The following is a 57,671-nucleotide window of genomic DNA, read 5'->3' on the forward strand; positions in this document are numbered from 1 at the left end:
AGCGGGTTGTATCCCGCGATTGAGAGTCCGCATCCCCGGACGAAGCCGGGTCGTACGAGCGGGGTGTATTGGCGATTAACTCGGCCTTAAAGATTTCTTGCGTCCACTAGCATGGCGTTCGCGGTATTCGGTATCAATGTATCGGTCTGTGGTCGCCATGCTGGCGTGACCAGCGTCTTCTCGAACGTGTTCCTTCGGACGCACCTTAACATCTTCGGAAATACCCGTGTGGCGCAGCCAGTGGACAGTGGCTACACGTAAATCTTCGGCATCAGATTTCAAACCGTCGTCACACATGCGGTAATAGGCTTGATCGAAGCAATACTGCACGATATTGCGCACTTGGCGTGAACTGGTCATAGCACCTTGGCCACGATTTTTCGGGATCAACGAGGTTTGTTCAGCCACGGTCGGCAAGTCAGGCAGTTGTCTAAATCGGCGGTATCGTTTTAAAGCATTGAGCATTTCATCAGACACACTGACTAAGCGTTCTTTATTACCCTTCGATAAAACTTTAAACCACCAATTACCATCAGTGTCTTTGATAAAGTCGCCCATAATCGGAGCAGAACGCTCATCGGCTACCAACTCAGAAATACGCAGATACATGCCGAGTAGGGCGTTCATGATAAATAACGTACGTTCATGGGTGGCGGGATCTTCTTCTGCCATCAATTCCGCCGTTTCGATCACATAATCCCATTGCAAGTTTGAAATGCGGCGCACTTGGCGTCGGGTGACTTCTTTTTTAACAAACTTGCTCTTTTGACGGATCAGCGCCACAGGGTTCTGCTGTACCGCCTCTTCTTGCATTAAAAAGCCATAGTAGGACGACAAAATAGAGAAGGTGGCGCGAATGGCCGCTTGCGACAGATTGTAATGCTGCGAAAGCGGTACCTGCCCATTGCGGAAATCAAGTTTTGAGACATGGGCCACAAATGGACGCCATTCTTCATTCGGCACCCGTTCGCCCATTTTGTTTTTGAAACGGGCAACGTTCTTAGTTCCGATCCAGTCCTCTGGAGGCGTATTGCAGAAATGGATAAATTCTTCGATTTGATCCCGGCGCAAGGCCAACGCAGGGGAATCCACTACAAACCAAGACCAGAGTAATAAACGCTCCACTTCACGGCGATAAGAGTTAAAGGTCGCTTGTGAACCGTTGTAGCTATAGATAAAGCATAACGCTAGCTGCAGATCGCGTTGGTAATCGACTTTGCTTAATTGAGGGATGTCACTTTGCAATGGCCCAAGAATACTGTGGTACTGGGTAAACGGATTGGGTAAGTGCTCTAAGTTGTCGATTAATGGCAAAGGGGCAGACATTGCTTATTCCATAAATATATTAGCATCCAGTCACTTTCTGTACGACCCGACTCCGTTCGGGGAAGCAAGCCTTCAATCGCGGGATGGAACCCGCTCGTACGACCCGACTCCGTTCGGGGAAGCAAGCCTTCAATCGCGGGATGGAACCCGCTCGTACGACCCGACTCCGTTCGGGGAAGTAAGCTTCAATCGCGGGATGCAACCCGCTCGTACGACCCAATTTGATCGGGGATAAAGTTACTTAATCGCCATCAGGAGATGGCTCGTACGAGTGAAGTTTATCAGCATTTATGCGGTGATTTGCTCAAACAACTCAAAATAAGTTGGGAAGGTCTTAGATGTACAACCAGGATCGTTGATGGTTACTGGTGTATCAGAGAAAGCCACCAATGAGAAGCACATAGCAATACGGTGGTCGTTGTAAGTATCGATCGCAGCGTGTTGCAATGTTTCTACAGGTGTTACTGTGATGAAGTCTTCACCTTCTACTACATCGGCACCTAGCTTTTTCAGCTCAGTCGCCATGGCGTATAAACGGTCCGTTTCTTTTACGCGCCAGTTGTAGATATTGCGAATGGTCGTTGGACCTTTAGCAAATAGAGCCGTCGTCGCAATGGTCATAGCCGCATCTGGAATGTGGTTCATGTCCATATCGATGCCATTTAGCTCGCCACGCTCAGATTCAATCCACGTTGGGCCGTAAGTGATTTTGGCACCCATTTTTGCTAGAACGTCAGCAAATTTCACGTCACCTTGTACGCTGTCTGAGCCCACACCGTGTACTTTGATTTTACCGCCAGCGATGGCGGCTGCCGCAAGGAAATAAGAGGCAGATGATGCATCACCTTCGACCATAATTTCGCCAGGGCTTTGGTAAGTTTGATTACCCTTAATCACAAACGCTTGGTAATTCTGGTTCTCAACGTCGACACCGAATTGCTTCATCACGTGCAGGGTAATGTCGATGTAAGGCTTAGACACCAGCTCGCCATCTACCTTAATCGTCAGATCACCTTTTGCTAACGGTGCGCTCATAAGTAGCGCAGTTAGGAATTGGCTAGAGATATTCCCCTTGATAGAAACTTCACCACCTTGGATACCGTTGGCTTTGATCAAAAGAGGTGGGTAGTTCTTGTTACCTTGATATTGAACGTCTACACCCAGCTCTTGCAATGCATCGACAAGATCGCCAATTGGGCGCTCGTGCATGCGCGGCTCGCCGTGTAGGTGATATTCACCCGTACCTAAACACAAAGCTGCCGCCAATGGGCGCATTGCAGTGCCTGCGTTACCTAGGAAAAGGTCGGCTTTCTCGACATTAATTGGACCACCAAGGCCTTCTAAAATACAGGTGCGACCTTCGTCTTGTAGCTCATACTTAACACCCATAGTTTTAAGAGCGTTAAGCATATGACGAATGTCGTCGCTGTCTAACAGGTTAGTGATTTTGGTGGTGCCTTGGGCAAGAGTGGCTAATAACAAAATGCGGTTAGATAAGCTTTTTGAGCCAGGGATTTGAATTTCGCCGTTAGCGCTTTGAAGAGGGCCTAGAGTAATGGAATTCATCGACTTTTCCGTAAATACGCTATCTTTCTCTATAAAAGGAAGACAGGTTCGTTATTTTCTTACATTTTATGCGTACCATACGTTTACTCAGAGCGAACTGCAATAGTTTTGCTTAGGGATCTTTTAGATCGTTTAATAATTAAGCAAGGCACTGATTCAATTACGTTTAGGTGGGTTGTGATTGCGTAAAGATTGGTAAGCACACTCTTATCAATCCCGAGTTCTACTTGTAGTATCAGTGAAAAGAAACCTTCTAGCCAAAAGTCGTTTCAACACCATTTAAATTGCTTAATTAAGGAGCAACTAATGACATCATTGTTCAACGCTAAAGTCTGTGCACTGGCTCTAGGAGCTGCTTTAATTTCCCAAGCAGCGTTTGCGCTTGAGGCACCAACAGGCCGAGTTATCCTAACGGTAATGGGCAACATCACTGAAACCAACAGTGAACAAGGTGCACAATTTGATCGTGCTATGCTAATGGCGCTTGGCGCAGAGGAATTAACCACTGAAACTCCTTGGACTGAGGGTATTAACACCTTTACAGGTCCGCGTTTGTCTGCCTTACTCGCTGCAGTGGGTGCACCAAAAGAAAGCACACTAGCCGTCACGGCACTGAACGACTACAGTGCTAACTTACCTGCACAAGATGCGTACGATCACAATATTATGCTAGCAATGGATATGAATGGCGAACGCATGTCGGTGCGTGATAAAGGGCCGATTTTTGTTCTATATCCATTCGCTGAAGATCCTTCTCTAAATAATGAAGTGATCCATAACCGTTCTGTTTGGCAGGTGAAATCCATTACCGTCAATTGAGACTAATTAATGCAGTCAGTTTTTAAGTTTAAGTACGGACGCTTTATTGGCGTTTTAGTTGGAACAGCGGCCATCTTTCTGGTGACCGTTGTTTTGCTTTATGTACAGCTCTTAGATAGGCAGGAAGCCTTGTTGTCTGCAGCCGAAGAGGACGCTCTCTGGGCGTCCTATCAATTGGACAGGGAAGCGCTTAAATTCCGCAATTCAGTGCGACTTTTAGTTGACTCTAACAGCGACACGCAGCGCTTAGATCGCCTCGATGAAGCGCAGTTACGCTTTGATATTCTCTACAGCCGTTTAAATATCATTTCGGCGGGGCAGTTGAAGGAACTGTTCAATCAGCTACCTGATGCGGACGCGACGCGACGCAGCATGCGCCAGCACTTAGACGTAATTGATGGGCTTCTGTTTGTAGATAATCCTAATCAAATTGATAAACAAAAAATTTCTGATCACGTTGAGCAATTATTGCAGATCACTGAATCTGTGGTGTTCAACGCCTTAGAGCGTCGCTCCGCCGAGAAAGTTAATGAACGCAAACAGATGGAAACCCTATACCGTTATCTAGGTGTTTTGGTCGGGGCATTAACCCTTATCATGTTGGTCATTATTGGCATGCTGTTCCGCCAAGTAATAATGAGCATCCGTTCTTATAGACAGACCAAAGAATTGGCTAACGAATTGCAAAGAACCGCTGAAGCAGCACAGGCGGCGACACGCGCGAAATCCGATTTCTTGGCCACTATGAGCCATGAGATCCGCACACCGATGAATGCCATTTTGGGTATGTCCCATTTAGTACTGGATTCGGACCTACAGCCGAAGCAGCGCAACTATATTACTAAGATCCAGAGCTCAGCCAATAATCTACTGTTAATCATTAATGACATTCTCGACTTCTCTAAAGTGGAGGCTGGCAAGTTACAACTTGAGTCAGCGCCATACCAACTGGATGATATTTTAGAGTACGCATACCAAATTTGTCGCACCTCAGCGGAAGACAAAGGTCTTCGCTTTACCGTGATGCGCGATTTTAATATTCCAGACACATTGCTGGGTGACGCGACACGCGTTAAGCAAGTGTTAGTAAACATCCTGGGGAACGCCGTTAAATTTACTCATCAAGGGGAGGTTGAGCTTCGCGTCTCCTTAGTTGATAACAAGTTGATTTTCCGTTTCAAAGATACCGGCATTGGTATTTCCTCAAATAACGATATCTTTGAAGGGTTCAGCCAAGCAGATACCAGCACTACTCGCCTTTATGGTGGCACCGGTCTTGGATTAGGCATCTGTAAGCGCCTTGTCGAATTAATGCAGGGCAGCATTCGCTTTGAAAGTGAAGTCGGCCAAGGTTCTACTTTTTTCGTTGAGTTGCCATTAATGAGTGCTCCTATACATGACAAGGCCCATAAACCTCATTTAGAGCTTTGTGTGCTACTCAATGATAATTTAATGATGCGTCAGCTGGCGAACTTACACATTCCTCATACTCTCGTGAGCACAGATCATGTAGCGCAGGAGGACCAATATTTAATTATCAGTGATCATTACTACTCCGAATTACAGCAAGAAGCGGAGCAACAGCTGCATAGCACTTTCGCAGGTCGAGTTTTGATTTTTGGCCGAAATCTTACCCATGAAAGCTTGTTTGCTTGGCGCAAATTGTGTCTTCTGACGCGCGCTAAACTGAATAGCTATATTGTGTCTCATCATGTGGTATCAGAGGACGTACCCGCTTCGCTAAATCGCTACCATGAGTGTGATAGCTTGCTCGGTCGTAAAATTCTACTGGCCGAAGACAACCCTGTTAACGCTGAGATTGCGTGTGCTTTGTTAGAGAAACTAGGCGTATTGGTCGTCGTCGCCAAGAATGGTGAAGAAGCCGTCCAAGCGGCAACGAACGAAGTATTTGACTTGGTGTTAATGGACGTACAAATGCCGATCATGGATGGTTATCAAGCTACAGAAGCGATCATCCACCGTCTGGGGGATGAGCATCCACCTATTTTAGCTTTAACGGCGGGTGCCTTGGACTCGGACCGTGAATTTGCTATGAGCTCCGGCATGAGCGATTTCCTCACTAAACCACTCGATCCTTTGTTGCTACTAAACAAGCTAGAAGAATGGCTGGTTGGGCATTCCGCTGACGAAGTCATCAGTGGTGAAGTGCAGTCTAAACGAGTGTTTGCGCCTGACATGGGGTTGTACCGCATTGGTGGTAACCAGCAGCGCTATCAGAGCATGCTGGAGCGCTTCTTAAAATTGCTGACGCCTTACACTAGCCAACGTAGTGACAACTTACCGATGACTTCATACGAGTTACACAGTATCAAGGGAAGTGCGGCGAATATCGGCGGTGAACGTTTTGCTGCAGAAGTCGCACAACTAGAACGAGATCTGGCCGAAGGTGGTAACAGTGGTGACAAGGAACACACGGTACAAATTGTCCGAGTAACCGAAGCCGCAGATGAGTTGGTGGCACAAATTACGGCGTATCTGGCAGCAAATCTCATATCAGAACCAGCGCCTTCCGACCAAGAGTCGCCTACCAGTGATTCTGGTGAGTTCATTCAAGCGCTTGATAAACTAATCTCGGACCTTGAAATGGGCATCGCTGATGTAAGCGAAACCTTGGATCCCCTGATCAGTAAAGTGTCGGTTGAACACGCCAGAGAGCTTGCCCGTGCAAGGGATAAAATTAACAACTACGACTACGATCTAGCCGTTGAACAACTGCAAAAACTTAAAGAAAAGCTCTAACTCTCAAGCTCTCCTAGCGATGCGCAATATGCCATGGTGTTTATGACATGTTTGATTTGAATTACCTAAATGAAGACGTCGATTCGTTTATACAAAACGACGGCCGAAAAAAAGTATTAGTGGTCGATGATCTGCCAGATAACATTGATATTCTGCGTACTATTTTACGCGACACCTACGAAGTGTTAGTCGCTAAAAGTGGCGCGATGGCATTAAAAATCCTAGAGAATCAGACACCAGATATTATCTTACTCGATATTATGATGCCGACGATGAATGGTTATGAGCTTTGTCAGTTAATCAAACAAGAGCCGAAAACCGCATCTATCCCGATTATCTTTATCTCTGCCATGACCTCGGCCGAGGACGAAGAAAAAGGCTTTGCTGCCGGCGCGGTGGATTACATTACCAAACCCATTACCCCAAGAACAACCTTGGCCCGTGTTGCTAGCCATTTGGCGCTTGCAAAGCAAAACAAGCTAAATCAGCTCATCATCGAACAAAGAACCGCACAATTAAAAGAAGCCTTATATGCAGCGGTGGATATGCTCAGTGAAGCAGGCACCTATAACGATGAATCGACCGGCTCACATATGTGGCGCATGGCGGATTACTGCTCTGTATTAGCGCGCGCGTTAGGTTGGAACGAAGACGATATAGAAAGTTTACATTTAGCGGCCCTGATGCATGACACCGGTAAGATTGGTATTCCAGATGAAATTCTAAAGGCTCCTAGAGAACTTACACCAGACGAATACGAAGTCATGATGCAGCATCCGATTATTGGCTCCAATATTTTAGGTAAGAGTAAATCGCCGCTGTTTCAGCTCGCTGCCAAAATCTCTCTTGGTCACCATGAAAAGTGGGACGGTAGTGGTTATCCGTATCACCTAAAAGGGGAAGAGATTCCTTTGTACGCACGTATCGTAGCGATTGCCGATGTGTTTGATGCGCTGACTATGGAAAGGCCATACAAAAAAGGCTGGACGCTGGATGAGGCTTATCAGCATTTACAAGACAATGCCGGCGTACATTTTGATCCAAATCTTGTACAACTATTTATTGAACAAGATGAATCGATTCGAGCGGTAAGAGATAAATGGGATAGGGCGTTTGCCGCCCATTAGGACTTAAAGAGATTTCGTACGAGCCATCTCATGATGGCGATTAAAACTGAATCCCCGATTGGAATCGGGTCGTACGAGACGAAATCAAATCGAACGAATTATCCGCAGCATTTCTTATATTTTTTACCTGAACCGCAAATACAAGGATCATTGCGACCCACCTTGGCTTCCTCTGGGGCAACGTAAGGCGTATGGCCTTGAATCTCATGCTCACCGGATACGTACACCCAAGCACCATCAATTTTTTCAAATAAAGAGCGTTCACTTAGGCGGCCAGTATTACTGCCTTCTTTAAAGTGCGCGGCAAACTCGACCATGCCAGTTTTGTCTTTCGGGCCACCGTCTTGAGTATTTAAAATCTCAAGTTTTACCCATTGAGTTTGACCGTTGCTGTCTTGAATATCATCAGCGACTTGCTCTGGTTCGTCTTGAAGCTTCTGGGTTGCCGCAATGTAATCAAATTTCTGTAGCGCAAAGGCGCAGTAACGAGAGCGCATCAGTGCTTCGGCTGTCGGAGCCGTACCAGGGTTATTGTGATACATGCCACAACACATTTCGTAATGGGTTTTAGAACCACATGGGCATTGAGCTGGGGTAGACATATCAATTCCTTCATCGCCAAGTGCTTGTTTAGGTGCGTATAATACCCATTTTACTAAAACCGAACAGGACTTATTTGTGAGCAACAGTGCGACCACCTCGTTTTTTTGGTACGACTTTGAAACCACGGGTGTAGACCCAGCAAAAGACAGACCAATGCAATTTGCAGGCATTCGCACCGATTTAGACTTCAACCCAATCGGTGAGCCCATTAATCTGTATTGCAAGCTGGCAGACGATGTTTTACCGCATCCAGATGCCTGCTTGTTAACCGGCATTACCCCGCAAGAGGCCATTCGAGAGGGTCTATGCGAAGCTGAGTTTATGGCCGCCATTGAAAAAGAGCTTGCTACACCAGGTACCTGTTCATTAGGTTACAACACCTTACGATTTGACGATGAAGTGGTTCGTCATGGCTTTTATCGTAACTTTATCGATCCTTACGCTCGCGAATGGCAAAACGGCTGTTCGCGTTGGGATGTGATTGATCTCATGCGTATGACTTATGCAATGCGTCCTGATGGCATTGAATGGCCGAAGAAAGATGACGGCACGAACTCGTTTAAATTGGAAGATCTCACTAAAGCCAATGGTATTGCCCATGAACAAGCGCACGATGCCTTATCCGATGTCTATGGCACCATTGCTATCGCTAAGCTGATCAAAGACAAGCAGCCGAAACTGTTCGATTATTACTTCTCCATGCGTGACAAGGGCTCTTTGCAACAATTTGTCGATCCCGTACGCATGAAGCCGTTTTTACATATCTCCGGCATGTTTGGTCAAGACAAGAAGTTCGCCGCTTTTGTCGCGCCACTGGCACCGCACCCGACCAATAAAAATGGCGTGGTAGTATTTGATTTGATGACGGATGCGCAACCACTGTTAGAGTTAAGTGCCGAAGAGATCCAGCGCCGTGTGTTTACCTCAAAAGAAGAACTGGGTGACATTGAGCGTTTACCGTTAAAAGTGATTCATTTGAATAAGTGTCCCGCCGTGGCGCCAGCGACTTTCTTGAAGGATGAAGCTGTGGTTTCGCGATTAGGACTCGACGGTGATACCTGTCGTAAAAACTTAGCCTTATTGCGCCAAGCGCCAGGGCTTGCGGCAAAGCTATCTCAGGTCTTTATGCAATCGTTTGATAAAATCGACAAAGACCCAGATTTGATGCTCTACAGCGGTGGTTTTTTCTCTCGTGATGACAAAGCTCGCATGGAAGAAATTCGCAGTACCCCAAGTGATATTTTAGGCGAGTTGGAAATGACCTTTGACGATCGTCGTTTACCTGAAATGTTTACCCGTTATCTTGCCCGAAACTACCCAGAACAAATGAACAGTCAACAGCGGGAAGAATGGGAAGAGCATCGACGTGTCAGATTGTTGCAAAAAGATGGAGGAGGCAGCCTCACTATGCAAGAATTTGAGAAACGCATTATGGAGCTGGCCAACGACGGGTCTTTATCAGATAGTAAACGCTTGATGTTACAGGACTTGGTGGATTACGCCCAAGGAATATACCCCTATTAATCAATAGGCCAAAGAACTAAGGAGAGCAGGGTAAATGAGTGAGTCACGAAGTACTACAACTTGGTTAGTCGGCATTGCAGCCTTCATTTTGATCATTGCGGGATTAAAAGAAGCGTCGCAAATCGTTGTGCCTTTTATGCTCTCCGTATTTATTGCCATCATTTGCTCGCCGTTACTCAGTACTTTTCGTCAGTACAAGGTGCCGGTTTGGCTCTCCATCGTCTTTATTGTTCTGATTATCCTAGCTTGTCTCGGCTCCGTTGGCTTATTGGTGGCCGCGTCGCTGGATAACTTTTCCCAGCAGCTACCTACCTATAGAGAGCGCTTTGGAACCGAGATGTCAGCTATCTTCCAACAGTTGAATAATCTTGGGCTCAACATTTCCTACCAACAGATACGAGGTTACGTGGATCCATCTTCATTGATGAACCTATTCACCAATACCTTAACCAGTCTAGGTAACGTGCTGACCAACGTTTTCCTAGTGATCATGATCGTGGTGTTTATCCTGCTCGAAGCGGCTGAGATTCCGAAAAAATTAAGCTATGCCCTGGGCGATGCGTCTAACTCCATGGAGAAAGTAGAACGCTTTATTGCCACAGTGAATCAATATCTGATGATCAAAACTCTGATCAGTATCGGCACAGGCCTGCTGATTGGTATTTGGGTATGGATTCTAGGGGTCGACTTCCCGATTCTTTGGGGTGTTTGTGCTTTCTTATTAAACTTCATTCCAAATATCGGTTCGATCATTGCCGCGATTCCTGCCATGTTTTTAGCCTTTGTTCAGCTAGGAAGCTTTGATGCGTTCTTAACAGGGATAGGCTTCTTAATGGTGAACCTAGTGATGGGGAACTTTATTGAGCCTAAATTTATGGGCAAGGGCGTTGGTTTGTCTCCCTTGGTCGTGTTCCTTTCTTTGATGCTATGGGGATGGGTATTCGGTCCGGTTGGGATGTTGTTGTCGATTCCGTTAACCATCATTGTAAAGTTTGCTCTAGAAGCCAATCCAAAAATGCGTTGGCTGGCAATTCTGCTAGACTCTAAAGCACATCCTTAAACACAGCTGGGTCGTACGAATGAAAAAAGCACAATTGCGTTGAATTGTGCTTTTTAGTAATTGATCTAGCCTTAGGGTTGTTTTTGCAGTAGAATGCGCGATTGATTTTTTTGGTGCGGATTCTCGCACGTCTCTTATCCTACTTAAAGGTTACCATCTACATGTCTGACGCTGATATTCAGCCTACTTTTGATTCTCTGGGTCTGGCCGCCCCAATTCTAAAAGCGGTAAGTGAACTAGGTTACGAACAACCCTCTGCCATTCAGGCGCAAAGTATTCCATTTTTGTTAGAAGGGCATGACCTTCTAGGTCAAGCGCAGACAGGTACGGGTAAGACGGCGGCATTCGCTCTGCCATTGCTATCTCGCATTGATGTAGCAAATAAAGCACCACAATTATTGGTGTTGGCGCCAACACGTGAGTTGGCAATTCAGGTTTCTGAAGCATTCCAGAGCTACGCTCGTTACATTCCAGACTTCCACGTACTACCGATTTACGGTGGTATGTCTTACGACTCTCAGCTTCGCCAACTTAAACGTGGCGCGCAGGTAGTGGTAGGTACGCCTGGTCGTGTTATGGACCACATTCGTCGTAAAACGCTGCAACTAGACGGCCTACAGGCATTAGTTCTAGACGAAGCAGATGAAATGCTACGTATGGGTTTCATCGACGACGTTGAGTGGATTCTTGAACACACACCTAAGTCACGCCAAATCGCATTGTTCTCAGCAACGATGCCTGCTGTGATTCGTAAAGTAGCGCAACAACATCTTAACGACCCGAAAGAAGTTAAGATCCAAACTAAGACGTCTACTGCTACGACGATTTCGCAAAAATACTGGCAAGTAAGCGGACTTCATAAGCTAGATGCGTTAACACGTATCCTAGAAATGAACGAACACGACGGTATGATCATCTTCGTTCGTACGAAGGCAGCGACTGTTGAACTTGCTGAGAAATTGACAGCACGTGGTCACGCTTGTGAAGCCCTAAACGGTGACATCAGCCAGAACCTACGTGAGCGTACAGTTGATCGCATTAAGAATGGTCAAATCGACATTCTAGTGGCAACGGACGTTGTGGCTCGTGGTCTAGACGTTGACCGTGTTAGCCACGTAGTAAACTACGACATTCCTTACGACACTGAGTCTTACGTACACCGTATCGGTCGTACTGGCCGTGCAGGTCGTTCAGGTACAGCGATCCTATTCGTAGGTCACCGCGAGCGTCGTATGCTACAACAGATCGAACGTGCGACACGTCAAACGATCGATCGTATGCAGCTACCAACAGCTGCTGATATTAACGAACAACGTGTGGCTCGTTTCAAACAGCGCATCACGGATACTATCGACAACGAAGATCTAGATTTCTTCATCGAGTTGATCGAAAGCTACCAGAAAGACAACGAAGTAGACCCAACTAAAGTGGCTGCGGCGTTGGCGTTCATGGCGCAAGGTAAGACTCCATTGCTACTTAAAGAAATGGAAATCAAGCCACGTGACCGTGACCGCGGTGATCGCCCAGAACGTGGTGATCGTGGCGACCGTCCAGAACGCGGTGATCGAGGTGACCGCGGTGCTCGTAAACCACGTAACATCAGCAAAGAAGCGATGCCACTGAAGGACGATCCATCTATCGAGATGAAACGTTACCTTCTTAAAGTGGGTTACCGTGACGGCGTTAAGCCAGGTAACATCGTTGGCGCGATTGCGAACGAAGCGAACTTGGACAGCCGCATGATCGGTCACATCGAGATCTTTGAAGATTTCGCAACCGTTGACCTACCAGCGGACATGAACAAGCAAGCCGTTGGCAAGCTAGCGAAGACACGCATTTGTGGTCAACGTTGTGATATCACAATTCTTGAAGATGCAGATGACAAAGTTTTCGAGCGTGAGCGTCCAGCGGGTGGTAACCGTCGTCGTCCAGGTAATGACCGTGGCGATCGCGGAGACCGAGGTGGTGATCGTGGCGAACGTAAACCACGTAGCTTTAGCAAGGACCGTAGTGATCGCGGAGATCGCAACGACCGTGGTGACCGTAAGCCACGCCCTCGCAATAAAGACTAATACCCTCAAAAAGCCGAGCAATGCTCGGCTTTTTATTGAAAAAAATTTGCGTACGACCCGATTCCAATCGGGGAAAAAGGTTTAACAGAAACACTATTTATAAAAGCAGGATTAGAGATGGATCAGATTACAATTATTCGTCCAGATGATTGGCATTTACACTTCCGTGATGGCGACATGTTAAAGGAAACCGTACCCGCGACCGCTCGTTGTTTCGCGCGTGCGATCGTAATGCCAAACTTAGTTCCACCTGTTATTAATGCAGAGTTAGCGGTAGCGTACCGCAGCCGTATCGAAGCAGCGATTCCTGCTGGTACAAACTTCACACCATTGATGACCATTTATCTAACAGATAAAACATCGGTTGAAGATATCCGTGCCGCCAAAGCTGCAGGCGTTGTCGCAGCCAAAATGTACCCAGCTGGTGCCACCACCAACTCTGATGCAGGCGTTAGTTCGCTTAATAGCCTTTACCCTGTATTTGAAGCACTAGCTGATGAAGGTATGCTGCTATTGGTACATGGTGAAGTGACACAAAAACACATCGATATTTTTGACCGCGAGAAAGAATTTATCGACCAGCACCTAGTGAACATCGTTGAGAAAATCCCTCATCTAAAAGTGGTTTTCGAGCACATCACCACCAAAGATGCGGCAGACTTTGTGATGTCTGCGCGTGATGGCGTTGCCGCAACCATTACCCCTCAGCATTTGATGTTGAACCGTAATGACATGCTAGATGGCGGTATTCGCCCACATAACTACTGTCTACCAGTATTGAAACGTGCCACTCACCAAGAAGCTTTGCGTGCTGCAGTGAAAACCGGTTCAAGTAAGTTTTTCCTAGGTACTGACTCAGCACCACACGCTCAACACCGCAAAGAATCAAGCTGTGGCTGCGCCGGTTGTTACAGTGCTTGGTCGGCAATCGAGCTTTACACACAAGTCTTTGATGAGCTGGATGCACTAGATAAATTAGAAGGCTTTGCGAGTTTACACGGTCCAGACTTCTACGGCCTAGAACGCAACACAGATACCATTACGCTAGTTCGTGATGAGTGGGTAGTGCCAGATTCGATTATGCTGCCAACTAATGAGCCGATTGTGCCTTTCTACGCTGGCCGTCAGGTTAATTGGAAGCTGAAAGCATAATTTTCAGAGAATATTAGATGTTTCAAAAGGAGGCTAAGCCTCCTTTTTTTATGGAAAAATCACTGATCTAGATTAAATAACTATGTAAAGTAACAAAGTTTGATCTATTAGCCTTAATTATGAAAAAAGCATATAAGCAAGGGCGCAACTAGAGCAAAATTAATACAGATTGGTATGATTGGCGCATTAATTAAAGCAAGACAGTTAGGCATGACGCGCTAACGTATTGTAAGTTTTTGGGGCAATGCTATGAAGAAATTATCAGCGTTATTTCTAACCGCCAATCTTCTCATCAGTGCGACTTTTCCTGTGGTAGCTCAGGCAGCCAGTGAAGTTAGCGTCGTGGCAAAAGATAAGATTATTGAAGTACATAAAAGCCCAACCTGCGGCTGTTGCGGTGGCTGGGTCAAACATATGGAAGAAAATGGTTTTAAACCCCACGTTAACCACCCACAGAATTTAACCGCGTTAAAGGATCAGATGGGGGTGCCTGCCAATGCCCGCTCTTGTCATACGGCCATTTCAGATCAAGGCTATATTTTTGAAGGACACGTTCCAGCAAAAATTATCAAACGATTCTTAGATAATCCACCAGCGGATGCCAAAGGGTTAGTGGTGCCGGCAATGCCAGTTGGCTCTCCTGGGATGGAATACAACAACGAGTTTATGCCTTACTCAGTATTGCTACTCAACCAAGATGGTACTGTGTCCCCATACGCTGAGATTAATTCGTCGGAAGATCAGTTTTAAACCAAAAAAAAGCCAGCTTGATTGCTGGCTTTTTTTCGCTCAAATCATTGGTAGAACCACCAAACACAGCCAGCAACCGTTAACGAAGTTGGCAGTGACAACATAATCATCAAGGCAATCTCATCTTTAGGGCCATTAAATTTGGTTGCTAACATATAGCTAATCACCGCAACAGACATGCTCATCAAGGTAATGACGGTGGCTTCTTGTACTGCAGTAAAGCCAAACCACGGCACAATCACACAAGCTACCGCGGCACCTATAACGGGTCTGAATATGGCGAATGAGCACGCTCGGTATACTTTACTGCGATCCGTTAAATTTAAACTGGCTAAGGATCTTCCCAATAACATCAACATAATGGGTAGGGTGATAGCACTCAGCATTTTAAGGGTATTCATAATCGGTTCAGGTAGTGTGATATCAAATGCTAGCGCAAGAACGCCTAACAATAACGCCACCACGGGACCATTTTGCAGCAATTGTTTGGGATGATAACTGCCAGACATAAAACCCACCCCCAAGGTAAAGTGGCTAACTTGAACCACAGAACTCACCACCACAGCGACCGCCAAACCTTCATTACCAAATAAAGCATAAGCCACAGGAATCCCTAAGTTCCCTGTATTAGGGTTCACCAACGGCGGCAAATAAAAGCGCAGCTCTAACTTGCAGGCTTTTAAAAATAAAACCGACACCAACGCCATAACCGCCAGACAGCTGATGGTCACCGCTACGATAGACAACATCCCACCTAGATCCATATCCATGTTCAGCACGGCGGATAGTAACAACGCAGGTAAGCCGACGTTTGATACCAGTGAACCTAACTGAGGGCTGTCTAAATAGGCCGTTTTCTTCGTCAGAAAGATACCTAACGCTGCCAATAAAATAATCGGCGTCAGAGCCGTAATGAAAGCTGAAATCATGACACGCCTTTAAAATTTATGATTTTTATCGCTGATGCTATCAGCTGGTACGACCCGATTACGTTCGGGGAAGGAATGTTTCAATCCTAGGATACAGCCCGCTCGTATAAAACGCTGAAGCTATAAGAATGAATTGTATTCTCAATGAGACTGCTTGTCTTGCCAGTGATTGACTAAAGTCTCTGAATCTATTTGACCTTTGTGTTACACATAGGTTTTACACTTAGGCTATCACCACATAAAAGGAGGCTGACATGAAGGTTAGTGAGCTTGCTAAGAAAGCCGATGTCACCGCGGAAACAGTTCGACACTACACCCGAGAAGGGCTGATCCGAGCAACACGTAATCCACACAATGGATACCAAGAATATGATGCGGAAGCACTGCAAAGGCTTCTTTTTATCCAACAGGCCCGTGAACTAGGTTTTAGCCTAAAACAAATTGCTGAGATTTTTGAGCAATCCGATTCAGGGGATTCTCCATGTCCCATGGTGCGCGATCTGCTGCGACAAAAAGTACCAGAAACCAAACGTCAAATTGCCCAGCTGCAGTCACATCTAGAGAAAATGGAAGCAGCGCTTGAAGCGTGGAACGAGATGGAAGACGGCGTTCCAAATGGGCACTCAATTTGCTGCTTAATCGAGGACTGGCAGAAAACCAGTTCATGCTGTGAGGGGAATGAAAATGACTGATCACACTCAACATAAATCCATTCATGAAGTGACTGGCATGTCTTGCCAAGGCTGCGTAAATAAAGCTCGTCAAAAGCTACAGAACTTAGATGAAAAGGCTGAGGTAACAGGCTTTCCTAAAGAAAACAGATTAGAGATCACGTCTACCCTAAGTAACGAACAAATTGCAGCGGCAGTAGAAGAGGCTGGTTATCACTATGTCGCTGAGATTATGCCTGAAGCCTTAGATTTCGAGTATCAAGTTCTCGGCATGTCATGCCAAGGTTGTGTGCGTAAAGTTAGAACAGCCATCCAAGCAATAGATGAGCACGCTCAAATAGAGGGGTTTCCTAATGAAGATCGTCTGCATGTGAAATCTGCTTTAACTCAGCAAGACATTGCTAAGGTAGTGACAGGAGCAGGTTATCAGTTTGTGGGCGTACATCCGAATACGACAGCGGAAATCGCTATAGAAACAAGTACCCCCTCGACAGAAGCCATTGCCTCAGTAGAAAGTGGACCACAAGAGGCTCAAGTCGCGACTCTAGCGGATAACAAGCAGGAGGCAATCCAGCTATCACTGAGCGGTATTACTTGTGCAGGGTGCGTTAACACTATTCAAAAGGCATTGGACAATGTTTTAGGTGTTACGCAAGCAGAAGTTAACTTTGCCAGTCGTACGGCACAAGTCCTAGGTGAGGCCAGTGTCGAACAACTGATTAAAGCGGTAACCGATGCAGGCTATGGGGCCACATTGATTGAGGATGCCAGTAAGGCTCAGGCTGAGCGCGCTCAAAAAGATCTAGAAGAATACCGTAACAAGCGTCGCTATGCTGCCTCGGGCTTAGCACTAGGGGTTCCCATGATGTTATGGGGATTATTAGGTGGCTCTATGCATGTCTCGACGTTGAACGAGCAACTGGCATGGGGAAGTGTAGGCATCCTTTCACTTATTGTGATGGTGTACGCAGGTCGTCATTACTACATCAGTGCTTGGAAAGCCTTCAAACATCGTCATAGCAATATGGACACCTTAATCGCCATCGGTACTGGCTCAGCTTGGTTATACTCCATGGCTGTGGTTTTGTTTCCAGAGTCCTTACCGAGCAATGCGCGTCATTTATATTTTGAAGCCAGTACTATGATTCTTGGTTTGATTAACCTAGGCCAAGCTTTAGAAGTACGAGCACGCGGCAAAACCAGTGAAGCGCTAAAAAGGCTGCTGGATCTGCGCCCCAGCAAAGCCACAGTGATTCGCAATGGAAAGTCCGAAACCGTTGATGTCAGCAGCATCCAGATTGATGAATTGATCCGCATTAAAGCGGGCGAAAAATTACCAGTAGATGGTGTTGTAACAGAAGGATCCGCTTCGATCGATGAATCTATGCTGACCGGCGAACCCATTCCGGTTGAGAAAAGCATCGGTAGCCAAGTCAGCGCGGGGACCATCAATGGCAATTCAAGCTTTCAATACCGAGCCACCAAAGTCGGTGGGGATACTTTACTAGCGCAAATTATTACCATGGTCGGCAACGCTCAGAACTCGAAACCACCGATCAGCCGTTTAGCGGATCAGGTATCGTCCATTTTTGTCCCCAGCGTGATGATCATCGCCATTGTAGCTGCGTTATTTTGGCTTAACCTTGGTCCTACGCCAGTAGCAGTAAATATGCTAGTCGCAGCGGTGTCGGTACTGATTATTGCTTGTCCGTGTGCACTGGGTTTGGCAACACCGATTTCAACCATGATTGGTGTCGGTAAAGCCGCAGAATACGGCGCCTTGATCCGTAACGGTGATGCGCTGCAGAAAGCCAGCGAGATTGACACCATTGTCTTAGACAAAACCGGCACCATTACCGAAGGTAAGCCCAAAGTTACTCAGAGTGAATGGTTCGCTATAGAGGAATCCGAAGCTAAAGCCATTATTCAGGCATTGGAAAGTGGAGCAAACCATCCACTGGCTCAAGCATTACTGTCCTTTAGTGAGAGTCAAAGCAGTAAGACTCATAAGCCTGAACAGTTTGAATCCATTACCGGACAAGGGGTAAAAGCATCCATTAATGGCACTACCTATTTATTGGGTAACGAGCAGCTCATTTTAGATCACCATCTTACCTTACCGAGTAGCCCGTTAGCGCAGGTGGTGGGTTCTCATGTATATCTTGCCAACACAAAGCAAGTATTGGGGCTCTGTGTGATTGAAGATGAAATCAAGGCAGGCTCTAAAGCTGCCATTGAGCATTTTCATAAAGCTGGCATTAAGGTGATCATGCTCACTGGTGACAATCCTGCCACGGCAAAAGCGGTAGCGGAGCAGGTCAACATTGATGTTTATAAGGCTCAGATGCGTCCACAGGATAAGCTGGATTACGTTAAACAACTGCAAAGCCAAGGCGCTGTGGTCGGCATGATTGGCGATGGTATCAATGATGCCCCAGCTTTAGCACAAGCTGATGTGGGCTTTGCCATGGGAGCAGGTACCGACGTGGCCATGGAAAGTGCTGACATTACCTTGATTCGTAATGATCTGAACAATGTGGCCAATGCGATCAGTATCAGTAAAGCCACGTTAACCAATATCAAACAGAATCTTTGGGGTGCATTCGGTTACAACACCTTAGGTATTCCATTGGCCGCAGGCGTGCTGTTTCCATTAACAGGTTGGTTACTAAGTCCTATTATTGCAGGAGCGGCCATGTCATTGTCTTCTGTCACCGTCGTACTTAACGCCAATCGATTACGTTTGTTTAAACCTACAGCGAAGAAGGAAGGTTAGTATGCATATGCTATTAAATTTACTTGGCATCTTGGCCATCAGCTTTATTGTTTGGTGGTTTTGGTTAGGCAAGAAATAGGTTGATCATATGACTGGATCAGCTTTTCAAAATAAGCTCACCCTTAAATTTACTGGCATTGATTCAGACAATGCCTCCTTGGTTGAGGAGGCATTGAAAGCGTATGAGGGTGTGCAGTTTGTACAGGTCAAGCTGTCGAAGTCTTCGATTCGATTTCATTACGAGGTACAGCTAACAACTTTAGAAGAACTACTGGATTTGTTAGCTGAATTCAAAGTTTGTAAATATAATCATGGCCTGTGGTGGAAGTGGCGTTGGCACATGGCCCGTCAAATTGAACGTAACATTCAAGATAACGCCGCTCATGTGCCACATTGCTGTGGTAAAGCGCCTGCTAGTGTGCGCCGCCGCTGATTTCAGCAGGTTTTAGATTAAGCTTAGCAATGAAAACAATCACGACTAAGGATAATGCTGCTACGAACGCGCCCACATAGCCGACAAAGCCAAGGCCAATATGGTCGATGGTTAAGCTGCCGACTAAAGCACCTGCACCAATACCTAGGTTGATGATGCCAGAGAACAAAGACATGATAATGTCAGAAGCACTGGCATCGATACCTAACACACGGGATTGCATGGCTAAGATTGTTAAGATCATTGCTGCACCCCAAATCACCGTAATCGTAATCAAGGCCGCCTGAGAAGTAACAGAGATGGCCATTACCGCCATACAAACCGTCATACCTAACGCGCTACCAATCATCAAAGGTGCACCGAATTTATCGCCAAAGCTACCAAATAAGGTACTACCAATAATGCCGGCACAACCAAACGTCAGCAGCAACACGGTAGTAAAACCACTTGATACGCCACCAAATTCGATCATAAATGGCTCAATATAGCTATAAGACGCGTAATGGGCGGTGAACATCAAGAACACGGCAAAATACATCACAAATAGGACTTTATTGGTAAAGACGGATTTCACCTTGGTTTTAAGATTGCTAGAAGTCAGACTCGGCAATTTTGGTAATAGGCGGAACACCGCAAGGGTAATAACTAAGGCCGCTAAGCCAATCACTTCAAAGGCCATGCGCCAGCCCATGTATTCGCCAATCAGACGACCCAATGGCACCCCCAGCACCATGGCCATACCTGTACCAGTTGCCAAGACACTTAAGGCAAAATTCATCTTGCCAGGTGGAGCCACGCGGATAGCAATGGAAGCCGTAATGGACCAGAACACAGCATGGGCAAAGGCCACACCGATACGGCTGATTAATAAGCTTTGGAAATCCCAAGCAAAGGCAGAAAAACCATGACTGATAATAAATACGGTACAGGTACCAAGTAATAACTGCTTACGCTCCATACGGCTGGTAATCAACATCATCGGTAACGACATTAATCCGACAATCCAAGCATAAATAGTCAACATCCAACCCGTTTGTGATGGAGTGATGTTAAAATCGTTGGAAATCCCAGTAAGTAAGCCAACAGGGACAAACTCTGACGTATTAAAGATAAAGGCGCAGAAGCCTAACGCAAGTACACGTAAATATTGTACGTATTTCGGCGTCGTTCCTGCTGGCGGTAACTGAGTCATACTTGTCCTAATTGAAGTATCGCAAAGGCATTCTATTCTTCATGTTCTCACAGGGATTAAAAGCTGCAATTATGGATCTTTTGAACAAGCTAGCTTTCTGATCACTTTGGTATGATTAAAACTGACGCACAATTATGAATGTAAGATTTCACGCTCTATGAGACTTTCCGGCCCACCCAATTTTGTCACTATCCGTCGCCAATTCGATTTCAAAAGTATTGAAATGGGGCAATGGGTCACGCCTGAAGAACGCGATCGTGCCGCTTTAAATTTCTACAACGCCTTAATGGATTTGATGAAGGTATTGAATGCTCCAGAAACGCTTATTTCCCTAAGAGGCAGTCTTGGCCTTCAATACGGAAAAGGAGGGCGTCCAGGGGTGTCTGCCCATTACATTCCCGCCATCAAGAAGTTATCACTGGCCAAAAATGCAGGTGCCGGCAGCTTGGCACACGAATGGTTTCATGCTTTCGACCATTATATGGGTGACAAGATGTTTCCGATTGCTGATCGCATGGCATTTGCTTCTAAAATGTGGCTTAACGACTATCCTTACGGGCCGCACACATTAAATACCTTGCTGGCGCAATGCTATGAAACCATTTTGTTATCGCCTGATGGCAAGCAACCCAGTGAGTTATTTATTGCCTCACAGAAAACCGATGAACGGCTGAACACTTTGTATTATTCCAAGCCTGAGGAAATGTGCGCGCGCGCATTTGAAGCCTTTATCGAAGACAGTGTACCAAACAGTCGTTTTTTAGTTCGAGGAACCTTAGGAACAGAGGAAGCCAAGCTAGGTTTGTACCCACATGGCGAACAGCGCTTGCTGATCAATGAGATGTTTCAGCAGTATTTTTCATTACTGGGAGAGGCATTACACAGAGAACAAAGGAAACTGGCTAACCAAGCCACTGGCGTTCACTAAACCAGTTTCCCATGCTGCATTAACTGTCCTTCAATGGCCTTTCAGGTGGTGGATTTTGCTCAGCATCGGAAGGATTTAACGGGCGAATACCAACCTCTGTGCGCACAAACCCAATGTCACGTAATACGTGGTTTTCTAAATGACCAAAAGTCTCATTTAAACGACGTTGTTCAAAGTACTGTTTTACTAGGTTCAACAAGGCAATAAAGCTCATAATCTAACTCCAAATTAAGGATGATCATGAGAATTTACGAGGTGGGGATTGAATCTTTGAGTTGACCGCGTAAATTCTCGCGATCAATGTGGTTAACAACACTAAACGCGAATGCCTAAGGCCCAATTGGCTTTTCGGACATAAATTCGAGGCGCAGTCATAGATGTTGTCATAATGTGATGCATGCCGATCATAACTGCCTCCGTACGCGTTTAAGTGAGATAAATATGTCTCTATAAGACCTCCTTATTGAGCCGTTTCTGTAACAATATGTCAACAAACTGATTAAGAAACAAACAAGGATGCCTAATCAATGACCGATCTTCTATTAATAGCCTTTGTCTTTTTGATGGCTAGTGTCATTACCGTACCATTAGCCTCCAAGTTTTCCCTTGGTTCCGTTCTGGGCTATTTGTTGGCAGGGATTATCATCGCACCACTTTTAAGCGTGTTAAATGTCGATGTCAAAGCGGTACAACATGTGGCCGAATTTGGCGTCGTCATGATGCTGTTCTTAGTGGGTTTGGAGCTGGATCCAAAGCAACTTTGGCGAATGAAAGGGCGTTTAATTGGTTTAGGTGGTGGCCAAGTCTTGCTGACCACAATCCTGATTGCGGGCCTCGCTTACCTAGCGGGGTTAGTCTGGCAAACAGCGCTGACCATCGGCTTAATCTTCTCTTTGTCATCCACGGCGATCGTTTTACAAACGCTTAATGAGAAAGGTTTGTTGAAATCTGATGGTGGCCAGGCCTCATTTTCAGTGCTGATTAGCCAAGACATTGCCGTGATTCCCATGTTAATCCTATTGCCTATGCTAGCACTGCCTGAGCTTGCTCAATTAACTCAAAATGGAGCAGGGCAAGGACATGTTGAGTTCAGCTTAATTCGTGATTTAAATGACTGGCAAACGGGATTGGTGACCGTTTCAGCGATTATGGCGGTGATCTTTGTCGGCACAGTTTTATCATCGCCGATCTTCAAGTTTGTGGCCATAGCACGCCTTCGAGAATTATTTACCGCCACAGCATTATTGTTTGTAGTGGGCATTGCTTTATTGATGTCGCTGGTGAATTTATCGCCTGCCTTGGGGACTTTCATTGCCGGTGTGGTATTAGCTAACTCGGTGTTCAAACACGAATTAGAAAGCAATATCGAGCCGGTAAAAGGTTTGCTATTAGGTTTGTTCTTTATGACGGTGGGCGCAAGCATCAATTTTGCTTTGCTGGCCGATCAATTCTTAACCATCGTTATGCTGACGTTAGCGTTAGTGGCGGTGAAGGTCTGCGTGTTATGGGTGTTAGCCAAGCTCTTTACAGTACAAGGTAGCGACAAATGGTTGTTAGCGCTGGGCTTAGCTCAAGCAGGTGAATTTGCCTTTGTTTTGCTGTCATTCACGGCCTCAAATGGCATTTTAAGTCCAGCTATGGCCGATACCTTGTTGTTGGTAGTAGCCATGTCGATGTTGATTTCACCTGGATTGTTTATCCTGCATCAAACACTGATTCAACGAGCGTTTTACGCCAAACAAGACATCCAAGCACCAAAAACAGCGATTCCTAATGAGGGCAAAATCATCATCGCAGGCTCAGGCCGTATGGGTGGCATGGTAGATTTAATGCTCAGAAGCGCTGGTTATCAGACAACGGTTGTGGATTACAGCATCGAACGCTTAAAAGAGCTCGAGTCCTTTAAAATCAGCACATACTTTGGCGATGCGACACAGCCAAGCTTATTAGAAGCTGCGGGTATCGAAGACACCAAATTGTTGGTGGTGGCACTGGATGAATCCGCACAAATCACCAAACTGGTTAAGCATGTAATCAAGCATTATCCAAAGGTGCATATCATCGCCAGAGCTGTCGATCGCCATCATGTGTACGATTTATGGGCTGAAGGCTGTCGCGACATTATCAGCGAAACCTATGATTCATCATTGCGTATGGGACGCTCAGCTTATGAAGCTTTGGGCGTGACGCCAGACGCGGCTGAACAAATGAAGGATCTATTCCAACAGGATGATCGTGAAGCCATGCGCATGGCTGCGGGGGCTTATAAAGTCGGTGTGCCAGCCCATGAGAACGAAGAATACATCAAGAGTGTGCTGGAATTGTTTGAAACCAAGCATCCACAAACCAAAGCGAAGCTGATGGCAATGCGCGACAATCATCAGAAATAATTTTGCAAGAAGCGACTTTTAATTAAGAAGCCAAACAACAGATTGAATAACAAGGAATTAGCGTCAGAACAGGCCTAATTCCCGATATTTCACTATTTCCGATAATAACATTTATCGGAAATATCAGACCTATTTCCATGTTGCTAGATTCTGTTAAGCCTTGATTTCATTGGCGTCTGCGAATTCTTGCTTGATCGCTAAAATCTTTGTTAACTCTTGGCGCAGCAACTACTTTGCTAACGCTGGATCAGAATGTGTTCCTGCAGTGGCGTCAACACAATCCAAAGCTTCTTCTACATCCCAAGCATCTTTATGACCGCACACTGGTCAGCGCGTCAAATACATCGGCGATGGCAACGATGCGACCTTCGATGGGAATCTCAATTCCTTTTAAGCGATTCAAACAATCTGAATTCAGTGAGTCCTAAATCATGTTTAATACTAAGCACTCATTCCTTGGCAATTGATATCAATACATAAAGGATTTCTCTTACCGAAAAATCGTAGAGACTTTTTACACTGAGTTACTAAAATTAATAAAGCTCACACAACTATGTAAATCAACACACTTCTTCTGTGTACCGAGGTTTAGTAATCCAGTACAAATAACTCATTTGAACCTGTATATCTAAGGCCGTTGATATGGATAAAAAAAAATACAAGTTAATGCTCTTCGGCGCTGTTGTTGCCTGTTTCTTGTTAATCACATATGGCACCTATCGTACTAACTATGAAACTCACCTGACTGAAGCGCGAGACTATCTTGCTGCCGAATCAATGGCTTCAAGCAATATCATTAGCAATAAAGTCAAACAACTGAGCAATGATATTGATCTGCTTGCCGACTCTCCTTTTCTAAGCGATTTCATTGATCAGCTACAAAGTGATTACGCATCTGAACGCCCGTCTTCTGCTGCGCAAGTGCTAGATATTTTTAAGCATTACGTCACCGCCCATGAATTCGTATACCAAATCAGGCTTATTTCGATTGGTAACGACGGCAAAGAGATCATTCGCGTGGAACTAGATGGTAATGATGCGATTCAGATTCCAGACGAAAAGCTGCAGCACAAGGCACACCGCGATTACTTCAAAGACATTACTAAGAATATCAGCCATGAGGTTTACATATCGCCAATCAATCTCAATCGTGAATATGGTGATGTACAAGAACCACTCCTACCAACCATTAGATTTGCCGCTAAGGTTTATGATAAGTACAATAATTTATTTGGCTTCGTTATTATTAACTATTCCATTTATGATCTATTCAAGTCCATTGAAGACAGTTTCAAAGGAAAAGGTGAATTAGTTATATTAAATGAAGATGGTTATTTATTGTTCCATGAAGATTTCAGCAAAACCTTTGGTTTTGATTTAAATAATAATCTTACTTGGGATAGTTTTGTTAAAAAAACAAATGGCTATTACTTCTACAAATCCACACCTAACGATAAATTTATCATCAGTGAAAATACAACCAACATTGATAAAGATGAAAGTATAAACCTTCTCCTCACCAAGAGATTAAGCGATATCGAGACGATTAGTTTAAAAAACTCTTATCTCAGTGGCTTGGCATTCTTATTTGGACTAGCCGTTTTTCTGGTCTATTACTTCTATCAGAAGCATACCTTACGACATCTTGCTCAAATCAATGCTGAGCGGGCTCGCTTGAGCTCGATTGTTAAGTTCAGCCAAGATGCCATCATCAGTATTGATATGAATGGCGTCATTACGGACTGGAACCCGAGTGCCTGCAAGCTGTATGGCTATCGCGAGCATGAAGCAATTGGCCAAAGGTACGAGGGCTTGTTGATGTCTTTTGGCGAGACCGTGCAGCGGATCATTAATCAGACGCAACAAAATGAACATGAGATTCCGCCTTATGAGGCAATTCATACGACTCAGAGTGGTGAACCAATCGATGTGAGTGTTACCCTTTCTCCTATATATAATGAGAATAAATCATTATCCGGCTACTCAGTTATTATCCGAAATATCAGTGATGATAAGCGTAATATCAAAGAAATCTCATTACTCAACTCAGTTCTTGAAACACAATTCGTTGAGCAATCGCTTGAGTTATCTTCGATTTATCGTTTAAACCAAACGATTATACAAAATGCAGGCAGTGCAATTATTTCAGGCGATAAGCAAGGTCAGATTACCATGTTTAACCCTGCGGCAGAGCTATTGTTAGGTTACAGCGCGGAAGAAGTCGTTGGGCGTACTACTCCAGCGATTTTCCATGTAGCAAAAGAGGTTAAAAATCATACAGATTATCTTTGCAAAAAATACAATACGAGCTTTGAGCCTGGATTTAACACTTTTGTATTTGAGTCAGACTTGGGAGTTAAAAACGAATACGAATGGACTTATGTGACAAAATCTGGTCAAGCCATTCCTGTTTTATTATCCATTTCTGCTCTGTTTGATGAAGACGGTGAAATCACAGGTTATTTGGGGATCGCAACCGATATCACTGAGATCCATCAAAGTCGCAAAAAACTTGAGAACGTACGCGATCAGCTTAAGCAAGCAACCGAAGTAGCAACCATAGGTATATGGAGCTGGAACATGACAGCCAATACTTACCGTTGGAATGAGCAAATGTATGATATCTACGAAGTAGAAAACGGTAGCGAAGTGAGTTTTGAACGTTGGTTATCTTGGGTAGATATGGGTGATCGTAGCAAGATTCAGCGAAATATTGAACGTATTCTAAACGGTGCTGTAAAAGAAGAAGTCACCTTTAAGGTATATACTCCTACCGGCAATACAAAGATCATCCAATCTAGAGCGTCTTTGCAAAATGACTCGGAAGGTAATGCTCTTGTAATCGGTATTAACCGCGACATTACTGAGCAGGTAAATTACGAATCTCGGTTGAAGCAGGCCAAGATTGACTCTGACAATGCCAACCGCACTAAGTCGGAATTTGTCGCCAATATGAGTCATGAAATTCGCACGCCAATGAACGGCATTATTGGTTTACTGCAACTGCTGCAACACACGGAACTTTCCAGCCAGCAACAAGAATACGTTCTTAAATCTGAGTCTGCCGCGAAAGCCTTACTTCATATCATCAATGACATATTGGATTTTTCTAAGATCGAAGCCGGCAAACTAACGGTTGAAGCCAAACCTTTCGATTTGAATGCGCTACTCAGCAATGTTCGCTCCATCATGCAAGCGATTGTTGCCAATAAATCGGTGGAGCTTACCTTTGAAATCGACGATTCCATGCCGCGTGCCATTTCCATGGATTCAATACGCTTACAACAAATCTTAATCAATCTTGTGGGCAATGCTGTCAAGTTTACCGAACAAGGCTACGTCAGGGTAAACATCTCTCAGGCGATAGAAAATCAGCAGCCTGTAATGCGCTGCGAAGTATCTGATACTGGTTTAGGTATCGAGGCGTCTAAGCAAAAACTTATTTTCAAAGCCTTCGAGCAGGCGGAGTCTTCTATCGTACGTAGTTACGGCGGTACCGGCTTAGGGTTAGCTATTTCCAAGCATTTAATTGAAATGATGGGTGGCCATATTGAAATGCACAGTAAGCTAAATCAAGGCTCGACTTTCACCTTTACTCTGCCCTTCACTGTAGCGACGAACAGCAATTTGCTTGAGCAAGCCAAACCTACGCAGCCTGATACCACAGATCAGCCAGAGCAAGCCAATCCCTTACAAGACATTAAGATACTTTTGGTTGAAGACAACGCGACCAACCAATTAGTAGCGAATAAACTACTGACCCTTAGAGGTGCAAACGTCACGATTGCTAACAATGGACAAGAAGCAGTAGAGCTAGTGTCCGACCTGGATAATTGCTTTGACGTTATCCTTATGGATATTCAAATGCCAGTGCTGGATGGTTACAGCGCAGCGAAGCATATAACACGTAAGTTAAAACTCGCCACCCCCATTATTGCCATGACGGCTAACGCGCTGGAGTCGGACAAAATTAAAGCCAAGGAAGCTGGCATGATTGACCATGTTAGCAAGCCGTTCAATATCAACGGCCTTGTCGATACCATTAAGAAGCACCTAGCCTAGGTGCTTCTTAGTAAAAGCTTAATACAGGTCTTTATGTAAAATAGGCGCTAACGCTAAGATGGCTGCTTGTTGATAGACACTTTCACGTGTTTCAAGATGATTGGTCAGCACACCGATGGCTCCGCCTTTTTGGCGGATATTATGCTCGTTGAACACATCATCCAACACATGAGCCAGTTCTTCACCCTGCTCTAATCGTTGGAACACAGACTGGGGTAGCGGTAAATTAGCACTGCGTCCGGTAATCATTCGACCGTTTTGATCCAAAATTGCCACATAAGCAAAGGTCGCCGGCCCTTCACTAAAGCAATCAACGCCACCTTCCATGGCCACATAGAAATCATAACGGCGTGCGCTATCTGCTTCCGAACATCTTTGAGCGCGGTTTTGGGCACCAAGCTTGGTGTCCGCTTCATGCATTGGCTGATCTGCGACGCCTGATGGAACCGCAATGGTCTGAGTTTCGATTAAATGATCCGGAAAGGCTTTTGAGAAAGCATTTTCTGCCGCTCCTCGTTTTACCGGATTGGTCGAACCAACGAGTATGCGAAGCACATCCTTCGACATCACTATTCTCCGATTAGTAAAGGTTTTAAAAACAAAAAAGGCCGCGAATGAAGCGACCTTTTTGTAGTAACGGTTCCGATTATTCAGCTTGGGCTTTAATAATCGGCGTTTCGCACTGCACGTCAGCGTTTTGACCACGATTACGTAGCAAGTGATCGATGAGTGTTAACGCCAACATGGCTTCTGCAATCGGCGTGGCACGAATGCCGACACAAGGGTCGTGACGACCTTTGGTAATGACATCAATGGCATTGCCCTGACGGTCGATACTCTTGCCAGGCACCGTGATGCTTGAAGTTGGTTTTAGTGCCATGTGCACCACGATGTCTTGACCCGATGACATGCCGCCTACAACACCACCAGAGTGGTTGCTTAGGAAGCCTTCTGGGGTCATTTCGTCACGGTGCTGACTACCTTTTTGCTCGATGACATCAAAGCCATCGCCAATTTCCACGCCTTTGACCGCGTTAATGCCCATCATAGCTTTAGCAATGTCCGCATCTAGACGATCGAATACTGGCTCACCTAGACCTGGCATCACGTTCTTAGCGATCACAGTGATCTTAGCGCCGACAGAATCGCCTTCTCGACGCAGGTTGGTCATGTACTCTTCCAATGCTGGAATCGCGTCTGGATCAGGGCTAAAGAAGGAGTTGTCGTAGACTTGGCTCAAGTCTTTCATTTCTAACTTGATTGGTCCAAGTTGTGACAAGAAACCTTGAATTTCGATGCCGTAGCGCTGTTTTAACCACTTTTTAGCAATGGCACCCGCTGCCACACGCATTGCTGTTTCACGAGCAGAGGAACGACCGCCGCCACGGTAATCGCGGAAGCCAAATTTTTGGTCGTATACGTAGTCTGCGTGCGCAGGACGGAAGGTATCCTTAATGTTGCCGTAGTCTTTTGAGCGCTGATCCGTGTTACGAATCAATAGACCAATCGGTGTCCCCGTCGTTTTGCCTTCAAATACGCCCGATAGGATTTCCACTTCATCAGGCTCGCGGCGCTGTGTCGTGTGCTTAGACGTACCTGGTTTGCGCAGATCAAGATCGCGCTGAATATCGGCTTCGGTCAGCTCTAAACCTGGAGGACAACCATCAACAATGGCTCCTAACGCTAAACCGTGACTTTCACCAAAGGTGGTGACTGTGAATAATGTACCAAATGTATTGCCAGCCATCGTTCTAGATTACTCTTGTTGTAATGTCTTTAGTTCATCTTTGGTCAGTACAAAGACGCCATTGCCGCCATTTTCTAATTCAACCCACATAAATGGCGTGTCAGGATACGCTTCTTGTAATGCGACCTCGGAGTTACCTACTTCGTACACGACAATGCCGTTGTCATGTAGGTAATCGGCCGCTTGCGCAAGGAATGCACGGGTAAAATCCAAACCGTCTTCCCCAGAAGTCAGCGCTAATTGCGGTTCGTTATGAAACTCTTCTGGAGCCGTATCATAGTCATTGGCATCCACGTAAGGTGGATTACAAATGATCAAATCGTATTGCTTGCCTTGCAGGCCTTGGAACATATCAGAATGAATCGCCGTCACACGGTCTTCCACTTCGTGCAGGGCAATGTTTTGCTCTGCTACCTCAAGGGCGGCCTCACTTACATCGGTGATATCCACCGTCGCTTCATCAAATGTCAAAGCCGCCGCAATACCCAAGCAACCACTGCCTGTACACATATCCAAGATATTGAGCGGATATTGCTCTAGCCAAGGACGAAACTCATTTTCGATCAAGGCCATGATTGGCGAGCGCGGAATCAGGGTATCTTTGGTTACTTTGAAAGGTAAGCCCATAAACCAAGCTTCACCAAGTAAGTACGGTAGTGGTTCACGTTTATTAATACGCAGATCGACAAACTTAAGAATGCGTTTCTTTTCGTTGTACGTTAAACGGCTGTCCAAATGCTCTTTTGGGAAATCCAACGGCAAAGACAGGGAACCTAAGACAAGTTGCACGGCCTCATCCCAAGCATTGTCGGTACCGTGACCATAAAAGATATCGGAATTACGAAAGCGCGAGTACGTCCAACGGATGTAGTCTTGGATCGTGTGTAAGTCGCGTACTGCTGATTGATGTCGGCTCATGAAACTCTATCTTAATGCAAAGGGGCTCATTATAACGGCAAAGGCATTCAGACTCTACGAATCCGATTTACTCACTTTTAAAGTTTTCGCTAAATCCTGCAAATCGTTCAGCGCTTTGCCTAATAAGTGTTCATATTGACTGTTGTTTTGATTTTGTAGCTGTTCAATTTGTTGCTGCGCAGCGCTTAAGGCGTCATTCAGCATAACAATGGTTTGATCTTGTTTGGCCAGATCCACTTGAGCTTGGCTTAATTTCGTATCCGCTTCATTCAGTTTGCGCTCGGCTTCTATGAGCTCATTTTCTAACACACGGTTTCGCGCCTGCGTATGATCTAAGCGTTCAGCCAGCTGATCATGGGCTGCTTTAAGCTGTTGCTCACGCTGCTGAGTCTCAGATAACTGTTCGAGGGTTTGCTCAAGTTGTGATTCTGAAGCGATCAAGGCCTCAGAAAGAGAATCTTTACGCCCTTCTAATGCATCCTTACGTAGCGACATCTGCTCTTCGTAGGCATGCACTTTTTCATCCAGCAGCACAGAAAGGGATTGCACCACATCACGTTCAAAGCGCTTAAAACTAGGACTCAAGTGCTCAGCAATGTCTTTGACTTCGCTTTCTTGATATTCGCGATAGGCTTCTTCCCATTCAGCGATGGCGTTCAACAAAGTGGTGTTAGAACAGCCTCTACCATCTAGGTCTTTGAAATATTGGCTTAAGCGCGGAATATTCGGGAAGGTGTTATTTTCAATCAACTTCCAACACGCATCGATGATTTCTTCTTTGGCAATATTCGCTTTACGAGCCATAGCTAGGACCTTTGCAGAGCAGTTTTAATAAAATAATAAATACACATTTTATGGTATTTATCTTTAAAATCCTAGATTAAAGCCCACTGGGGAAGGAGTAATGTTGGCGCTCTGGATTATCGAGTTGCGCAAGCGCTTCACTGGTGACCTGATAACCTAAATCGATTAACTCCTTGGATCGCCAAAACTCATAGAAGCTACAGGCATCTTTAGGAATCGAAATCAGTAAGTCTGGCGGATAGCCTGCCACCTTATATTGGGTCAAGGATTCTTGCATGGTTTCAAACATCATGTTGATGGTTTGAATACGTCCCCAGCTTTGGGTGTTGTAACGGATTTCCGGTTCAACCGAGTCCTCATCGCTTTCACCTTTCACACGGCCAAAGAAATCCTTCACACCTCGCCACCACTCAGACTCATCTTTGACCGACTCAACAAAAGGATGCGGATCCGAGTTTCGAGCAGGACCATTTAAATCTACGGCAATGATGTAGTCAGCACCGGCAGAAATGGTGGGAATGATGGGCAAAGGGTTCAACACGCCTCCGTCCACATAAACACGCTGACCCACTTGCACTGGATTCACGATGGAAGGCACTGCCGAGGAAGCACGCATGGCCGGCAACAAGGCCCCTTTTTGAAACCAAAACTCTTTCTGACTGAGGATATCAACGCCGACAGCGGTATAAGGCAAAGATAGGTCTTCGATACGAACTTCGTCACCAATCAACTGTTCGATAAATTGAAAATAGCGATCGCCGCGAATGTAGCCGCCCATTAGAACCGCCATATCCAACAGTTTTAATACATTGAGGCGATCCAGCTGCTCGGCCCATTTTTGGTATTCCGGTAACTTGCCACACAAGTATACCCCACCAATAATGGCCCCAATTGAACAACCAGAAATAGACACCACTTTATAGCCTTGCTCCTCAATGGCATTAATCACACCAATATGGGCATGACCACGAGCAGCACCACTGCCGAGCACTAATGAAACGGTTTTCTGTGACATACCTGTACGCTTTGATTAGTTTGAGTTGCGTACAAAAATAACACGATGAACGCCGTAGTTGGTATTACCCATATTGGCTAAATTAATAAAACGGATGGCAGCACGCTCTTCGGGATTCAGCCCTAAACGGATTTCATCGATATAAGCGTCACCCACATCAATGGCACTGCGTTCATCTGCCGCACTGGTGACAAAGGCCACCAAGCCTTGATGATTTGAGACTGAGTTTAAAAATTGGCGAATACGCGGCACATCGGTAGCGCCCATTTGGGCAAGGATCTCTATATCCGCATCACTGCCTTTGGGAATGACTTCGTCGACGCGCACCATGACATCACCAGCACCGCGACGATTCAAATACACCACCCAATAATGCATGCGTGAGTCTTTTACCACCCACAGTGACTGACTCGCATCGGGGCCGTACAGCAGATAATCGTTGAAGAAGTTATTCGCCCAAGCATTGGAACTGCCACAAGCGCGACTTTGGCAGCTGTAAAGAATCTCGCCGCCATCAATGCCTGTGATCACCTGGCCATAAAACTGCTCAACCGCAGACATAGGGACATTACGACCGATTTTATAAAGCGTCTGAATCGCAGAACCCTCAACGGTTTCAACCTTCTCAGGCTCCCAACCACGACCAGAACGGTAGATCTTTGCTAAGGGAATTTCGATATAGGTGTTTTCAACTGGCGCGCTTTTAACAATTTCCGCACCACGGTATACCGGCAAGCCCTCTTCCACGGCACTCACAGGTAAACTAATACCTAGCACGAACAAGGATGACAGGGCCGCCCCAACGATTCGAAACATAACCACTACTCCTTAGATTAAATCTCTAGTTCTGATCGATAAATCGATGAATTTCCTTCGCTATATACGTTGCAGTATCCGGCTCTAGATGAAAATGGTGATTACCATCGAGCCTCTTTAGCTTAATCCATGGGAACGCTTTTGCGCGACTTTCGACCAATTCTTGTTGTTGACTGTAGATGCCTTGATTGGCAACCAACGCCATGGTTGGGCATTTAATCGCTTGAATGAATGCATCAACCGACGCATCGTCCATGCGAAATGGTGATGGAAAAGACAGCTTATAATCGGCTCGCCAGCCCCACTCACCATTTGTTACCGTAGAACCACGCTCCACTAATGGCTTCGCCGCGTCATAGGAAAGCTCGGTAAAGCCATGCATACGGGCATAAATAAGATCTTCTTGCGCGGCATAGCGTGAAAAACGCCCACTACGCTTTTTCAACATTTTCTGCATTGCTCGCTGCATGGTGGTGACGCGCTGATCTGGCGTTGCCGTAGCGGGCCCCATACTATCGAGAATAATTAAACCACGCACTTTATCTGGTGCTAACGCTGCCACTAACATCGCCACTGCGCCGCCCATACTATGTCCCACCAGCCAAGCTGATTGGGTCGAAGTATTGAGTACACTGATGACATCTAGGGCGTAATCCCAAAGATGATAGAAGCTGCCATCGGGACGATGATCGGATAAGCCATGCCCAGCTAGGTCTAGGGCCGTTAAATTGTAGTCAGAAAGTTGGGGGGCAAGGTTTGAAAAGGAAGCAGCGTTATCCAGCCAACCATGCAACATTAGCACTCGTAATGCGCTGGGATTGCTGGATAGCCACTGCTTCGCGGCAAGTTTTGTATGGCCAAGATTGAATGCCGTTTCATTGGACATAATGTCAGACTTCTATCAGTGTTTAGGAGAAATTGCCCACCTAAATTGACAGCATGCCGTCGCAAAAAGTTCCCCTTCAAGGGCTGCAATGGTAGCAGTCTCCATTTGGAATACTGCAGGCAATGGCTGATCTGCCAGCATATCCACTAATTGATAAGCGAAGGGTTGGTGGGTGACAAGCAAGATAGAGTCATAAGGTTGATCATGCAACCACAACGCCACGTCGAGCTCTTTACCACTTGGTGTGATGCTATCAAGGGTCTGAGGCAACGTTTTAGTGCCCAACACCTTAATAAACTCATTGGCAGTTTGTTGAGCCCGCAAATACGGGCTCACAAAAATGGCATCAAAGTCCTCATTACAAGCAGCGAACTGCTCGGCTGTGCTACGAACTTCTTCATAGCCCAGCTCGGTCAATGCACGCTGAGCATCTTGGTCGTATCCAAAAGGCTCGGCGTTGCCATGGCGCATGATGTATAAGCGCTTAGTCTTCACGACCATTTTTTTCTGGCCAAGACTGGAATGGGAAAGGCTTCTCGTCGTTTGAGAAAGACAAGAAAGAAATTGTTTGTTTGATGAAAGTACCCGTTGAAGATACCCACTGATCAAGCAATGACACTTCAGATGTAGAAGCAAAGCGAACCAATGTTGCGATGATTACTAGGAAGCCAAACACTGTCAAAGCAATGTTCAACACACCCCAGTAGACCAGCATAAACAACATTCTGATCCAAAATTCTTGATTAGCGTAACCAGGTTTACTCATTTCTATTTACTCCAGCAGTCGCGAATTCAACATCCCATTTTTGCTCGCCAGTCATCATACTGCCGATTAGGGAATCCAAACTCGCATTGTCAAAAATCAGTTTGTACAAACCTGACGCTAGCGGCATATAAAGGCCATGTTTATTCGCCTCTTCTACCACCATGCGTAAAGTGTTCACACCTTCTGCTACTTCGCCAATAGCGCCCACTGCTTTTTCAAGTTCTTCACCAGAACCTAAAGCAAAGCCCACGCGATAGTTGCGACTTAACGGTGAGGTACAGGTCGCGATTAAATCACCCATGCCTGCTAACCCAAGAAATGTCATCGGGTTTGCGCCGAAGTGCACGGCAAATCGGCTCATTTCAGCCAAACTGCGCGTCATAATCATCGCCATGGTATTTTCGCCAACCTTCATAGCCTTAGCTAAACCACAGACAATGGCATAAATATTTTTCAATGCCCCAGCCAATTCAACGCCGGTACTGTCGCGGTTTTCATAAACTCTAAAGGTACGAGATTTCAACAACTCGATCACAGTTGCACGCAACGCATCGTCGTCACTCGCAATCACTGAGCCAGTCAGCTGCCCAGCAGCAATTTCTTTGGCTAAGTTAGGACCACTCAACACCCCAATTCGTTCCGTGACACCGTTACGGCGCAGGATATCGCTCATTAATTCAAAGCGATTTGGGTTAAAGCCTTTAGTGGTACTGATCAGGATTTTATCTGCTGTCAGCAATGGCTTTATGCGCTCCACCACTTGCTCGAAGGATTTCGATGGGATGGATACAAAAATTGTATCACTGGCACGAATCGCTTCTTCTAAGTTGCTGGTCGCTAAAAGCTCACGATGCAATGGTGCATTAGGCAGGTAACGGCTATTTAGGCCCGTTAAGTTGATTTCTTCAACCTGCTCTTCGTTTCGCATCCATTGACTGACCTGATGACCATTTTTGGCCATGATGTTCGCCAATGCGGTGCCAAAACTACCACCACCTAGTACACAAACCGATTGCTTATCCATAGTTTCTTCAATGCCTTATCGTTAAGAAGAACAGCTTACTTCTAAATGACGCCCCCAATCTGGAGCACGCTTCGCTAAAGCTTCACTTTCCGGATGCTCGTCAAAAGGGTTATCTAACACCTTGAGCAACTGTCTAAACGGCAAGTAATCACCCGACTCAGCTGCTTCGATGGCTTGCTGAGCAAGATAATTTCTCAGAACAAATTTTGGATTTACTCGTTGCATCTGTTCGCTGACGGCCTGTTGATCTCGTCCGTCGTTTCTTACAGACCAATAGTAGTTGAGCCAATCCGCCATTGCTTTTCTATCTACGACTTCATCCATTAAAAATTCCGGCTTATCGGCTTGTAACAGGCTCAAAAAGCGGAAGAAAATAGTAAAGTCAAACTGCTCTTTTCTTAGTATAGAAAACAACTGCTCAAGCAATGATTCAAGTTCTGAGGAATTTGCCAAACCCAGTTTAGCAGCCATCAACTCGTCGTAGTGAGACTGCAGGCAGGGTTCATAATGCTTTAAAATTTCGATCAATTCTTCGCGAGAGAAATGCTTCGAAAAAGAAAACATTAGACAGTTTAAATTCCATAAACCTATCCCTGGCTGGCGTTGGAAGGCATAACGACCTTCATCGTCAGAATGATTAGAAATCCAACGCTCATTATAGTCTTCCATAAAACCATAGGGACCATAATCAATGGTTTCACCGAGGATGGAAAAATTATCCGTATTCATCACACCATGTTGAAAGCCAACCGATTGCCATTTAGCAATCATACGCGCGGTACGCTGGACAATTTCAATCAGCATGGCCTTAACAGGCTCAGCCTCATGTTTCAGATGAGAGAAATAGGTCTTTAGGCTGTAGTCGATTAACTGCTGCAGTTCGTCATACTTCTTATGAGCAAAGAAGTATTCAAAGTGGCCAAAACGAATATGGGTTTTGGCCGTACGAATCAGCATTGCGCCGGTTTCAGGACGCTCGCGATACACCGCTTGTTGACTGTCGTATAGGGCTAACGCACGGGAGGTTGGAATGCCCAAGCCGTTCATGGCCTCGCTGGCTAAGTATTCACGTATACTCGAGCGCAGTACCGCACGACCATCTCCTTGACGGCTAAAGGGCGTTTGCCCTGCACCCTTAACATGTAAATCGTGCAGGACGCCATCTTGATCTTTGACTTCACCGAGCAACACCCCTCGACCATCCCCTAGCCGAGGTGTAAAACCACCAAACTGGTGGCCGGCGTACACCATACTCAGCGATCCTTCAACGGTGTCTTGGCCGCTGAGTTGTCGCTGCACACACTCATCTGAGAAATCAATACCTAGCGCTTGGGCTAAGGCTTGATTGAATTCAACCAGACGTTGCTCTTGCAGAGGTTGGATTTGAGTATGGGCAAAAAACTCATAGCCAAGCTCTGCAAAGTGATGGTGTAACTGCATGCTTCCTCGTTAGTCTTGGTCGCGTACGTATTCACAACGGATTGAAGTACCAATGGTCGCTTCAATTTCAGGGATCATGAACGAATCGTCTTCGGTTGCGAAGCTGACGGATTTACCCATTTCACCGCCACGACCCGTACGACCGATACGGTGTACATAGTCTTCAGGATCTTCTGGCAAAGTGTAGTTCACTACCAACTCAATGTTGTCCACGTGAATACCACGACCCGCTACATCTGTTGCTACCAATACCTGAATGCTGCCGTCTTTAAATTTCGCTAATGTCTTCACTCGTTTGTCTTGAGACACTTCGCCCGACAACATGGCACAGTTGATATTCGCTTTCTGCAATTTCTCATGCAGGTCACGCGTTTCATCACGACGGTTAGCAAAAATAATGGTGCGTTGGCTGCCATTTTCTTCGATCAACTTTTTCAATATTGGCCATTTCTGGTCATTGGAAACCGTATAGATCACCTGATCGATGTTCTTATTAGTGGTTTCTTTTGGCACAACCGACACTTCTTTTGGATGGAACGTCCATTGACGAGCCAAAGCCTGAATGTCTTTCGGGAAAGTCGCACTGAACAACATAGTTTGACGACGCTCTTTATGTGGCGTCATACGGATGATGCTTTTCACGTCTGGGATAAAGCCCATCGACAGCATGCGGTCTGCTTCGTCTAGCACCACACACTCGACTTTATTCAGCATCACTTTCTTGTTGCGCGCAAAATCCAACAGACGACCAGGAGTTGCCACCACCAAATCCACGTATTCAGTCTCTAGCTGTTTACGCTGTTTGTCGTAGTCCATACCGCCCACTAGCGACACAACGTTTAGATTTGTGTACTTAGTCAGTTTCTCTGCTTCGTCAGCGATTTGCAGAGCCAATTCTCGAGTTGGAGCGATAATCAGACCGCGAGGGAAATGATTTGGACGCTCACCTTCCACTGGGTAGTCTAAGAAATCACTGATCATAGCAATCAGAAATGCGGCTGTTTTACCAGTACCTGTTTGTGCTTGACCAATTAGGTCATAGCCTTGCAGCGTCGCGGGTAACGTTGCAGCTTGAATTTCACTGCAGTACTCAAAGCCCATGGTTTGAATTGCTTTTAATACCCGATCCGGTAGATTTAGGTCGTGAAAACGAACTTTACCTTCCACGTCAGGCACTTTGAAGTCTTGGATAGACCAAAGTTCACCACTTTCCTGTTCAGCAGCCGGAGATTTCGCTCCCGTGGCGTCAGCACTGCTTTTGTTGTGTTTACGACGGGGTCTGCGTTGGCGCTTTGGTCCCTTTGATTCAGGGCGCGCGGCTTCTTGCTGTTTTTCCATGTGAGAGTCTTTAATCTCTTTTGATTGAATGTTTGTTAACAAGGCTCCGAGTGTACCTAAATGACTCGGCATTATCACCTTTAGTTTGTTAAATCTGCTTATAGGGTGGCAGGCTGTTAATCAGCTGCGCACCGTAGCGCTTGGTTTTTAAGCGCTTATCTAGGATATGAATTTCACCGCTATCGTTCTCGCTACGCAGCAATCGCCCCGTTGCCTGAACCAGTCTGAGCGACGCATCGGGAATGGTAATTTCCATAAATGGATTACCACCACGCTTTTGAATCCACTCCGCCAAAGTCGCCTCAACTGGGTCATCTGGCACCGCAAACGGAATCTTCGCAATGTACACCCGGGTCAGATAATTACCGGGCAAATCGACCCCTTCGGCAAAGCTGGCTAAACCAAATAGTAAGCTACCTTTGTCCGCATCAATGGCGTCTTTGTGACTATCTAGGATAATGCGTTTGGACTGTTCACCCTGCATCAGCAAGATATCTTTCAGATCGTCTTTGATTCCTGCCGCGACTTCCTCCATCTGACGACGAGAAGAAAACAGCACCAAGGAGCCAAGCTTAGTATCGACCTTATCATTAAGGTATTTGATCAACTCTTTGGTGTGTGCGTCTGCATGATTCGGCTCAGATTCCATGTCTGGCACTACCAGCGTCCCCTTATTGGCAAAATCAAACGGACTGATCACGCGCAGATATTCACTTTCGCGCGGCACACCAGAGCGCATATTAAAGCGATGAAACTCGTTTAACGCCGTCAGCGTGGCGGAAGTCACCACTGCACCAAAGCATTTGTCCCACAGCTGCATACGCAAGGTATGAGCTGCAAGGATCGGCGAACCACCAAGCTCGATATCTTGATCCATCCCTTGACCCACCACCACGAGCCAGCGGGCATTTGGCGGATAGTTTTGATCATCTTGGGTCGAATACAATTTCCAAAGTTCGGTACAGGCCTCTAGGCGCCCTAAAATCACCCCAAGAATTGGCAACCAGTTCTCAGCAGTGTCTTCCTTGATCCCCATGCCTTCATTTTGCTTAACCTTTTTACATTCATCCTGAATGTTTTCAATCTGATTAAACAGCTTCTGATAAGACATGGCCAAGCTGTAAGCCAGTTGGCGCAGTTCATCAGGAATCACACCAAACTCAAAACGGTGCTGACGCGTTTCTTGATCCAATCCTAGATTCTGGATAAAGGGCGCTAAACCTTGCTGCACATACTGGATAAAATTAACCGTACTCTGAATTTGCTGCGGGATTTTCAGTAAGATTTGCCCTGTTGTACTGATTTCTTCCGTTAACTCTTGGCGCAAATTGATAAGATTTTTGTCGAGTTGTTTTAACCAGCTAATACTCTGCTGCAAACGCACTTCGTGGCGGAAATGGCCAATGGCTTTATCCGGCAGGTGATGGCCTTCGTCGAACACATAGATAGTTTCTTTCGGATCAGACAAGATGGCACCGCCACCAAGAGACAAATCCGCCAACACCAAATCATGGTTGGCCACAATCACATCGGCGGTCTCAAGCTCGGCACGAGCCTTAAAGAATGGGCAGGCAGAAAAGTTCGCGCAATTGCGGTTGGTGCATTGCTGATGATCGGTAGTCAGTCGACGCCAGTCTTGCTCACGAACAATCCCTTCCCAGTTGTCTTTATCTCCATCCCATTTGCCGGCGCGAATGGCATCGTCCATTTCTTGATACAGAACGGTGTTTACATCATCGGCCGCCAAATGTTGCTCAAACAATCCTGCAAACATATCTTCGGTAGCTTGCTCTTCCGCACTTAAAAAACTCTCAAGATTATTAAGACACATGTAGCGACCACGACCTTTGGCTAAGGTGTAGCGAAAACTGTAGTCGGTATGTTCTAACAAACTTGGCAATTCTTTATGAAGAATCTGCTCCTGGAGGGCAACGGTAGCAGTAGAGATGACCAGCTTAAGACCCTTGTCTTTGGCAATTGGGATCGCTGATAAACAATAAGACAGGGTTTTACCGGTACCCGTGCCCGCCTCCACTACAGCGACATGCTTCTCACCGAGACGCTCACCTTCCGTTCCTTGCTTAATATTGCCAAGGGTTCTAGCGATGGTGGCGATCATATGACGCTGACCAACACGTGCCTTATGCCCTTTCGCATCAAGATATGCACGGTAGGCCGTTTGAATTTTTTCTTTAATCGAGTCTGAAAGCATGGATTTTAGTTGAGCAATTAATTATTAGCTGTATATAATAACAGTAACTGTATAAACAAACAGATGCCATATGATTAAATTAACAAAAAGACAGTCCGATGTACTCGAGACAATACGCGAATTCATCAACGAAACTGGTTTCCCACCGACTCGTGCTGAGATCGCTGCGCGCTTAGGTTTCCGTTCACCTAATGCGGCCGAAGAACACCTTAAGGCACTGTGCAAAAAAGGCGCGATCGAAATGCTTTCTGGCGCTTCCCGAGGCATCCGCCTAGTGGATCAAGAGCCAGCTAGCAGTGCCAATGACGAAGACGGCACCTTGCCTATTATCGGTCGTGTCGCTGCGGGCTACCCTATTCTCGCTCAGGAAAACATCGACTCACGCATCAGCATTGCAGCCGAGATGTTTTCACCAAAAGCAGATTACCTGTTATCGGTAAACGGCATGAGCATGAAAAATGCAGGCATCCTAGACGGTGATCTACTGGCCGTCCACAAAACCCATACGGTACGCAATGGTCAAATCGTTGTCGCCCGTATTGGCGATGAGGTGACCGTTAAGCGCTTTGAGCAAAAAGGCCGCGAAGTGCGCTTGATCCCAGAGAACGAAGAGTTTTCCGACATCATTGTTGACCTAGAAAGCGAAGACTTCGCCATTGAAGGCCTGTCCGTCGGTGTCATCCGTCGTGGTATTTAAGCCACATCAGAAATAAACAAGGCATGGCTTGATAGTATCAAGCCATGCCTTTTTTGTATCTATCCTAGGCGGTTAAAGCAAAACCCTAGTGCAAAATACGCGGCATAAAATCTTCATCGGGCGCATCCGCTTCACCCATACCATCGAAGTCGCCAAAATCTTCCGAGTACACAAAATCGATGCCCGCATGGAACATGCACTTGGCTAATTCAAAGTAACGATCTTTTAGAAAATCTTTGGTATCGTCAGAGATAGTCAGCGTTGCGATAGGCGTTTTATCATCGTCTTCACCCGCTGGACGAAGAACGATTTCACCATTTTCGAGTTCTACTATTTCTAAGTAAGTATCTTTCATTATCAATATTCTGCTGCGTCTTCACGAAAGCGTAAGACTAGCTCAGTCAGTGAGCTTAAAATGAATTTTGTGGAAGCACCAGCATCGGTTCCACGACCGATCAATTCAACGTCTGCTGCGTAGGCATTGTTGCCAACTTGACACTCTAACGCTGCGTTAAATGCGGTGAACAATTGAGCCAACCAAGACTGGCTATTATTCTTAAGTTGCGCCAATTCTACCAGAACCGGCACGCTAATGCCTTTATCATGGCAAGATTTAATCAGTGACTCAATCTCTAGCTGACCTTGCAAACTGTATGAGGTTCTCACTTCCTGTAGCAAGCCATTCAGACCACTGCGCAGTTGAAACAAGGCAGATGACTCAAAACTCTGAGTCATCCAGTCACTTTCTGCATCCTGGCTTTGAATCAATAAACGACGAGCAGCATCTAAACGCTGGTTAGTAACACTCGCTAAGCTGGAACCGCTCATTTCTTCTTACCGTGTTCGATTTTCCACTTACCACCTTCGTAGAAGGCCTTCCAACCCGTAGGCTTACCATCCACTTCAGTCATAATGTACTGCTCTTTAGTCTTACGACTATAACGGATAACCGTTGGATTCCCCTCTTCATCCTGCACTGGCGCTGTATCAAAGTAGTGGTATTTAGGATCAATCTGATCCATATACGGCTTCAACTCTTTAACCAACGGTGGACGCGTCTCACGTTTACGTGGGAATTGACTAGCCGCTAAGAACAGACCCGTGGCACCATCGCGCAATACGTAATGGTCTTCTACCTTTTGACAAGCCAAGTCCGGCATTGACACTGGATCCATCTTCGGCGGAGCCACTTCACCATTCTTCAGAAGCTTACGAGTGTTCTTACACTCTTCGTTAGTACAACCAAAGTACTTGCCAAATCGACCCGTTTTCAGCTGCATTTCAGAGCTACATTTATCACATTCAATGACTGGGCCATCGTAGCCTTTTAGTTTGAATGCACCCTGCTCCACTTCGTAGCCAGGGCATGAAGGATTGTTACCACACACATGTAGCTTACGATGCTCATCGACCAGGTAACTATCCATCGCCGAACCACAAATGTCACAACGATGCTTATTAATCAGCGCTTTAGATTCGCCTTCTTCATCGTCTACAGCAACCGCTTCATCACCGCTCACTAGGTTAATAGTGGCTTTACAACGCTCTTTGGGCGGTAATGCATAACCTGAACAAGACAAGAACACACCCGTACTCGCGGTACGAATCTGCATAGGACGACCACAGGTTGGGCATGGAATATCCGTTGGCGTTGGCTCATTTGGAGCCATACCGCCTTCTTCGGCTTCCGCTTGGTTCAGCGTTTGACTGAAATCTTCGTAGAAGCTGTTAAGAACCTTAATCCAGTCCTTTTCACCCTCAGCGATATCATCCAGCTTTTCTTCCATTTGTGCGGTAAAGCTGTAGTTCATCAGATCATCGAAACTTGCCACAAGACGATCGGTGACAATGTCCCCCATCTTCTCCGCATAGAAACGGCGGTTTTCAACCCGCACATAACCACGATCTTGAATGGTGGAAATAATCGACGCGTAAGTCGATGGACGACCAATGCCACGTTTCTCAAGCTCTTTAACTAAGCTTGCTTCACTGTAACGGGCAGCTGGCTTGGTAAAGTGTTGCTCAGGATCTAGATTAATCAGCGTTAGCTGCTCACCCTGCTGTACATCTGGCAGGATAGTGTCTTCCGCTTTTTTACCCACTGGTGTCAGCACACGAGTGTAACCGTCAAAGCGCAAGATACGGCCTTTTGCACGCAACTCATATTCACCCGCCATCACTGTAATCGTGGTCGAGGTGTATTCTGCAGGCGTCATTTGACAGGTAATGAACTGGTTACGAATCAAATCGTAAAGACGGTGCGCATCTTTATCCATGCCCTGCAGCATGTTCTGCGTCACAGTCACACTAGAAGGACGAATCGCTTCGTGGGCTTCTTGTGCGCCTTCTTTGCTTGAATAGCGCAACGCTTCCGCTGGTAGGTAAGCGTCACCAAAGTTGCCTTGAATGTATTCACGAACCGCTTCAACTGCTTCTTGGCTTAAGTTGGTCGAGTCAGTACGCATGTAGGTGATGTAACCTGCTTCGTACAAGCGCTGTGCCAACATCATGGTTTTCTTAACGCCAAAACCTAGACGAGTACTAGCCGCTTGCTGCAGCGTTGAGGTAATAAATGGCGCCGATGGTTTAGAACGCGTTGGTTTATCTTCTCGGCTAGCCACATTAAATGGTAGCTTTTCAATGCGCTGAACATGTTCATCTGACTGAGATTTAGAGGTCGGACGATATTCTTTACCTTGATACTTAGCCGTTTCAAAGGTGATATTGGCTTTATCCTTGGTAGCAAGGTTAGCGTCTAGCTCCCAGAATTCTTCAGGAATGAAGGCACGAATCTCTTTTTCACGTTCAACAATCAGACGTACGGCAACCGATTGCACACGGCCTGCCGACAAACCTCGAGCGACTTTCGCCCAAAGCAGTGGTGACACCATAAAACCCACGACACGGTCTAGGAAGCGACGCGCTTGCTGTGCATTAACGCGGTTCATATCCAAATCGGATGGCGTTTCAAATGCAGACTTGATGGCGTTCTTAGTGATTTCGTTAAACACCACGCGCTTGTAGCGGGTATCGTCACCACCAATCGCTTCTCGTAAATGCCATGCAATTGCCTCCCCCTCTCTATCCAAGTCGGTTGCGAGATAGATGGTTTCAGCATTTTTAGCCAGACGACGTAGTTCTTCTACGACTTTTTCTTTGCCTGGCAAAATTTCGTAATGGGCTTCCCAATTATGCTCTGGATCGACGCCCATACGATTAATAAGCTGTTTACGTGATTTTGTACGTTTGTATTCGGCTTTCTCTTCAGGACTCATTTTACGAGTCAGAGCCGCCTGCTTAGCACGTTCTTGTGGAGTAGACGTAGACGTCGTACCGGCAGGAAGATCTCGAATATGACCAACACTCGACTTAACGACGTAGTCGTTGCCGAGATATTTGTTAATAGTTTTCGCCTTGGCTGGCGATTCCACGATTACCAGAGATTTAGCCATTGGGTTGTTCGAGCCTTAATTACTTTTGAAAGATGAACGTGCTTAGAATACTTTAGGGGCGCAGATATTAAGCAAAGCGCTAATATATGACAAGCAATCCCTGTGAGATTCGCAACATTCCTATTGCCGAGTCCAGCATTTGCCCTTTAACATACTGAAATCATTTAAAAAGGACAATCATGGCTACGCTCCAGATCTTAACTATAGTCATTCTTTTCATAATCGTACTGGTTTCAGTGGTAATAGGATCGCGTGCCCACCAGAAAGAGCAAGAGTTAAAAGAGCGTCGCCTAAAGTACCTTCAACTGCAAAATCGCGCAGACCGAATGGAGCAACATATTATCGGATTGCGCAACCTCAACACGGATATGATTGTCAGCGATGTTTTCTACGACTTCTATTTAGAGAGCCTGCGCGAACTGACTTCCTACTCTGACGATCCAGAAAAAATCGAAGAGCGCATTGCGAAAGCGGAAGCCGAACGAGAAAACGCCCCAGCGGAGCTTAATCTAGAACCCGATGAAATGAGCTTCCACGAGAAAACCAAATACAAAGAACGCCTTACCAAAGCGGCTAAAATGCTACTGTATATGCGCCGCAAAGGACGCATCAGCAACACCCACTACAAGCTTTGCTATTCCTACTTACGCTGGTTGAATCTATGGATTCAGCTCAATCGCCAGGTTGTCCAAGCCAACAAAAACTTCCATTCAGGCGATATGCGTGTTGCACAGACATTGTATAGCGTGATCCACTCGCACTTAAAATCAAACAACATTGATCGTGCTGAGAAAAAACAGTTGGAAAAATTTGTGGATGATCGCATGAAGGAAATCATCACCCCTCAGATCATGGCGATCCAAGATTCTGATAACCCAGAAGAAGCGCTATCAGAATTTATGCATACCCTGGAAATCGAAGACCAATCTGGCGCAAAAGGCACTTAACGCACCAGCAGTAGCGCATTAATAATAGCGTTAGCATCTTCGACAACGCTCTCATCGCCTTTTTCGCGCCAAAACAGACTGACACTGCTTGGCGTGATTTCAATCGCTACAAACACCTCATGGTGCTTTTCAAGCAACTTAGCGATTTTCTCTTCCAACGCAAATGGCTGACTGGCATACCATCCCTGACAAATGGAATCGTGCTTCCACACTTCATAAGGGTACAGCTTGATTTCGGAAAAATCTTTGAGCGGCTTTTCACGGTATTTATGGTAAGCGCAGACACTTTCTTTGGTGGTCATCTTATCCCATTTATCCGGTAGATCCACTGAAGTCAGCTGCACTGTTATGCCACACTTACGCGCCAACATACGCAACGCCATTTTTTGACGCTCACGCTTTGACGGCATGATCCATAATGCCGATCCCATCAAGGAAAGGGTAATAAATACTACTATTAAGGCTGTCATTGAATTACTCTTAAATTGTCGAGAACAAATGGAACCCAAACATTGGAGGTATCCCATGCCCTACCAACGCATTGTTTTAGCGGTGGATTTAACGGATGAAAGTATTAAAGTTGCCAACAAGGCCGCGGCAATGTGCAAGGCCTTTGAAGGCCAGCTCACCATTATCCACGTTATCGAATCTCTTAACTACGCCTACGGCGGCGATGTGCCGATCGATGTAAGCGATATCCAAGAACAACTTCAAACCACTGCCACGAAACACATGGCCGCATTGGTTGATCAACTTGATATCCCAGTGGAATCCACCATCGTGACCCAAGGCGGTATCGAAAGCGAAATTCACCGAGTAGCAGAAGAAATCAAAGCCGACCTAATCGTGGTCGGTAGCCACGGACGACACGGCTTAGCGCTATTACTAGGTTCAACCGCAAATGGCGTTTTGCACGGTGCACCATGCGACGTTCTAGCGGTGCGCGTTAAATCTAGTCACTAATTCTAGAATCACAAACAAAAGGGAGGCTAAGCCTCCCTTTTTAATGCCGAATTAACTTAGATTAACCGCGTGTCCAAGTAGTGCCTTCACGGGTATCCAGCAAAGTAATGCCCTGTTCCAGCAACAGATCACGAATTTCATCACTGCGCGCAAAGTTCTTATCTTTACGAGCTTGAGCGCGCTCAGCAATATAACCTTCGATCTCTTCAGCCGATAAACCTTCGTTTAGCGTACTGTTTTGCATAAAGTATTCCGGATCTTGCGCTAACAAACCAAGAATGTCCGCCAAGGCTTTCAGCTCTGCCGCTAGGGTTGCCGCTTGATCACTGCCGTCAGCACGGGCTTTATTTAGCTCACGCACTAGCTCAAACAGAACAGACAGCGCCACCGGCGTATTGAAGTCATCACGCATCGCATCTTCAAAACGAGTGGTGTAATCCGTTGCCACAAAGCTTTCTGCAATCGCTTGACCACGAAGCGCAGTATACAAACGCTCAAGCGCTGTTTTGGCTTCTTTCAAGCTAGCATCAGAGTAGTCAATGCCACTACGGTACTGACTTGATACCATCAAGTAACGCACGACTTCTGGATTGAACTTCTCTAGCACTTCACGAATGGTGAAGAAGTTGCCCAAGGACTTAGACATCTTCTCGTTGTTCACGCGTACCGCGCCACAGTGCATCCAGTAGTTTACATACTGCTCACCGGTTGCTGCTTCCGATTGGGCAATTTCGTTCTCATGGTGCGGGAATTTAAGGTCTGGACCGCCACCGTGAATATCGAAGTGATTGCCAAGACAGTGCGTCGACATCGCAGAACACTCAATGTGCCAACCAGGACGACCTTTACCCCATGGAGACTCCCAAGACACCTCACCCGCTTTCGCTGGTTTCCACAACACGAAATCTGCTGGGTGCTCTTTGGACGCTTCCACTTCGATACGCGCACCGGCTAGCATTTCTTCCAGCTTACGGTTGTTTAACTTACCGTACTCTTCAAATTTGCTAGCACGGTAATACACATCACCGCTTTCACCTTGGTAAGCAAAGCCTTTGTCTACCAGTACTTGGATCATATCGATGATCTGCTGCATAAACTCAGTCGCTTTTGGCTCCAAGTCTGGAAGCTTGTTACCCAGCGCCACTTCGTCTTCATGCATGGCAGCAATCATACGCTCAGTCAACTGAGCTGGCGTCTCACCGTTTTCTTCTGCACGCTTGATGATCTTGTCATCTACGTCGGTGATGTTGCGCACGAACGTTAGATCGTAATCAAGATGACGCAAGAAGCGCGTGATGACGTCAAAGGAAATCATCGCGCGGGCGTGACCGATGTGGCAGTAGTCATAGACTGTGATGCCACATACGTACATTTTTACTTTACCTTCCTCGATCGGCTTGAATTCTTCTTTCTTGCCGGTCATGGTGTTAAAAACTTTTAACATGCTATGCCTTAGCCTTTCGCTTCGATTTTCGCCCAAGAATCACGTAGTGTCACAGTACGGTTAAACACCATGCCGTCTGCTTTAAGGTCGCGACAGAAGTAACCTTCACGCTCAAATTGGAAACCTACGCCTGGCTCCGCTTGCGCTAGAGATGGCTCAAGTTTCGCATTTTCCGCAATTGACATAGATTCTGGGTTAATGAAATCTAGGAATGTTTTGCCTTCGTGTTTCGCATCAGGCGCTTCGTCATTAAATAGACGATCGTATAGACGAACTTTTGCGTCTACCGCGTGCTTAGCACTTACCCAGTGAATCACACCATTTGGCTTGTAACCTTCTGGGTTTACGCCTAGCGTGTTTTCGTCGTAAGTACATAGCAGTTCAACCACGTTACCGGCTTCATCACGAATCACTTCATTACAAGTAATCACGTAGCCACCACGTAGACGAACGGCAGCATTTAGACTTAGACGCTTCCATTTACGCGGTGCAACTTCTTCAAAGTCAGCCGCATCAATGAAAAGCTCTTTGCTAAATGGCACTTCACGCGTACCGGATTCTTCGTTTTTCGGGTGATTACCAAGCGTGAAGATTTCTTCTTTATCTTCTGGGTAGTTGGTTAGCGTCACCTTGATTGGGTTTAGCACCGCCATCGCACGGTTAGCATTCGCATCTAAGTCTTCACGAATAGCGTGTTCTAGCATGCCTACGTCAACAATACTGTCAGACTTAGTCACACCGATACGTTCACAGAAGTTACGGATCGACGCTGGTGTAAAACCACGGCGACGCATACCTGAAATCGTTGGCATGCGTGGGTCATCCCAAGCTTCCACATGACCTTCGTCTACTAGCTGTTTCAGCTTACGCTTACTTGTCACTGTGTAGTTAAGGTTCAAACGAGCAAATTCGATTTGCTGCGGGTGGAATGTATCCAGTGTTTCCAATGTCCAGTCGTAAAGCGGACGGTGATCTTGGAATTCAAGGGTACAAATAGAGTGCGTAATGCCTTCTAGCGCATCCGATAGACAGTGTGTGAAGTCATACATTGGGTAAACGCACCATTTATCACCTGTTTGGTGGTGATGAACGTGACGAATACGGTAGATGATTGGATCGCGCATATTGATGTTAGGGCTAGCCATATCAATTTTTGCACGTAGCACTTTTTCACCGTCTGCGTATTTACCATCACGCATGTCCATGAACAACGCCAAGTTTTCTTCTGGCGTACGATCACGGAAGGGGCTGTTCATACCAGGCTCTTTTAGAGTGCCTCGGTATTCACGCATTTGTTCAGCGTTCAGTTCACAAACGTATGCTTTGCCAGCTTTAATCAACTCACAAGCAAAATCAAACAATTGATCGAAGTAGTCAGAAGCGTACTTAGGCTCATCCGCCCAGTTAAAACCTAGCCATTCCACATCACGTTTGATGGATTCAATGTACTCAACGCTTTCTTTTTCAGGGTTGGTATCGTCGAAGCGTAAATTACATTGGCCCTGGTAGCGCTGTGCAATGCCGAAGTTTAGGCAGATAGATTTAGCATGGCCGATGTGAAGATAACCGTTTGGCTCAGGCGGAAAGCGAGTTAGTACCTTGCCGCCATGTTTGCCAGTTTCGTTATCTTTATCAATAATTTGGGTGATGAAATTCCCAGTTTTAGACGCTTCTGACATGTTATGTTCGAATCCCGATTGGTGTTCATGTAACGATTAGAAAAATTAGCGCATGAGTATATCTGATTTTCTTTGTCTATGGGTACGCTCAAAAGCGATTTCTAGGCACCAACAAACAATTTCATTAAGAAAAACACCAACACCCCCACGCAAATAGTAAGCAATTGACGCTTAAACACTAATCCCACCACCAATGAGGTCAAGGCGCCAACAAACCATGGATTCATTAAGCTTAATGCCAGCCCGTCACCGTTGGTCAGCGACATGGGTGCGATAATGGCAGTCAGTACTGAAATCGGCACAAATTTAAGGGCTTTATCTAGCCATTCGGGAATTTCCGCTTTATGGGCACTGGCGAACAACACCACGCGAATCCCGTAGGTCACCACAAACATCCCCGCAATAATTATGATGAGTTCTAGACTAGACATTGGCCGCCCCTCCTTTGTAATTAGCGCCGGAAAGTCGATCCAAGAAATAACCGGTCAGCACCGCTAACAAGGTAGCCATAATCAGTCCAAGATGATTAGGCATCTCTCTAAGAACAACCGAGGCCACAAGCGCCACGACAAACGCCCCCCAATAGGGAACGCTTTTAAGGTAAGGCGTAACAATCCCAATAAAGGTCGCCACCATGGCAAACTCTAAGCCCCATTCACTGATACCTGGAATAAACTCCCCCGCCAACGCACCCAGAATGGTGGTGACATTCCACATCAGATAAAAACTTAAAAAAGAACCGATATACACTTGATGGCCATTGGTCGTATCAGCCGACCCCATGTCGTACATAGGGCGCACCGCCGCATAGGTTTCATCAATCAGACCAAAACCCATTAATAAGCGCAGCTTCAAAGGCAAATGCTTTACAAAGCGCAACATGTCCGCGGCATACAAGATATGACGCAAATTCACCACAAAGGTCGTCAATACAATCACCCACAGCGGCGCGTCAGCAGCAATTAAACCAAGCGCCACAAATTGCGCCGAGCCAGCAAAGACAATGCTCGACATAGCGATCGCAAACCAGATACTGAGATCATTAGCCGCGGCTAGCGAACCAAATAGCAAGCCAAAGGGGATACCGCCAATAATCATGGGGATAGAAGCCAAAGCACCCCGTTGAGCGTTTTGATAGGCGTTCATGCTAGGCTCCTAAGGTCTTTATCATGCGAATATTGGCGCGCGGTACACTGTATTGCGCACTAGAAGGATCCACCACAAAGCCAAGCTTACGATACAGCCCCAATGCAGGGATTAATGAAGTATGCGATTCAAGCATCAAGGTTGTCGCATTCAGCGCTTCGGCTTCATTAATAGCGTCTAGCAACAAGCTCTCGCCCAAGCCTAAACGTTGAAATTGATCACTGACTGCCAGTTTTCCTAGCTCCATCACTCCCTGATCACTCGGCATAATGAAATATGCGCCAACCACTTGATTCTTCAGCACAGCAATTTTGACTTTACCGCCTTTCGCCAAAATCTGAGTCTTAGGGGCATTTAGCAATAGATGGTCTTTCTCGTAGATATCATCGACAAAGAAACGCTCCAACCAAGCCATATTCAAAGCTTTAAAGGCAGCAAAATCTTCACTAGATTGGCAATCCCGAATTGCTAGCATTTCGGGATGCAGTCGAAGAATGACGCGCTGAGCGTAAGGACCATTCAGCAAGTTACTTTCCAAGCCTTCCAGTTGCTGCAAAAACGATCCTGACACGCAATTAAGATAGAACTCCAATTCACTACCAATTGCCGCCAATACGGGCTCGGCTTTACGCATTTCCTGACGAGACAACTCTGATAAACAAATGGCCGAGCGGCGCTGATCATGCTCATCCTGAACCTTAAGCAGCAAGCCTTCCTTGAGCATTTTAGTCACTTGCTTACTGACTGCGGGGTGAGACAAGCCTAGACGCTCCGACATTTGCACCACCGACAGGGACTCTTCCTGTTGCAGTAAACGCAAAATCGGAAAGTAAGTGGAGGAAATCATCAGCGATTCTTTGCTGTAAACCGCTTGAACTTCACTGTAGAGAAAATCACTCAGACGCTTTAAACGACTACCTAGTGACAAAATGCCAAATTGCTCCATGAGCAACACCTCAATTAAATCTATATGTAACTGGTTACGCAGTTTATATGCGTAACCAGTTACGCACAAGCCATTTATCGTCCATCAATTAAGGCAATTACCTATTAAGACTGGCTACTCAAAGGCTATTTGCTATAATTCGCGCCCTTGAAACGAAGGGGAAACATTCCATGTCAAACAAAGCCGTTGTGGTCTATTCAGGAGGAATGGATTCTTACACAGTGCTACACACAGCACTGGCCGAAGGAAAAGAGGTTTACGCACTGTCGTTTAACTACGGTCAGCGCCACAGCAAAGAATTAGATGTGGCGGCCGAGGTGTGTGCGAAACACGGCATTTCTCACAAGATCGTCGATATTTCTGCAATTAACAGCCTGATGGCGGGGTCATCTCTGACCAGCGATATCGAGATCCCAGAAGGCCACTATGCCGAAGACAGTATGAAAAATACCGTCGTGCCGAACCGCAATATGGTGCTGTTATCCATGGCCATTGCTTATGCGGTATCACTCGAAGCGCCAGAAGTGTATTACGGCGCCCATTCAGGTGATCATCATATTTACCCTGACTGCCGCCCTGAGTTTGTGCACGCCATGAACGCCGTATCGAAAATTGCTAACTACGAGCCGGTTGAAATCGTTACGCCATTTTTAAACAGCACTAAAGGCGAGATTTTAGCTGCCGGTTTAGCCATGAACTTGGACTACGCCGATACTTGGACTTGCTACAACGGTCGCGAAAAAGCCTGTGGCAAATGTGGTGCTTGTAATGAACGTTTAGAAGCCTTTACAGAACAAGGCGTGACAGACCCATTAACTTACGAAGCTTAATTATTAACTAAGATTCTTGCTTAACCCGATTTAGCCTTTGCCAAGCAATTCGCTAATGACTGTTATCACTATCAGCCCCGACTGTTTTCGGGTGATTGAAGGAATAACCATGTATTCGATTAAAGAAGCGTTCTATTCCCTACAGGGAGAAGGCGCTCACGCCGGTCGTCCTGCGATTTTTTGCCGTTTTACTGGCTGCAATCTATGGACTGGCAAAGAGAAACACCGCGCCAGCGCCCAATGTCAGTTCTGCGATACCGACTTTATCGGTACCGACGGACAAAATGGTGGCAAGTTTGACCGAGCAGAAGCCTTGATCGCACACCTAGATACTTTATGGCCAGAAGACATGGGGCATAAATATCTGATTTTCACTGGCGGTGAACCTGCGTTACAGCTCGACGATGAACTCATTGTTGCCGCGAAAGCGTCTCACTACACCTTAGCCATCGAAACCAACGGCACCCTTCCCCTTCCCGATGGTATTGATTGGATCTGCGTGAGCCCTAAGACGGCTGATCCACTGGTCGTGAACCGCGGCAGTGAGCTAAAACTGGTCTTTCCGCAGGAACATTTACCCCCTAATTTGTTCACAGACCTTGAATTCGAGCACTTTTACCTCCAACCAATGGATCAAGGCGCTCTTCCAGAAGGTCGTGAGCGCATTGATGACGCTCAAGCACAGACGATTCGTTACTGTTTGCAACATCCACAGTGGCGTCTGAGTCTACAAACACATAAAATGCTTGGCATTGATTGATTTATTACACCTAACTATTTAAAGGAAAAGTTACATGATCGTTTTCCATACGAATTTTGGCGATATCACTATCGAACTTAACTACGAGAAAGCGCCAAAAACGGCTAAAAACTTCGAAGAATATGTAACATCAGGCTTTTACAACGGCGTGATCTTCCACCGTGTCATCAACGGTTTCATGATTCAAGGTGGCGGTTTTGAGCCAGGCATGAAACAAAAAGACACACGCGCACCAATCGAAAACGAAGCTGACAACGGTCTAGAAAACGTAGCAGGCTCTCTAGCAATGGCTCGTACGATGGACCCACACTCTGCTTCAGCTCAGTTCTTCATCAACGTGTCTGACAACAGCTTCCTAAACCACCGCAGCAAAACTCCAGACGGTTGGGGTTACGCAGTATTCGGTAAAGTAACGGCTGGCATGGACGTTGTGAACAAGATCAAAGAAGTACAGACAACGATCAAAGCAGGCCACCAAGACGTTCCTGCTGAAGACGTAATCATCGAGTCAGCTGAGCTAATCAAAGAATAAGCGCATGCTTCGATACTTCATCTCAGATTTACATTTGAGTGACAAACGCCTGGATTTAATCCAGGCGTTTGTGCATTTAACCGATGAAATTTGCCAAAACACTGAAACCACAGAGCTGTATATCCTCGGGGATTTTTTCGAAGCCTATATTGGCGACGATTTCCAACCTGAATGGATGAAGGCCCTCGACCAGCAATTTGCCAAGTTACATCAGCATCAGATCACTAGCTACTTTATCGCCGGTAATCGTGATTTCCTTGTCGGTAAAGAATGGTTTAAGCGCAATCATGTAATCGAGCTTAACGATCAATCTCTACTGGGAACTAGTAAGCAGAAGATTATACTGACCCATGGCGATGAGTTTTGTGTTGATGACCAAGCTTATCAAGCGTTTCGCGCTATGGTGCGTCAGCCAGCATGGCAACAGCAAGTACTAAGCATGCCATTAGAGCAGCGTTTAGCCTTGGCCCAAAAGCTACGGGACGACTCTAAAAGCATGTCTGCTGATAAGGATATGGCCATTATGGATGTGAATATCGGTGCGATTAATGAATCCTTGCCATTGGATACGGATTTATTGATTCATGGTCATACCCATCGTCCGGCACTACATCAAGACGAAAATATAACACGTCTCGTGCTTGGCGATTGGGACCAATGTATTTGGTACGCTGTGATGACAGCGGATAGCATTAGCCAATACCAAATCGCAACACCGGCTTATCTTGAAAACACAGTAGAGATCAAAGACTGGCAAAAGGTCCATTGCCTAGCATTGGCCTAAAAACAAAAAAGAGCAGTTAAACTGCTCTTTTTTTATAAATGAAGTAGCTCTCTCACCCAATCCGTTTCAGCACGGTTTCTAGAGCGCTTGTACTCTAAATTGCGATCATGGAGGACGGCGATTGCACGAAAGAAGGCATTGTTAACCGTTACCGGACTTAACTCAACACCGTATTTAGACCACCAGTGTTGCTGTGCCTTACTTGTTAGCACTTGATATAAATAATCAAGCTCGACAGTCCCTTGATACACTTGCTCAAGATCGATACCTGGATCACTCTTGGCAATCTGCAATGTTAGCCAATAAGTCACATCTGGCAATAAATCGTTTGTTTGTGTGCCCATCTTAAGCCCTCCTCTTGTTAGAGCAGTTACTTCGAGATTAGCACATCAAAAACGTTTGTGAAGGGAATTCTTTACAAACGTTTGTTTTAATTAAGTAAACGATTGTTCTTAGAGAAGTTATTAGGCCGCTTTTGGTGGGCCGCTGTGCACACGAAATTCAACGTCTGGCTCGGTAATGAGCTGGCGTTCAACTTCGCGGAAAAACTGCACACGATCATCGATTGGTTCACCGGCATATTCTTCAGCCAGCGATAAATAATCTTCAAAATGACGTGCTTCAGATTTCAAAAGCGACTTATAGAACTTACCCACCTCATCATCTAGATGTGGGATCAATACCGCGAAACGCTCACAAGAACGCGCTTCAACAAAGGCACCGATAATAAGGGTATCAATCAGTTTCGCCGGTTCGTGGGTACGAATATGCTGACGCAAGCCGCTAGCATAGCGTGACGCCTCAAGATGACAGTATTCGATATCACGGTTTTTCATGATTTTAAGTACTTGCTCAAAATGCAACAACTCTTCACGAGCAAGCTGAGACATTTTATGCAGCAGATTTCCCCGATCTACATAGCGATACATCAGGTTCATCGCCGTGGATGCAGCCTTTTTCTCGCAGTGAGCGTGATCGATTAATAGTAAGCTTTCGTTTTCTAAAGCCCATTGAACCCACTCTTTTGGGGACTCACATGGCAAAAACTCTACCAACTCGGGATAATCAGTTAACATCAAGGCTACCTTTTCTCTGAAAAAAAACGGATTATACTCTGATTGAGCCGCATTATCAGCACAAGCAAAACATTGATTTGGATATCAATTCGGCAATGAATCAATATTACGATGTAACGAAACTAAGCATTGGACAGCAAGTTGGCGTGGAGGTTGATCCTTACGTACTTAACTATCCATTGAGCGACGATAGAAGTGTGTGGGTTGCCGACCAAGGCGGCCAGTCATTTGTGCTGCGTTTTTATCGCTCAGATCGCGGTGATGTGAACCAGTTTTTATCCATTGCACGCCGACATGCTAAGTTGAACCACCCTTCTATTACACGAAGTTACCCACCGTTTTACTCGAACTTATGGGTATTTTCGATTTACACCCTTTGTGGTGGTGAACGTTTATTTAGCTATCTTGGCAAATACCCTGATGGTGCTTCACTAAATATCGTACTGAGCATCTTTGATCCGATTGCTAAAGCTTTGGATCAAGTACATCAACATGGCTACATTCATGGTCATTTGGATTTAAGCAGCGTTCACATCGTAAACGGAGCCGGTGTGCTCACTGGATTTGGTACGCACAGCTGGCTAGATAAAATCACCGATCAAGACATGGATGGCCGTTTTATTCCACCGGAATACACAAAACGCCGCCCCAGCATGTCAGTGGCCTCTGATAACTATATGTTTATGCGCCTACTGGTCGCAGCATTAGTAGGAGAATCTTGGCTAGATAATGGTAAGGTTGACGCCTTGCCTCATCATCACGATCAACTTGATCAAGAGACTTGGAAGAAGATCAAACAATGGGCTCGTCCGACTGAGCGACATCGCCCCAAATCTCTTGTGGAAGTCATGCGCTTTCTGCGTGCTAATTTATTTATTAACAGCGCTAAAGCTAATGTTGAGCCACCACCGCCACCACCTAGAGTCAAACCATCAAAAACGGTTTATGCCGGCGCAGGCCTTGGATTGATTGCCGTTTCCACGATTGCAGCCACTCTTTTATGGCCTTCTGACCCAGAACAACCACCTCAAGCAGCTCGCACACCGGTTGCCAGTGTAGAAAGTCGCTTTGATGCTTTGCCACAGATTTTAGAGGAAGAGCTCAAAGACGGTGGTAAGGCACCTAAAGTTGAAAAGATCGCCCCGGCAAAATTTCAAATGGGTGATATCAATGGCTCAGGGGATGCAAATGAATCCCCCGTACATGAAGTAGACATCCCTACGGGGTTTTACTTTAGCAAAACAGAAGTTACCTTTGCTCAGTTTGACCGCTTTGCCAAAGCAACGGGGCGAGTACTACCGCCAGACAA

52 protein-coding genes (1 of these 52 running past the window's edge) are annotated in these 57,671 nt (G+C 46.0%); 22 read left to right on the forward strand and 30 right to left on the reverse strand.

Going from position 1 to position 57,671, the window contains the following annotated elements; genetic code table 11:
- Window positions 1-75: 75 nt before the first annotated feature.
- Both ACOSVP_RS06815 and aroA read right to left on the reverse strand, forming a co-directional pair.
- Window positions 76-1,326 carry a tyrosine-type recombinase/integrase gene (locus tag ACOSVP_RS06815; protein WP_487346743.1) on the reverse strand — a complete coding sequence of 417 codons (1,251 nt, stop codon included), beginning with the start codon at window positions 1,324-1,326 and terminating at the stop codon, window positions 76-78.
- 288 nt (window positions 1,327-1,614) lie between these two features.
- Window positions 1,615-2,892, reverse strand: coding sequence for a 3-phosphoshikimate 1-carboxyvinyltransferase (aroA, locus tag ACOSVP_RS06820; RefSeq protein WP_487346744.1), 1,278 nt, complete (start codon window positions 2,890-2,892; stop codon window positions 1,615-1,617).
- Window positions 2,893-3,198: 306 nt separating this feature from the next.
- On the opposite strand from aroA, the gene ACOSVP_RS06825 reads away from it, so the two are divergent.
- From ACOSVP_RS06825 to ACOSVP_RS06835, 3 genes are read left to right on the forward strand one after another with little or no spacing between them, the layout of a single operon-like run.
- A complete protein-coding gene (locus ACOSVP_RS06825) occupies window positions 3,199-3,711 on the forward strand; it encodes a putative pterin-binding protein (RefSeq protein WP_487346745.1) in 513 nt (170 codons plus the stop codon).
- Window positions 3,712-3,720: 9 nt separating this feature from the next.
- The gene (locus ACOSVP_RS06830) at window positions 3,721-6,471 is read left to right on the forward strand and encodes a hybrid sensor histidine kinase/response regulator (RefSeq protein ID WP_487346746.1); all 2,751 of its coding nucleotides are present in this window, start codon (window positions 3,721-3,723) and stop codon (window positions 6,469-6,471) included.
- A 47-nt stretch (window positions 6,472-6,518) separates the two neighbouring features.
- Complete coding sequence (locus ACOSVP_RS06835) at window positions 6,519-7,598, forward strand: HD domain-containing phosphohydrolase (protein ID WP_487346747.1); 1,080 nt, start codon at window positions 6,519-6,521, stop codon at window positions 7,596-7,598.
- 98 nt (window positions 7,599-7,696) lie between these two features.
- On the opposite strand, the gene ACOSVP_RS06840 is transcribed toward ACOSVP_RS06835, so the two are convergent.
- Complete coding sequence (locus ACOSVP_RS06840) at window positions 7,697-8,200, reverse strand: YchJ family protein (RefSeq protein WP_487346748.1); 504 nt, start codon at window positions 8,198-8,200, stop codon at window positions 7,697-7,699.
- 76 nt (window positions 8,201-8,276) lie between these two features.
- Between ACOSVP_RS06840 and sbcB the strand changes: the two genes are divergently transcribed.
- The 5 genes from sbcB to ACOSVP_RS06865 all read left to right on the forward strand — a co-directional run bounded on the left by sbcB (window position 8,277) and on the right by ACOSVP_RS06865 (window position 14,759).
- Complete coding sequence (sbcB, locus tag ACOSVP_RS06845) at window positions 8,277-9,725, forward strand: exodeoxyribonuclease I (protein ID WP_487346749.1); 1,449 nt, start codon at window positions 8,277-8,279, stop codon at window positions 9,723-9,725.
- 34 nt (window positions 9,726-9,759) lie between these two features.
- The gene (locus ACOSVP_RS06850) at window positions 9,760-10,785 is read left to right on the forward strand and encodes an AI-2E family transporter (RefSeq protein WP_487346750.1); all 1,026 of its coding nucleotides are present in this window, start codon (window positions 9,760-9,762) and stop codon (window positions 10,783-10,785) included.
- A 161-nt stretch (window positions 10,786-10,946) separates the two neighbouring features.
- Window positions 10,947-12,857 carry a DEAD/DEAH box helicase gene (locus ACOSVP_RS06855; RefSeq protein ID WP_487346751.1) on the forward strand — a complete coding sequence of 637 codons (1,911 nt, stop codon included), beginning with the start codon at window positions 10,947-10,949 and terminating at the stop codon, window positions 12,855-12,857.
- Window positions 12,858-12,974: 117 nt separating this feature from the next.
- On the forward strand, window positions 12,975-14,009 hold the full coding sequence (gene pyrC / locus ACOSVP_RS06860; protein ID WP_487346752.1) for a dihydroorotase: 1,035 nt from the start codon (window positions 12,975-12,977) through the stop codon (window positions 14,007-14,009).
- A gap of 249 nt (window positions 14,010-14,258) precedes the next feature.
- Entirely contained in the window at window positions 14,259-14,759 is a 501-nt protein-coding gene (locus ACOSVP_RS06865) for a DUF411 domain-containing protein (protein ID WP_487346753.1), read from the forward strand.
- A gap of 44 nt (window positions 14,760-14,803) precedes the next feature.
- Here ACOSVP_RS06865 and ACOSVP_RS06870 read toward each other — a convergent pair whose 3' ends face one another.
- Window positions 14,804-15,688 (reverse strand): AEC family transporter, encoded by an 885-nt coding sequence (locus ACOSVP_RS06870; protein WP_487346754.1) that lies wholly within the window; start codon window positions 15,686-15,688, stop codon window positions 14,804-14,806.
- A 254-nt stretch (window positions 15,689-15,942) separates the two neighbouring features.
- On the opposite strand from ACOSVP_RS06870, the gene ACOSVP_RS06875 reads away from it, so the two are divergent.
- The 3 genes from ACOSVP_RS06875 to ACOSVP_RS06885 all read left to right on the forward strand — a co-directional run bounded on the left by ACOSVP_RS06875 (window position 15,943) and on the right by ACOSVP_RS06885 (window position 19,568).
- Entirely contained in the window at window positions 15,943-16,380 is a 438-nt protein-coding gene (locus ACOSVP_RS06875) for a MerR family transcriptional regulator (RefSeq protein WP_487346755.1), read from the forward strand.
- Entirely contained in the window at window positions 16,373-19,135 is a 2,763-nt protein-coding gene (locus ACOSVP_RS06880; RefSeq protein ID WP_487346756.1) for a heavy metal translocating P-type ATPase, read from the forward strand. The genes ACOSVP_RS06875 and ACOSVP_RS06880 overlap by 8 nt, the downstream gene beginning before the upstream one ends.
- Window positions 19,136-19,223: 88 nt before the next feature.
- Entirely contained in the window at window positions 19,224-19,568 is a 345-nt protein-coding gene (locus ACOSVP_RS06885; RefSeq protein ID WP_487346757.1) for a hypothetical protein, read from the forward strand.
- Here ACOSVP_RS06885 and ACOSVP_RS06890 read toward each other — a convergent pair.
- Window positions 19,549-20,760, reverse strand: coding sequence for a sugar transporter (locus ACOSVP_RS06890; protein WP_487346758.1), 1,212 nt, complete (start codon window positions 20,758-20,760; stop codon window positions 19,549-19,551). The genes ACOSVP_RS06885 and ACOSVP_RS06890 overlap by 20 nt on opposite strands.
- Window positions 20,761-20,917: 157 nt before the next feature.
- Here ACOSVP_RS06890 and ACOSVP_RS06895 point away from each other — a divergent pair, with 157 nt between their 5' ends.
- The gene (locus tag ACOSVP_RS06895) at window positions 20,918-21,688 is read left to right on the forward strand and encodes a CLCA_X family protein (RefSeq protein WP_487346759.1); all 771 of its coding nucleotides are present in this window, start codon (window positions 20,918-20,920) and stop codon (window positions 21,686-21,688) included.
- 19 nt (window positions 21,689-21,707) lie between these two features.
- On the opposite strand, the gene ACOSVP_RS06900 is transcribed toward ACOSVP_RS06895, so the two are convergent.
- A complete protein-coding gene (locus ACOSVP_RS06900; RefSeq protein ID WP_487346760.1) occupies window positions 21,708-21,902 on the reverse strand; it encodes a hypothetical protein in 195 nt (64 codons plus the stop codon).
- 313 nt (window positions 21,903-22,215) lie between these two features.
- On the opposite strand from ACOSVP_RS06900, the gene ACOSVP_RS06905 reads away from it, so the two are divergent.
- Together ACOSVP_RS06905 and ACOSVP_RS06910 are read left to right on the forward strand one after the other, a co-directional pair.
- Window positions 22,216-24,078 carry a cation:proton antiporter domain-containing protein gene (locus ACOSVP_RS06905; RefSeq protein ID WP_487346761.1) on the forward strand — a complete coding sequence of 621 codons (1,863 nt, stop codon included), beginning with the start codon at window positions 22,216-22,218 and terminating at the stop codon, window positions 24,076-24,078.
- Between the two features lie 642 nt (window positions 24,079-24,720).
- Window positions 24,721-28,140: a PAS domain-containing hybrid sensor histidine kinase/response regulator gene (locus ACOSVP_RS06910; RefSeq protein WP_487346762.1), complete on the forward strand. Its 3,420-nt coding sequence runs from the start codon at window positions 24,721-24,723 to the stop codon at window positions 28,138-28,140.
- 18 nt (window positions 28,141-28,158) lie between these two features.
- Here ACOSVP_RS06910 and yjjX read toward each other — a convergent pair whose 3' ends face one another.
- The 13 genes from yjjX to dinG form a co-directional block, all read right to left on the reverse strand.
- Window positions 28,159-28,707 (reverse strand): inosine/xanthosine triphosphatase, encoded by a 549-nt coding sequence (yjjX, locus tag ACOSVP_RS06915; RefSeq protein WP_487346763.1) that lies wholly within the window; start codon window positions 28,705-28,707, stop codon window positions 28,159-28,161.
- Window positions 28,708-28,786: 79 nt separating this feature from the next.
- Entirely contained in the window at window positions 28,787-29,887 is a 1,101-nt protein-coding gene (aroC, locus tag ACOSVP_RS06920) for a chorismate synthase (RefSeq protein ID WP_487346764.1), read from the reverse strand.
- A 9-nt stretch (window positions 29,888-29,896) separates the two neighbouring features.
- On the reverse strand, window positions 29,897-30,805 hold the full coding sequence (prmB, locus tag ACOSVP_RS06925) for a 50S ribosomal protein L3 N(5)-glutamine methyltransferase (protein ID WP_487346765.1): 909 nt from the start codon (window positions 30,803-30,805) through the stop codon (window positions 29,897-29,899).
- Between the two features lie 54 nt (window positions 30,806-30,859).
- A complete protein-coding gene (locus ACOSVP_RS06930) occupies window positions 30,860-31,609 on the reverse strand; it encodes a hypothetical protein (protein ID WP_487346766.1) in 750 nt (249 codons plus the stop codon).
- 76 nt (window positions 31,610-31,685) lie between these two features.
- Window positions 31,686-32,624, reverse strand: coding sequence for a patatin-like phospholipase family protein (locus ACOSVP_RS06935; RefSeq protein ID WP_487346767.1), 939 nt, complete (start codon window positions 32,622-32,624; stop codon window positions 31,686-31,688).
- Window positions 32,625-32,639: 15 nt separating this feature from the next.
- The gene (locus ACOSVP_RS06940) at window positions 32,640-33,440 is read right to left on the reverse strand and encodes a DUF4892 domain-containing protein (RefSeq protein ID WP_487346768.1); all 801 of its coding nucleotides are present in this window, start codon (window positions 33,438-33,440) and stop codon (window positions 32,640-32,642) included.
- Window positions 33,441-33,465: 25 nt separating this feature from the next.
- Entirely contained in the window at window positions 33,466-34,326 is an 861-nt protein-coding gene (locus ACOSVP_RS06945) for an alpha/beta hydrolase (protein WP_487346769.1), read from the reverse strand.
- 15 nt (window positions 34,327-34,341) lie between these two features.
- A complete protein-coding gene (gene sixA / locus ACOSVP_RS06950) occupies window positions 34,342-34,827 on the reverse strand; it encodes a phosphohistidine phosphatase SixA (protein WP_487346770.1) in 486 nt (161 codons plus the stop codon).
- Window positions 34,811-35,092: a DUF4389 domain-containing protein gene (locus ACOSVP_RS06955; protein ID WP_487346771.1), complete on the reverse strand. Its 282-nt coding sequence runs from the start codon at window positions 35,090-35,092 to the stop codon at window positions 34,811-34,813. The genes sixA and ACOSVP_RS06955 overlap by 17 nt, the downstream gene beginning before the upstream one ends.
- Window positions 35,085-36,116: an NAD(P)H-dependent glycerol-3-phosphate dehydrogenase gene (locus tag ACOSVP_RS06960; protein WP_487346772.1), complete on the reverse strand. Its 1,032-nt coding sequence runs from the start codon at window positions 36,114-36,116 to the stop codon at window positions 35,085-35,087. Before ACOSVP_RS06960 ends, ACOSVP_RS06955 begins: the two co-directional genes overlap by 8 nt.
- A gap of 21 nt (window positions 36,117-36,137) precedes the next feature.
- Window positions 36,138-37,556, reverse strand: coding sequence for a protein adenylyltransferase SelO (locus ACOSVP_RS06965; RefSeq protein WP_487346773.1), 1,419 nt, complete (start codon window positions 37,554-37,556; stop codon window positions 36,138-36,140).
- A gap of 9 nt (window positions 37,557-37,565) precedes the next feature.
- The gene (locus ACOSVP_RS06970; RefSeq protein WP_487346774.1) at window positions 37,566-38,894 is read right to left on the reverse strand and encodes a DEAD/DEAH box helicase; all 1,329 of its coding nucleotides are present in this window, start codon (window positions 38,892-38,894) and stop codon (window positions 37,566-37,568) included.
- 88 nt (window positions 38,895-38,982) lie between these two features.
- Window positions 38,983-41,106: an ATP-dependent DNA helicase DinG gene (dinG, locus tag ACOSVP_RS06975; protein WP_487346775.1), complete on the reverse strand. Its 2,124-nt coding sequence runs from the start codon at window positions 41,104-41,106 to the stop codon at window positions 38,983-38,985.
- A 70-nt stretch (window positions 41,107-41,176) separates the two neighbouring features.
- Here dinG and lexA point away from each other — a divergent pair, with 70 nt between their 5' ends.
- Window positions 41,177-41,803, forward strand: coding sequence for a transcriptional repressor LexA (gene lexA / locus ACOSVP_RS06980; protein WP_487346776.1), 627 nt, complete (start codon window positions 41,177-41,179; stop codon window positions 41,801-41,803).
- A gap of 85 nt (window positions 41,804-41,888) precedes the next feature.
- On the opposite strand, the gene ACOSVP_RS06985 is transcribed toward lexA, so the two are convergent.
- The 3 genes from ACOSVP_RS06985 to topA are packed head-to-tail and all read right to left on the reverse strand — an operon-like array spanning window position 41,889 to window position 45,255.
- On the reverse strand, window positions 41,889-42,158 hold the full coding sequence (locus tag ACOSVP_RS06985) for a hypothetical protein (RefSeq protein WP_487346777.1): 270 nt from the start codon (window positions 42,156-42,158) through the stop codon (window positions 41,889-41,891).
- A 2-nt stretch (window positions 42,159-42,160) separates the two neighbouring features.
- The gene (locus tag ACOSVP_RS06990) at window positions 42,161-42,631 is read right to left on the reverse strand and encodes a DUF6586 family protein (RefSeq protein ID WP_487346778.1); all 471 of its coding nucleotides are present in this window, start codon (window positions 42,629-42,631) and stop codon (window positions 42,161-42,163) included.
- The gene (topA, locus tag ACOSVP_RS06995) at window positions 42,628-45,255 is read right to left on the reverse strand and encodes a type I DNA topoisomerase (protein WP_487346779.1); all 2,628 of its coding nucleotides are present in this window, start codon (window positions 45,253-45,255) and stop codon (window positions 42,628-42,630) included. Before topA ends, ACOSVP_RS06990 begins: the two co-directional genes overlap by 4 nt.
- Window positions 45,256-45,581: 326 nt before the next feature.
- Here topA and ACOSVP_RS07000 point away from each other — a divergent pair, with 326 nt between their 5' ends.
- Entirely contained in the window at window positions 45,582-46,202 is a 621-nt protein-coding gene (locus ACOSVP_RS07000) for a DNA topoisomerase I (protein ID WP_487346780.1), read from the forward strand.
- Here the strand turns inward: ACOSVP_RS07000 and ACOSVP_RS07005 are convergent.
- Window positions 46,199-46,672: a hypothetical protein gene (locus tag ACOSVP_RS07005; protein ID WP_487346781.1), complete on the reverse strand. Its 474-nt coding sequence runs from the start codon at window positions 46,670-46,672 to the stop codon at window positions 46,199-46,201. The two genes, ACOSVP_RS07000 and ACOSVP_RS07005, sit on opposite strands and share 4 nt — an antisense overlap.
- A 55-nt stretch (window positions 46,673-46,727) precedes the next feature.
- On the opposite strand from ACOSVP_RS07005, the gene ACOSVP_RS07010 reads away from it, so the two are divergent.
- Window positions 46,728-47,165: a universal stress protein gene (locus tag ACOSVP_RS07010; RefSeq protein ID WP_487346782.1), complete on the forward strand. Its 438-nt coding sequence runs from the start codon at window positions 46,728-46,730 to the stop codon at window positions 47,163-47,165.
- Between the two features lie 61 nt (window positions 47,166-47,226).
- On the opposite strand, the gene cysS is transcribed toward ACOSVP_RS07010, so the two are convergent.
- The 5 genes from cysS to ACOSVP_RS07035 all read right to left on the reverse strand — a co-directional run bounded on the left by cysS (window position 47,227) and on the right by ACOSVP_RS07035 (window position 52,380).
- Window positions 47,227-48,609 (reverse strand): cysteine--tRNA ligase, encoded by a 1,383-nt coding sequence (gene cysS, locus ACOSVP_RS07015; protein WP_487346783.1) that lies wholly within the window; start codon window positions 48,607-48,609, stop codon window positions 47,227-47,229.
- Between the two features lie 8 nt (window positions 48,610-48,617).
- The gene (locus ACOSVP_RS07020) at window positions 48,618-50,288 is read right to left on the reverse strand and encodes a glutamine--tRNA ligase/YqeY domain fusion protein (RefSeq protein ID WP_487346784.1); all 1,671 of its coding nucleotides are present in this window, start codon (window positions 50,286-50,288) and stop codon (window positions 48,618-48,620) included.
- Window positions 50,289-50,389: 101 nt separating this feature from the next.
- On the reverse strand, window positions 50,390-50,719 hold the full coding sequence (locus ACOSVP_RS07025) for an AzlD domain-containing protein (RefSeq protein WP_487346785.1): 330 nt from the start codon (window positions 50,717-50,719) through the stop codon (window positions 50,390-50,392).
- Window positions 50,712-51,434 (reverse strand): AzlC family ABC transporter permease, encoded by a 723-nt coding sequence (locus ACOSVP_RS07030; RefSeq protein WP_487346786.1) that lies wholly within the window; start codon window positions 51,432-51,434, stop codon window positions 50,712-50,714. Before ACOSVP_RS07030 ends, ACOSVP_RS07025 begins: the two co-directional genes overlap by 8 nt.
- A 1-nt stretch (window position 51,435) precedes the next feature.
- On the reverse strand, window positions 51,436-52,380 hold the full coding sequence (locus ACOSVP_RS07035) for a GNAT family N-acetyltransferase (RefSeq protein WP_487346787.1): 945 nt from the start codon (window positions 52,378-52,380) through the stop codon (window positions 51,436-51,438).
- A gap of 170 nt (window positions 52,381-52,550) precedes the next feature.
- Between ACOSVP_RS07035 and queC the strand changes: the two genes are divergently transcribed.
- The 4 genes from queC (at window position 52,551) to ACOSVP_RS07055 (ending at window position 55,286) form a co-directional block, all read left to right on the forward strand.
- Window positions 52,551-53,210, forward strand: coding sequence for a 7-cyano-7-deazaguanine synthase QueC (queC, locus tag ACOSVP_RS07040; RefSeq protein WP_487346788.1), 660 nt, complete (start codon window positions 52,551-52,553; stop codon window positions 53,208-53,210).
- 109 nt (window positions 53,211-53,319) lie between these two features.
- Window positions 53,320-53,970, forward strand: coding sequence for a 7-carboxy-7-deazaguanine synthase (queE, locus tag ACOSVP_RS07045; protein ID WP_487346789.1), 651 nt, complete (start codon window positions 53,320-53,322; stop codon window positions 53,968-53,970).
- A 34-nt stretch (window positions 53,971-54,004) separates the two neighbouring features.
- Window positions 54,005-54,502 carry a peptidylprolyl isomerase gene (locus ACOSVP_RS07050; RefSeq protein WP_487346790.1) on the forward strand — a complete coding sequence of 166 codons (498 nt, stop codon included), beginning with the start codon at window positions 54,005-54,007 and terminating at the stop codon, window positions 54,500-54,502.
- Window positions 54,503-54,506: 4 nt separating this feature from the next.
- Window positions 54,507-55,286 (forward strand): UDP-2,3-diacylglucosamine diphosphatase, encoded by a 780-nt coding sequence (locus tag ACOSVP_RS07055; protein WP_487346791.1) that lies wholly within the window; start codon window positions 54,507-54,509, stop codon window positions 55,284-55,286.
- Window positions 55,287-55,318: 32 nt separating this feature from the next.
- Here ACOSVP_RS07055 and ACOSVP_RS07060 read toward each other — a convergent pair whose 3' ends face one another.
- Complete coding sequence (locus ACOSVP_RS07060) at window positions 55,319-55,630, reverse strand: hypothetical protein (RefSeq protein WP_487346792.1); 312 nt, start codon at window positions 55,628-55,630, stop codon at window positions 55,319-55,321.
- Between the two features lie 120 nt (window positions 55,631-55,750).
- On the reverse strand, window positions 55,751-56,362 hold the full coding sequence (locus ACOSVP_RS07065; RefSeq protein ID WP_487346793.1) for a MiaE family protein: 612 nt from the start codon (window positions 56,360-56,362) through the stop codon (window positions 55,751-55,753).
- A gap of 95 nt (window positions 56,363-56,457) precedes the next feature.
- On the opposite strand from ACOSVP_RS07065, the gene ACOSVP_RS07070 reads away from it, so the two are divergent.
- On the forward strand, window positions 56,458-57,671 hold the 5' portion of the coding sequence (locus tag ACOSVP_RS07070) for an SUMF1/EgtB/PvdO family nonheme iron enzyme (RefSeq protein ID WP_487346794.1). Its footprint extends 508 nt past the window's final position; 1,214 of the gene's 1,722 nt are visible here — the first part of the coding sequence; the start codon lies at window positions 56,458-56,460; its stop codon lies off the right edge, out of view.

It is taken from the genome of Marinomonas sp. HM11-D (genome assembly GCF_057626615.1).

Bases quoted from the DNA above. Each gene is read 5' to 3' on its own strand.
- ACOSVP_RS06890 (WP_487346758.1), bottom strand. From the start codon at position 20,760: ATGACTCAGTTACCGCCAGCAGGAACGACGCCGAAATACGTACAATAT.
- yjjX (WP_487346763.1), bottom strand. From the start codon at position 28,707: ATGTCGAAGGATGTGCTTCGCATACTCGTTGGTTCGACCAATCCGGTA.
- dinG (WP_487346775.1), bottom strand. From the start codon at position 41,106: ATGCTTTCAGACTCGATTAAAGAAAAAATTCAAACGGCCTACCGTGCA.
- ACOSVP_RS07035 (WP_487346787.1), bottom strand. From the start codon at position 52,380: ATGGAGCAATTTGGCATTTTGTCACTAGGTAGTCGTTTAAAGCGTCTG.
- ACOSVP_RS07005 (WP_487346781.1), bottom strand. From the start codon at position 46,672: ATGACAGCCTTAATAGTAGTATTTATTACCCTTTCCTTGATGGGATCG.
- ACOSVP_RS06840 (WP_487346748.1), bottom strand. From the start codon at position 8,200: ATGTCTACCCCAGCTCAATGCCCATGTGGTTCTAAAACCCATTACGAA.
- ACOSVP_RS07050 (WP_487346790.1), top strand. From the start codon at position 54,005: ATGATCGTTTTCCATACGAATTTTGGCGATATCACTATCGAACTTAAC.
- aroC (WP_487346764.1), bottom strand. From the start codon at position 29,887: ATGGCTGGCAATACATTTGGTACATTATTCACAGTCACCACCTTTGGT.
- ACOSVP_RS06930 (WP_487346766.1), bottom strand. From the start codon at position 31,609: ATGGCTCGTAAAGCGAATATTGCCAAAGAAGAAATCATCGATGCGTGT.
- ACOSVP_RS06945 (WP_487346769.1), bottom strand. From the start codon at position 34,326: ATGTCCAATGAAACGGCATTCAATCTTGGCCATACAAAACTTGCCGCG.
- ACOSVP_RS07060 (WP_487346792.1), bottom strand. From the start codon at position 55,630: ATGGGCACACAAACAAACGATTTATTGCCAGATGTGACTTATTGGCTA.
- ACOSVP_RS07025 (WP_487346785.1), bottom strand. From the start codon at position 50,719: ATGTCTAGTCTAGAACTCATCATAATTATTGCGGGGATGTTTGTGGTG.
- cysS (WP_487346783.1), bottom strand. From the start codon at position 48,609: ATGTTAAAAGTTTTTAACACCATGACCGGCAAGAAAGAAGAATTCAAG.
- ACOSVP_RS06965 (WP_487346773.1), bottom strand. From the start codon at position 37,556: ATGCAGTTACACCATCACTTTGCAGAGCTTGGCTATGAGTTTTTTGCC.
- ACOSVP_RS06885 (WP_487346757.1), top strand. From the start codon at position 19,224: ATGACTGGATCAGCTTTTCAAAATAAGCTCACCCTTAAATTTACTGGC.
- ACOSVP_RS06815 (WP_487346743.1), bottom strand. From the start codon at position 1,326: ATGTCTGCCCCTTTGCCATTAATCGACAACTTAGAGCACTTACCCAAT.
- lexA (WP_487346776.1), top strand. From the start codon at position 41,177: ATGATTAAATTAACAAAAAGACAGTCCGATGTACTCGAGACAATACGC.
- aroA (WP_487346744.1), bottom strand. From the start codon at position 2,892: ATGAATTCCATTACTCTAGGCCCTCTTCAAAGCGCTAACGGCGAAATT.
- ACOSVP_RS06880 (WP_487346756.1), top strand. From the start codon at position 16,373: ATGACTGATCACACTCAACATAAATCCATTCATGAAGTGACTGGCATG.
- ACOSVP_RS07065 (WP_487346793.1), bottom strand. From the start codon at position 56,362: ATGTTAACTGATTATCCCGAGTTGGTAGAGTTTTTGCCATGTGAGTCC.
- topA (WP_487346779.1), bottom strand. From the start codon at position 45,255: ATGGCTAAATCTCTGGTAATCGTGGAATCGCCAGCCAAGGCGAAAACT.
- queC (WP_487346788.1), top strand. From the start codon at position 52,551: ATGTCAAACAAAGCCGTTGTGGTCTATTCAGGAGGAATGGATTCTTAC.
- ACOSVP_RS06940 (WP_487346768.1), bottom strand. From the start codon at position 33,440: ATGTTTCGAATCGTTGGGGCGGCCCTGTCATCCTTGTTCGTGCTAGGT.
- ACOSVP_RS06985 (WP_487346777.1), bottom strand. From the start codon at position 42,158: ATGAAAGATACTTACTTAGAAATAGTAGAACTCGAAAATGGTGAAATC.
- ACOSVP_RS06900 (WP_487346760.1), bottom strand. From the start codon at position 21,902: ATGAGCTTTATTGCCTTGTTGAACCTAGTAAAACAGTACTTTGAACAA.
- ACOSVP_RS07010 (WP_487346782.1), top strand. From the start codon at position 46,728: ATGCCCTACCAACGCATTGTTTTAGCGGTGGATTTAACGGATGAAAGT.
- ACOSVP_RS06825 (WP_487346745.1), top strand. From the start codon at position 3,199: ATGACATCATTGTTCAACGCTAAAGTCTGTGCACTGGCTCTAGGAGCT.
- ACOSVP_RS06960 (WP_487346772.1), bottom strand. From the start codon at position 36,116: ATGGATAAGCAATCGGTTTGTGTACTAGGTGGTGGTAGTTTTGGCACC.
- ACOSVP_RS06835 (WP_487346747.1), top strand. From the start codon at position 6,519: ATGTTTGATTTGAATTACCTAAATGAAGACGTCGATTCGTTTATACAA.
- ACOSVP_RS06970 (WP_487346774.1), bottom strand. From the start codon at position 38,894: ATGGAAAAACAGCAAGAAGCCGCGCGCCCTGAATCAAAGGGACCAAAG.
- sixA (WP_487346770.1), bottom strand. From the start codon at position 34,827: ATGGTCGTGAAGACTAAGCGCTTATACATCATGCGCCATGGCAACGCC.
- ACOSVP_RS06935 (WP_487346767.1), bottom strand. From the start codon at position 32,624: ATGTCACAGAAAACCGTTTCATTAGTGCTCGGCAGTGGTGCTGCTCGT.
- ACOSVP_RS06895 (WP_487346759.1), top strand. From the start codon at position 20,918: ATGAGACTTTCCGGCCCACCCAATTTTGTCACTATCCGTCGCCAATTC.
- ACOSVP_RS06905 (WP_487346761.1), top strand. From the start codon at position 22,216: ATGACCGATCTTCTATTAATAGCCTTTGTCTTTTTGATGGCTAGTGTC.
- ACOSVP_RS06865 (WP_487346753.1), top strand. From the start codon at position 14,259: ATGAAGAAATTATCAGCGTTATTTCTAACCGCCAATCTTCTCATCAGT.
- ACOSVP_RS06855 (WP_487346751.1), top strand. From the start codon at position 10,947: ATGTCTGACGCTGATATTCAGCCTACTTTTGATTCTCTGGGTCTGGCC.
- ACOSVP_RS07030 (WP_487346786.1), bottom strand. From the start codon at position 51,434: ATGAACGCCTATCAAAACGCTCAACGGGGTGCTTTGGCTTCTATCCCC.
- queE (WP_487346789.1), top strand. From the start codon at position 53,320: ATGTATTCGATTAAAGAAGCGTTCTATTCCCTACAGGGAGAAGGCGCT.
- ACOSVP_RS06850 (WP_487346750.1), top strand. From the start codon at position 9,760: ATGAGTGAGTCACGAAGTACTACAACTTGGTTAGTCGGCATTGCAGCC.
- ACOSVP_RS06990 (WP_487346778.1), bottom strand. From the start codon at position 42,631: ATGAGCGGTTCCAGCTTAGCGAGTGTTACTAACCAGCGTTTAGATGCT.
- ACOSVP_RS07020 (WP_487346784.1), bottom strand. From the start codon at position 50,288: ATGTCAGAAGCGTCTAAAACTGGGAATTTCATCACCCAAATTATTGAT.
- ACOSVP_RS06870 (WP_487346754.1), bottom strand. From the start codon at position 15,688: ATGATTTCAGCTTTCATTACGGCTCTGACGCCGATTATTTTATTGGCA.
- ACOSVP_RS06875 (WP_487346755.1), top strand. From the start codon at position 15,943: ATGAAGGTTAGTGAGCTTGCTAAGAAAGCCGATGTCACCGCGGAAACA.
- ACOSVP_RS06830 (WP_487346746.1), top strand. From the start codon at position 3,721: ATGCAGTCAGTTTTTAAGTTTAAGTACGGACGCTTTATTGGCGTTTTA.
- ACOSVP_RS07000 (WP_487346780.1), top strand. From the start codon at position 45,582: ATGGAGCAACATATTATCGGATTGCGCAACCTCAACACGGATATGATT.
- ACOSVP_RS07055 (WP_487346791.1), top strand. From the start codon at position 54,507: ATGCTTCGATACTTCATCTCAGATTTACATTTGAGTGACAAACGCCTG.
- prmB (WP_487346765.1), bottom strand. From the start codon at position 30,805: ATGAGCCGACATCAATCAGCAGTACGCGACTTACACACGATCCAAGAC.
- ACOSVP_RS06910 (WP_487346762.1), top strand. From the start codon at position 24,721: ATGGATAAAAAAAAATACAAGTTAATGCTCTTCGGCGCTGTTGTTGCC.
- ACOSVP_RS06955 (WP_487346771.1), bottom strand. From the start codon at position 35,092: ATGAGTAAACCTGGTTACGCTAATCAAGAATTTTGGATCAGAATGTTG.
- pyrC (WP_487346752.1), top strand. From the start codon at position 12,975: ATGGATCAGATTACAATTATTCGTCCAGATGATTGGCATTTACACTTC.